We start from the raw sequence: 57,671 nt of genomic DNA on the forward strand, positions 1-57,671 counted from the left end.
GAAGTGCTGCCCAAACGGCAGCCGGGCATTTTTATTGGCAAAGGTGAGTATTGGGTGAAGAGCAGGATTTGGGCGGCAGGGTTGCTTGGGGATGCCGGGATTTTTTTTCGGGGATTACACAAAAAAGACCGTCATGCCGAGCGTAATCGAGGCATCTCGCGTGCCGAAGTAATTCAATCACAAGGAAAGATTTACTACCACACGCGAGATGCCTCGGCTACGCTCGGCATGACGGTCAGCTTAGCCTTGACCCCAATAGGCCAAGCCCTTACTTCTTCCGGTACCCGGCGTTCAGATAAGCCAGCACGGGCGTGGTGATGTCAAGGTTTTTCTCGCCGTAGGCGATGGTGCCGCTGGGCGCGGCGATGAGAATCAGCTTGTAGCCGTGGGCTTTGCCATAGGCTTCCACCTTCTTGTTCACGCTTTCGAGCACAGTTTGGGTGAGCTTGGCTTCTTCCTGCTGGGCCTGCTGCTGCAGCATCTGCTGCTGCTGGGCCACTTGCTGCTGCTGCTCCTGAAGCTTCTGCTCGGTGGCGGCGCGCTGCTCGGCGGTGAGGGTGGAGGCCTGCTTCTGGTAGGCTTCTACGTTGGCTTTGAAGCTGGCCAGCATGGTCTGGTTCTGCTTTTCCCAGCCGCGGGCTTTGCCCTCGAAGGCGCGGCGGGCGTCCTTCATGCCCTGGTAGCCGTCCAGCATTTTGCCCGATTCCACGTAGGCCAGCTTGCCCGAGAAGTCGCCGGTCATGTCCTGCACGGGGGCAGCGGCCACGGCGGGCTCGGTGGTGGTCGTTTCGGTGGTAGTAGCGGCTGCCGTCGTGTCGGCGGCAGGCTCGGGCGTGGCCATTACGGCCGTGCTGCTGTCGGTAGCAATGGCAGGCGCAACGGGCTTGTGGTTGAAATGCAGGAAGTATAAACCGGCCACGGCCAGCGCCAGCACGATGTTAATGGTAAGCTGAAGAGGGTTTTTCATTGAAAACGAGTGATGAGGAAAGGACAAAAGTAGGGAAGTGGGCGGGATGGGCAGCCGGTCATTGCGAGTGAAGCGCAGCGGAACGCGGCAATCCGTCCTGTACAATGTGATGAGCCCTGAGATGTGACAAGCCTTTTTCAATGTAAAAAGCCCCGGTACGGTGTAGTACCGGGGCTTTCTGGTACAAGAAAGTGTCTGGTGTTGACAGGACGGATTGCTTCGGCTGCGCCGCGCAATGACAGAAGGCTACTGCGGCACGGCAATGTGCAGCAGCGCGTCGCCCTGGTTCACCACGGGCATATAGTTCAGCCCAATCACGTAGCCACTCAGGGGCGACTCCAGCCGCACCGATTGCGCGCCATATGGGTCGGCGATGGAGCCATAAATCTGGCCCTTTTCGATAAACTGCCCGTTCTCGACGTGCGCCCGGAACAGGCCCGCAAACCGCGCCCGCAGCCACGTATGCCGCCGGCAGATGATGCCCGGCCGGGCCGGCGCGGGCGCTTCGGGCCCCATGCCCAGGTGGTGCAGCACCCGCAGCGTGCCCGCCACGGCCTCTTCAATGCCGGGCTCGTCAAGCCGCAGGCTCTCGCCGGTTTCGTACACGATGATGCGCTTGCCCAGCTCCTGCGCCGCCTCGCGCAATGACCCGCCCCGCAGCCCTGCGTGCAGCGTGAAGGGCGCGCCAAAGGCCGCCGCCATGGCATCCACCTCCGGGTCGATGCCCAGCAGAGCGCGCACCTGCGGGAAGTTGGCCCGCGCCGCGCCACCGGTGTGGAAATCAATGCCGTAGTCAATCAGGGGCATGATTTCGCGCATGAAGCGGTGGGCCACGCGCCCGGCCAGCGACCCGCGCGGGAAACCCGGAAACGAGCGGTTCACGTCCTTGCCATCGGGCACGTCGCGGCTGAAATTCAGAAACCCATAAATATTGAGAATCGGGATGGCGATGACCGTGCCCCGCAGCGGCGTGAGCAGCTCGCGCCGCACCAGCCGCCGGATGGTTTCGATGCCGTTCACTTCGTCGCCGTGCATGCCGCCCATGAGCAGCAGCGTGGGACCGGGCTCCACGGCCCGCAACACGTGCACCGGCACGTCAATCACCGTGCCCGAGGGCAGCTTGGAAATCACCAGCCGCGTGAGCACCCGCTCGCCGGGCTGAATGGTGAGGCCGTTGAGGCTGATGGCGTTGGGGGCGGTGGGTGGCATAGGCGAGGGTTGAACGACAAACTCCCCTCCTTACCAAGGAGGGGATGTTCGCGCTGAAGCGCGAACGGGGGTGGTTGTGGCGTTGAGTGATAATCGCAAAGCCAGAACGATGCCAGGGCACCTCAACAGCAGGCTATAGCGGGCCAGGCGCGAGCCGTTTAACGCCCATAACCACCCCCGTCCGAGCCTGCGGCTCGAACATCCCCTCCTTGGTAAGGAGGGGAGCTTGTCGTTCAACCGCCCCGCTCCTACTTGCCTGTGGGCACGTCCGATTGCGCGTCCACGGCCTGCGCAGAGCCTTTTTTGGCTTTGGGCTTCTCTTTTTTCTTCGCGGCGAGGTTGGCCGTGTATTCGATGATGCGGCCGGCAATATCCTGCTTGGTGGCTTTTTCGATGCCCTCCAGGCCGGGCGAGGAGTTGACTTCGAGCACCAGCGGGCCGCGCTTGCTTTGCAGCATATCCACGCCCGCGATGCCCAGACCGAGAGCTTTGGTAGCTAATAAAGCAGCGGCCTTTTCGGCGCGGGTGAGCTTGACGAGCGTACCCGAACCGCCCCGGTGCAGGTTGGAGCGGAACTCGCCCTCTTTGCCCTGGCGCTTCATGGCCCCCACCACTTCGCCGTCGACCACAAAGGCGCGGAGGTCGGCCCCCTTACTTTCGGCGATGAACTCCTGCACGATGATGCGGGCCTTGAGGTTGTGAAACGCTTCGATGACCGACTGCGCGGCTTTGGCCGACTCGGCCAGCACCACGCCCAGGCCCTGGGTGCCTTCGAGGAGTTTGATGATGACCGGGGCACCGCCCACCTGACTTATCATGGCGGGCACGTCTTCGGAGTGGTTGGTGAAGGCGGTTTTGGGCATGCCTACGCCGGCTCGGCTCAGGATTTGCATCGAGCGGAGCTTGTCGCGCGAGCGCACGATGGCCTGGCTGTCGATGGCGGTGCGCACCTTCATCATCTCAAACTGCCGCACCACGGCCGTGCCGTAGAACGTGACCGAGGCCCCAATGCGCGGAATGATGGCATCGAAGCCTTCCAGCGCCTCGCCCTTATAAATAATGCCGGGATGGCCCTTTTCGAGCACCAGGTTGCAGTGCAGGTGGTCGATGACCACGGCTTCGTGGCCCTGCGCGACGGCAGCCTCCACCAGCCGCTGGGTGGAGTAGGATTTGGGCTCACGCGAGAGAATGGCCAGTTTCATCGTGGAGGGTTGGATTGGTGGAGGGTGGCAAACGCCGCGCCCCAAAATTAGTCAGGGACGGGCGCGCCGGGCGGTGGCGCGGGCCAGGAATTTGTAGGAAAGGTTGCGCTTGGCCACATCTACCACGAACCGTCCTTGCCGCAACAGGCTGCGCCCCAGTAGTACGGGATACTTCATGTCGGAGCGGTCGGAAAGCGAAAAATCGGCCTCAAAAGATTCGCCATACAGCTGCACCACCGCCCGGATGACGTAGCGCTCCTGCACCTCGCCGTTGCTGGACCGGATATCGCGCAGGGCAAAGCTGCTGAAGGTGAGCGGCCGGCCGTCGGAGCCCTCGTGGCCGGGGTCGAGCAGGTTCACCACCAACACGGGCGGCTGCCCGGCGGGGGTTTCGATGTGGATATTGGAGCAGTGAATGGCGCTGGTGTACGCGCCGGTGTCCACCTTGGCCTCGACGCCGCCCAAGGCGAAGGCCGGAAAATCAACCAGCTCGCGGCGACCGAGAAGGCGTTTGGGGGGACGGGAAATGCGCATGGGCGAAGGGACGAAGCAGGCCTTGGAAAACCAAATGTATCATGCAGCGCCCGTTACATTTGCCGGGCTTATCTGCTTCCTTCTTTTTATGACTTTTTCTGAAACGCTGGCCCTCGGGCGGCTGCCGCGCTGGTTCTGGCCGGTGCTGCTGGGGCTGAACCTGGCTTTGCACGCGCCGTTTTTCCGGCTGCCGCCGGCCAGCATCCACGTGTGGCGGCAGTGCAACACCATGGCCGTGGCCCGCAATTTATACGAGGAAGGCATGAACCCGCTGGAGCCCCGCGTGGACCGCCGGGGCGCTACCAACGGCATCACGGGCATGCAGTTTCCGTCTTACGAATGGGTGGTGGCCAGCTCCTACCACGTTTTTGGCTTCCACGAAAGCCTGCCCCGCGTCATCAACTGGCTGTTTTACATGCTGGGCGTGTGGGCGTTTTATAAGCTGGTGCAGCGCATCAGCGGGGCCGAGTGGCTGGGCGGCGTGGCCGCCTGGGGCCTGGCCTGGAGCCCCGAATTATTCTACCACGGCATCAATGCCCTGCCCGATGTGCTGGCCCTCACGGCCTCGTTGCTGGGGCTGTGGGGCTTTTTGCGCTGGCGCGATACCCGGGGCCTGGGCTGGCTGGTGTTTAGCCTGCTGGCCACCACGCTGGGCGGCCTCACCAAGCTCCAGTTTCTCATCATCGGCTTTCCCATTGGGGTGCTGGTGGTGCAGGATGCCGTGCGGCGCACCCTGGCGTGGCGCGACTGGCTGCTGCTGGCCGCCTACGCCGTGGTGGCCGTGGCCGTGCCGCTGGCCTGGTACGCCTACGCCGATTACCTCATCAAAACCTCTGGCCTGGCCGATTTCGGCCTGCTCGTGCGCCCCGAAACGGACCCGGCCGTGGCCTTTTCCATCATCAAGCACAACCTGCTTTCGGACTGGCCCGAAGTGCTACTCGGCTACGGCGGCGTGGGCCTGCTGGTGGTGGGCCTGGTGCGGGCGGCGCGGCACCTGCCCACGCGGCACCCCTGGTTCTGGCCGGCGCTGGCGTGGGCGGTGGCCCTGCTGGCCTACTACCTGCTCGAGCTGCACCAGATGAAGGAGCACGGCTACTACCAGCTGCCCCTGCTGCCCGTGCTGGTGCTGCTGGGCACCTGGGGCGCGGCCTGGCTGGCCCGGCACCCCAAGGGCCGGCCGTGGCTGCTGCTGCTGCTGCTGGCCCAGCCCGTGTGGGCGGCCATTCGGATAGACCTGAACCGCTGGATGAAGGGCGACCCCGCCGTGGCCCCCGAGCTCTTCGACCCCACCACCCGGGCGGCCCTGGAAGCGGCCACGCCCGCCGGCGCGCTCACCGTGGTGGGCCCCGACGATTCCGGCTGCAAGGACTTCTATTTCCTGCACAAAAAAGGCTTCGGCTTCGACCGCCCCGAGCAGCTGGCCGAGCCCGCCCCCAACGGCGCGCCCGGCACCTACCTGGCCCAGTGCGTGGCCCAGGGTGCCCAGTACCTCTACACCAACGATTCGCTCTCGCTGGCCAGCTCCGCCATCCGGCCGCTGCTGCGGCGGCAGGTGGCCCGCGTAGGCCAGTTCCAGGTGTGGGCCTTGCAGCCCGCCCCGTAGCTTGCCGGCTTAGTACCCTAAAAAGAGATTTCAAAGCCCTCCGGCCACGAACGGAGGCCTTTGAAATGCCGTGGAGAGTGGTCCGGTACCAGCCGGAGCACCTAAAACGACAGTGAAAATCGGCTCGGCCGTGACCGGAGGGCTTACAAATGCAGTGGAAAGCAATCCGGCCAAGACCGGAGGGGCTTCCACAGCATTTGTAAGCCCTCCGGTCACGGCCGAGCCGATTTTCACGCTATTTTTTTATTGAAAAGTGCAATCCATGCACCTTATGGAGCCTAGCGGTACTTGTCCAGCGGGTCGGGGCGGCCTTGCTCCTGAGTCATGCGCTCGTACTCACGCTGGACGCGCTGCTCGTAGCTGAAGCCACCGTAGGCCGCCACGCCCCGCGCAATCAGCCCGATGCCCCAGAAGGCGGTGACCCACAGCGGCCAGGGAATCTCGGAATGGTGCGGCATGGTGAGGGCCCAGATAAGCCACAGCATCCCGTTCACCGACAGGTACGACAGCAAGTGCGATTGAAACTTGGCGCGGGCTTTGGCCTTTTGCCACAGGTACGGGTCGCGGTTCAGGGGTTCCATGAGCTTGGGGATGAGGTTGGTTGGGATTGATGATTTAAAGGTAGCCGCCGGGCGGATACGGCCGCAAGCCGCCGTTGCCGAACGGTTGGGAAAGGCTTCCCAAGCGTCGAAAGCGGGGGCTGAACTGTAATGTCGTCGCCCCGAATTCCGGGCCGCTCCCGCCACTTACCTTATTTATCGCATCCCTGCGCGTCTCATTACACCCTACGCCGGCTCGCCCACGCCTTCCACGCGCTCGGCCACCTGCTTCATCAGCCACAGCGGGGTGCTGGTGGCCCCGCAGATGCCCACGGACTCCGCGCCCACCAGCCACTCCTCATCGATTTCGGTTTCGTTTTCGATGAAATAGCTGCGCGGGTTCACGGCATTCACCACCGAGAACAGGGCCTTGCCATTGGAGCTTTTGCGGCCGCTCACGAAGAGCACCACGTCATACTCAACAGCGAATTTGGCCAGGGCCGGCTCGCGGTTGCTCACCTGCCGGCAGATGCTGTCGTTGGCATCGAAGCTGTCCAGCGCGCCACCGGCGGCCAGGATGCGGGCCTCCATCAGCGCCTTCATCTTATAGAAGCCGGCCGTGCTCTTGGTGGTTTGGCTGAAGAGGGTGACGGGCCGGGCGAAGTCAATCTGGTCGAGGTCAGCCTCGTTCATCACGATGATGGCGCGGTTGCCAGTCTGACCCGTGAGGCCGGCCACTTCGGCGTGGCCGGGCTGGCCGTATATCACAATCTGGCCGTCCTGGCGCTGGCTCAGGTCGAAAGCGTGCTTCACGCGGTTTTGCAGCTTGAGCACCACCGGGCAGCTGGCGTCAATCAGCTCCAGGTTGTTTTGCAGGGCCAGCTGATAAGTTTCGGGTGGCTCGCCGTGGGCCCGAATGAGGACTTTGCAGTCGTGCAGCTGGCTGAGCTGCTCCCGGTCGATGATGCGCAGGCCCTGCTGATGCAGCCGCTCCACTTCCATGCTGTTGTGCACGATATCGCCGAGGCAATAGAGCGTTTTTTCGTTCGCCAGCTCGTCTTCGGCCATCTGAATGGCGAATTCAACGCCGAAACAATAGCCGGAATTTTTATCAATCGTGACCTTCATGCTGTGCCTTTAACATCACTGCGGCGGCGAGGAGTTCGCCGGGCGCAAAGGTACGGCGGCCGGGCGGTGTAAGGTGTTGGTCGTGGAATTCTGTCATCCTGAGCGCAGCGAAGGACCTTATCACGCAGGATAAATCAGCGTGATAAGGTCCTTCGCTGCGCTCAGGATGACAGATGATTTCTGGGGCCTAATCCCAGCCCGCCGCAAACAGCGCCGACGACACCCTATCCAGCACAAAATCGACCTGCTCGGTGATGGTGATGTGCGTGGTGTCGAGCAACACGGCATCGGCGGCGCGGCGCAGGGGGCTTTCGGCCCGGGTCGAGTCGAGGTAATCGCGCTTGCGCAGGTTCTCGATGATGTCTTCGAGGGGCACATGTTCGCCCTTTTCGGCTAGCTCGTCCTGGCGGCGACGGGCGCGCAGCTCCACTTCGGCGGTCATGAAGATTTTCACTTCCGCATCGGGGAACACGGTGGTGCCGATGTCGCGGCCGTCCATCACCACGCCGCGCTTGCGGCCCATTTGCTGCTGCTGGGCCACCATGGCGTGCCGCACCATCGGAATGACCGATACCTCGCTCACAGAATTGGAAATCCGCATCTGGCGAATGTCGTCCTCGCGGTTCACGCTGTTCAGGAACAGCTCGTTGCGGCCCGTGCGGCGGTGGCGGCGGAAGGTGATGCTGATTTCGCGCAGGGCCTGCTCGATACGCCCTAAGTCGGCGAAGTCGATGCCCTGCTCCAGCAGGTATAGTGTGACGGCGCGGTACATGGCCCCCGTATCAACGTAGGCGTAGTGCAGCAGCGACGCTACGGCTTTGGCTGTGGTGCTTTTGCCACAGGAGGAGTAACCATCAATGGCGATAACGAGTTGTTTCATAACGACGCGGGCGGCCATTGGCCCCGCAAGATTACGAAATCCAAGCCTTACGAGCGGCGGGCGGGGTCTTCAACCGCTGCGGAACGGAGGCAAAGAAGGCCGCTACCGAGGCGCTTTCTCCCTCATTCAGTTGCGCATCGACTAAATAAAAGGGATTAAAAAAAAATCGGCCGGCCAGCCCCACGCCGGTCGTGCCGTCCTTGCCGGTGCCCCATTCGCCCCGGTATACCTCCACCAAGCACTGCCCCAAGAAGCAGCCCAGCGCCATTACCACGCCCGGCCGCTCGGCCGGTCCCAGCTCGCCCCGTTGCGCCCGAATAAAATTATCCAGATGGGCCACACCTTCGGCATCGAAGGCCTTTAATTTCAGCTGCTGCCGCACCTGTTCAGCAGCGGCATAAATGGAATCGAGGGGGGATGGCGTGGGTTCAGACATAAGGCAAAGTAAACCACAAACGGCCGCCGGGGTTATTTGCGGGCCTGCAACAGGGCCTCGCGGCGGTGCACGGTGTAGGCCGTCAGCAGCTGCGGGGCCTCGTAACGGGTGGCCAGCTGGCCGGCCCGCAGTTGAACACAAACGGCCGGGTCGTCGGCCAACAGCGTCAGCATAAGCTGGCGGTAGCGGCCGTTTTTGGCGGGCAGCTCCTGCGTCTGGCCCGCGTGGCGCAGCAGCACGGTCTGATTGGCCCGGGGCAAAACGAATAAATCCAGCAGTGCACCGAAAAAGGAATTGCTGAAAGCATCCGCCGGGCTTATCGTAGTGGCCGGTAATGCGCCTGCCGCTGATACCACCGGCCCGTTGGGCACCGCTGGCGCATTGAGCGCCCGCAGGGTTTCGGGCGTAGGGGCCTGGAAAACCAGCACCTCGTAGCCCGCGTCGCGGTACAGGCGCTGGGCATAGCCGGCGGGCACAAGCTGGTGGCCCTTGCGCCGCACGAAGGCCGGCACCGTCACGAACGTATCGCCCCGCACCACGTAGGCGGGCACTTCGTTGGGCAGGAACAGGGCGTAGTCGGGCAGGTTTTCGGGGCGCAGGCGTACGCGGTCGGGCATGTTGGGGCCATATACTTCGGCCGGGTGCCAGCTGCCGTCGGGCAGGCGGTAACTGCCGGGGTGGCCGCCGGTGGCGTAGCGCGGCGCGGGCGTGAGGGGGTAGTCGTGCGGCTGGCTGGTAGAGGGCGTGCTCGTGGCCGCCGGGTTGCGCCGGGGCACCTGCGCTTCAACAGTGGCGGCCGTTAGTAGCAATATGACCGTAGCGCGGAGTAGCCCGCTACGCAGCAGAAAGGTTTTCATACCAGAGAAGAGCCCGCCGAACCGCTAACGGTTGCAGGGGCACGGCACCGATTTGCCGCCGCTGTGGTGCTTGTACCAGGAGGTTTTTTTCTGTTGGGCGGTGCGGCGGGCACAGCCGCCCTCGGCCAGCAACAGCGGCAGCACGAGCAGCAAAAGGGCAAGGTTCTTTTTCACCGGAAGCGGTTTTTTGTCAAATATAAGGTTCTTTGCCGACGCAAAACCGGCAGTGGGTCGGTTTGCTTCTCGCCCTACTTCCCTCCCATGCCTGTTGATTTCTCGCTCACGGCCAACGTCGTCGACATCTTCGCCCGTTCCATTCAGCCCGCCGTTATTCAGATTGAAGGCGGCCGCATCGCCGCCATCGCCCCTATCAGTGATGCCGAGGCCGACCCCACCCTGCCCTACGTGCTGCCCGGTTTTGTCGATGCCCACGTCCACGTCGAAAGCTCCCTGCTGGTGCCCACCGAATTTGCCCGCCTGGCCGTGACGCACGGCACGGTGGCCACCGTGAGCGACCCGCACGAAATCGGCAACGTGCTGGGCGTGGCCGGGGTGGAATTTATGCTAGAAAACGCGGCGCATTCGCCCTTCAAGTTCTGCTTCGGCGCGCCGAGTTGCGTGCCGGCCACGCCGTTTGAAACAGCCGGGGCCGAAATCACGGTGGCGGACATCAAAAAGCTATTTGAAAACCCCAAAATCGGCTACCTGGCCGAGATGATGAACTGGCCCGGCGTGCTGCACCGCGATGCCGACGTGATGGCCAAAATTGCCCTGGCCCACGCCGCCGGCCGCCCCGTAGACGGCCATGCCCCCGGCCTGCGCGCCGACGACGCGGCCCACTACGCCAGCGCCGGCATCAGCACCGACCACGAGTGCTTCACCGCCGCCGAGGCTCTCGACAAGCTGGCCGTGGGCATGAAAATCCTCATCCGCGAGGGTTCGGCCGCCCGCAACTTCGATGCCCTCATCGAGCTGATGCCCGAGCACTACCACCACCTCATGTTCTGCTCCGACGACAAGCACCCCGATACGCTCGTGCTGGGCCACATCAACCAGCTGGTGCAGCGCGCCGTGGCCCTCGGCAACGACGTATTCAACGTGCTGCGCGTGGCCTGTATCAACCCCGTGAAGCACTACCACCTGCCCGTGGGCCTGCTGGGCGAAGGCGACCCCGCCGACTTCATTGTGGTAAAAGACCTGCGCGATTTCGAGGTGCTGCAAACCTACCTCAACGGTGAGCTGGTGGCCGAAAATGGCCAGTCGCTGCTGCCCGCCGCGCCCATTGCGGTGGTCAATAACTTCCACGCTCAGCCCGTGACGGCCGCCGATTTCCGGCTGCCCACTACTAAGAAATCGGCCACAATTCGCGTTATTGAGTGTTTCGACGGCCAGCTCATCACGGCCCGCGTGGACCTGCCGGCAACCATCGAAAACGGCTTGGTGGTGCCTGACGTGGCCGCCGACGTGCTCAAGCTGGCCGTTATCAACCGCTATCAGCCGCACGTAGCGCCGGCCATCGCCTTCATCCAGGGTTTCGGACTGAAGCACGGCGCGCTGGCCAGCAGCGTGGGCCACGACTCGCACAACATCACCGCCGTGGGCTGCGACGACGAAAGCCTGGCCCGCGCCGTAAACCTCGTTATCCAAGCCAAAGGTGGCTTGGCCGCCGTGGGGGCCGATGGCCAGGAAATCCTGGTGCCGCTGCCCGTGGCCGGCCTCATGTCGGACCAGGATGGCACGGCTGTGGCCAGCGCCTACGCCGCTGTCGATGCGCTTTCCAAGCAGTTGGGTTCCCCGCTGGGCGCGCCGTTTATGACGCTTTCCTTTATGGCGCTGCTTGTTATTCCCAGCCTCAAACTGAGCGACAAAGGCTTATTTGATGGGCAGCAATTCACGTTTGTGGATGCGGTGGAATAAACGAGGTGCAATTTTTAGCGCGGTTTATGCGTAGGGTGCGGGGCCTGACCCCGCCCGGCGTGCGAACGATACCTGCTACAGGTCGTTCAACGACGGGCGGGGGAAGGCCCCGCCCCTACCCCGTTCGTTATGAAACTGCTACCTCTTTCTTTATCCCCATGCTTAGTCGGTTGCGTTCTGCTGCTGGCGGCTCTATCAGCCCACCCCGCCACTGCCCAGAAGTACCGCACGGCCGCCGGCATCCGTAGCGACGGCAGCAACTACGGCGTCACCATTCAACAACTCATTCTGCCCAAAACCACGATTGAAGGGTTGGGCATGTTCGCGCCCCGCGAGCGCAGCGCCACGGTACTAGCCGAGCGTCACTTCGGCATCCTGGGCCCCAGCCTGAACTATTATTTCGGCGCGGGCGGCCACTACGGCAACAACCGCGACACCGGCAACTTCTGGGGATTTGATGGGATGGTGGGCGTCGAATACAAAATAGCCTTCATTCCTTTTGTCGTTTCCTTCGATTTTAAGCCTACTATCGAGTACGGCTCGGACGATTGGAACCGGTTTCCTACGGCGGTTTCGGTGCGGTATATCTTTCTTAAGAAAAAGAAAACCGGGATTTTCCGGGCGCTGGATGGGCTGTAAATCAAAAGCCCCGACCACTATAAAGGGCCGGGGCTTTTGACTTTTTGGCTTCATCACATCTCAAGGGTTTGTCGCGTTGAGAGGACGGATTGCCGCGTTTCGCTCGCAATGACAGGCGATTTACTGGAAACGCTTTTCCAGCAGCTTGCGCATCTTTTCCTCGGTGAGGGGCTTAGTGAGGTATTCTACGTTGGGGTACTGGGCCACGCGGGCGGTATCGGCCCCGTGCATTGATGTGGTGAGCACGGCCATTACGGTCTGGTCCTGCACGGGCTGGGGCAGGGCATTGTAGAGTTCCAGGAACTCGAAGCCGGACACGCCCGGCATTTTCAGGTCGACGAACACGAGGTCGGGCGCGGGCACGCTGCTCTCGGCGGTGTTATCGCCCCAGAGCTGCTCGAAGGCTTCGTCGGCCCGCGAGAACGTGCTGACGTGGTCGGCTACCGCCAGACGGCCCAGCAGGCGGTTGTTGAGAAAGCTCGTGGTTTCGTTATCGTCAACGAGTACAATGTGATTCAAGTTAGTAGACATATTGTCGTGCTAAAAAACAAGCTTTTACGAAGATAACAACCCGACTGCGCCCCCGCAATGGCCCAGCTTACTTACAGCCAGCCCTGAGCGCGCATCCAGTCGTCGTTGTAGATTTTGCCGAGGTAGCGGGTGCCGTGGTCGGGCAGGATGATGACCATCGTGTCGTCCTCTTTCAGGTGCTCGCGGGCGTACTCCAGGGCCCCAAAAACGGCCGAGCCGCAGCTCCAGCCCACAAACAGGCCTTCTTCCTTGGCCAGGCGGCGGGTCATCACGGCGGCGTCCTCGTCGGTTACTTTGATGAACAAATCGATAACATCGAAGTCCACGTTCTTGGGCAAAATATCTTCGCCGATACCTTCCGTTTTGTAGGGGTAGATTTCGTTTTCGTCGAAGATGCCCGTTTCCTTGTATTTCTTGAACACCGAGCCGTAGGTGTCGAGGCCGATGGCCACGATGGCGGGGTTCTGTTCCTTGAGGTACTTGCTCACGCCGCAAATGGTGCCGCCCGTGCCCACGCCGGCCGCCCAGTGCGTGATTTTACCCTCCGTTTGCTCCCAGATTTCGGGGCCGGTGGTGTCGTAGTGCGCGGCGGTGTTCGAGAGGTTGTCGTATTGGTTGGGGTAGAAGGAATTCGGGGTTTCCTGGCTCAGGCGGCGGGCTACCGAGTAGTAGCTGCGCGGGTCTTCGGGGGCTACGTCGACGGGGCACACCACCACTTCGGCCCCCACGGCGCGCAGGATGTCCTGCTTTTCCTTGCTCTGCTTGTCGCTCATCACGAAGATGGTTTTGTAGCCTTTGGCGATGGCGGCCAGGGCCAGGCCCATGCCGGTGTTGCCGCTGGTGCCTTCGATGATGGTGCCGCCGGGCTTGAGGATACCGGCTTTTTCGGCATCTTCAATCATGCGGATGGCCATTCGGTCTTTCACCGAGTTGCCGGGGTTGAAATACTCGACTTTGGCCAGCACGGTGCCTTTAATGCCGTCGGTTACTTTGTTGAGCTTGACGAGGGGCGTGTGGCCGACGGCCTCAATGACGTGGTTGAAATACATCGAAAAATGATGGGTGGGGTAATGGGATGTGAGGGTACAAAGGTAAGGATTTCGGCGGCGGGGTGGGGTTGAAGAAATATTTACGGAACGTCATGCAGAGCGCAGCGAAGCATCTTGCCCGCGCAACGCAATCCAATCGACAGATTTAGTAATGGCGGGCAAGATGCTTCGTTGCGCTCTGCATGACGTTCTGAATAATGCTCTGCACTACGTTCTGATAATGCTCAGCACGACGTTCTGCGCACGCTCCGCATGACGTTCAACCGATTGCATAACTTCTGCCTTGCCCTAGCCCCAAAATCCCCTACTTTTGCACCACCGTTGCCCGTCCGGGCTTCCCTCCCCCACTCCATCAATATCCCAAAAACACCTCCGAATGAGCGTTCTGGTCAATAAAGATTCCAAGGTTATCGTACAGGGCTTCACCGGCTCCGAGGGCTCGTTCCACGCCCAGCAAATGATGGAGTACGGCACCAACGTGGTGGGCGGCGTGACGCCCGGCAAAGGCGGCTCCGAGCACCTCGGCCGTCCCGTGTTCAACACCGTGGCCGATGCCGTGGAAAAAGCCGGTGCCGACACCAGCATCATTTTCGTGCCCCCGGCTTTCGCCGCCGACGCTATTATGGAAGCCGCTGACGCGGGCATCAAGGTGATTATCACCATTACCGAAGGCATCCCGACCAAGGACATGATTGCCGTGAAGCAGTACCTCTCGGAGCGCCCCAGCGTGACGATGATTGGGCCGAACTGCCCCGGCGTGATGACCGCCGGCGAGTGCAAAGTGGGCATCATGCCCGGCTTCATCTTCACCAAAGGCAAAATCGGCATCGTGTCCAAGTCGGGTACGCTGACCTATGAAGCCGTTGACCAGCTCACCAAAGCCGGCCTGGGCCAGACCACGGCCATCGGCATCGGCGGCGACCCCATCATCGGCACCACCACCAAGCAGGCGGTAGAATTGCTGATGAACGACCCCGAAACCGAAGGCATCGTGATGATTGGCGAAATCGGCGGCGGCATGGAAGCCGAAGCCGCTCGTTGGATTAAAGAAACCGGCAACAAGAAGCCCGTGGTAGGCTTCATCGCTGGCCAGACGGCTCCTCCCGGCCGCCGCATGGGCCACGCCGGTGCCATCGTAGGCGGTGCCGATGATACGGCCGCTGCTAAAATGGCCATCATGCGCGAGTGCGGCATCCACGTGGTGGATTCGCCCGCCGAGATTGGCGATACCATGCTGCGCGTGCTGGGCGGCAAATAATCCGTTCACAACCTGAATCAGCAAGTACATTTGAGTCCCGGCTTCGGCCGGGACTTTTTTGTTTATTCCTTTCCCCATCCCCTATGCCGTTTACCCTGCGCTATAGTTGGATAGCAGTTGTCTTGCTGCTTGCCGCTTGTAAAAAAGAAGAAATCGAGAAAATCGTGGTGCGGGACCGGCAGTATAGCTGGGCCCCGGTGGCTCCCTTCTCGGGCTTCAGCAACATCATTCTGGGAATAGGCAAGGGCCCCGATGGGCTATATATGCAGCAGCCGGGCGCCTTCACTACCCTAGAGCTACGAAATGGAAGAAGCTTTTTTCAGGAATATGCCTCTCCGGTTTCTACCGATATCAGAGCCCGTTTGCCCATTGGGTCGCAGTACTTCGTGTCGTACATGGGAACGGATGTGGCCATCATCCCCAATAAGCAGCCGGTTACGGGCCAGTACTACCAGCATATTCAGCTCAATCGGCTGGACCCGCAGGCCCAGCTAGTGCCCACGGGGTATCGTTCGTATTTCAAGATGGGGGCCATTAGTGCGAACGGTTATCTGCTGTTCAGCTACCTCACCCGCGATATGTTCATGGACAGCCAGATGCACCTGGTGCTGGCCCAAGTGCCTCCTTTCGACGCCACCGGCGCCCCGTCGCAGTCCATGCCAACGCCCCGCGTTATCACCATTCCCATCGTGGGCTCCCCCACCTACCCCTCTTTCCCAACCTTGATTACGGCCATCGACAACTACTTTTTGGTTGATTGCGGCGTCCAGGGCGTGTTTCGGATTGAGCAGAACGGCACCTACCGCCAGGTGCTGAATAAGGAGTACTCCGTGGAAACATTTTACAAGTGGCACGGCCGGGTGTATGCCCACATGGGCACCAACCAGCTGGGAATTTCCGACGATGATGGCCTGACCTGGAATATCGCCTCGGGGGCCTCGAGCATTCTTCGCTTCAACTCCATGCACCCGGTGGGCGACAGCCTGGTGGGCATTTACCACGCCACGGGCTCCAACCAGCTATTCACGCTCAAAGTGAGCAGCACGGGCTACCGGGCCCGGCTGCTGAAGAACGACGGCCTGGAAAATCTGGAGCTGAACGGCCTGGAAACCTGGCGCGACACCGTGTATCTGGCCACCAGCGGCGGGCTGTTTAAAAAGCCAGTCAAGACCTTCTTCGAAGACCAGAAAAAATAGCGCTGGCTACTCGTCCAGCGTGGTGTTCTTGTCCAGATTAATCACAATGCCGACCTGAAACACCGAATTGGCGGCTTTCAGGTACTTATTGTTGCGGAAGCCGAAAATCTGGCCGCTGATTAATTGCAATTGCACCGGTCCCGCAATCTGGGTGCGGGTGAAGGTGATGGGCTCGAAAAAGACGTTGCTTTCGCCGGGGGCGGCCAGGCCGTCGATTTTGAAGTTGTTGAGTTGCATGTAGCTCAGGCGCATGGCCGCGCCGTAGGTGAGCGGGAAGTCGTGGTTGAACAGGTGCAGGCTGTTCTGCTTCTTCTTGGCGTAGTTCACCTGGGCGAAGACTTTGGACAGGCTGCCATCGAGGGTGCGGGAGGTGATTTGAGCTTCGTTGCGCTCGATGCGCTCGGTGCTGCCGCCGCCGCCGCCCACGTATACTTCCAGCACGCGCTTGTCGGGCAGGCGGGTAAAGTAGCCGAGGCTGGCTTCGCCGAAGTCGATGTTTTCAGTTTTGTCGGATTTTTTGCGGTGCAGGGAGGAGAAGGTGCCGGCTACCGCGAGGTGGTTGGTGAGGCCGTAGGCCCCTTGCAGGGCGTAGTTGGTGTGCTGGTTGGTGCTCACGGTGCCGTAGAACTCGCCCTGGTGCGTGAGCATGGGCGCATGCGGCGGCGGCGGAAAATACAGCGAGGCGCAGCCCGTGAGGCCCGATGAAACCGATAAGAAAGTCAGACGCAGCAAATGCTTCATGGGGCGGGGCGAGGCGGGGCAAAGATTGGGGCAGGCAACGCCCGATGCGGCAATTTCGTGTTTCTGCCCGACATTCCCCCGGATTTGCCGGGCCGGGCTCAGTCGCTGGAGTAAGCCGGGCCGTATGTAAGGGCAATTAATCCCCTCACTGTGCCCGCTATGCCTGCCGATTCGTTTGATGCCATCATTATTGGAGCCGGCCAGGCCGGTACGCCGCTTTCCTATGCCCTAGCCGAAGCCGGCCGCCGCGTGGCCTTCATTGAGAGCGACTTTCTGGGCGGCTCTTGTATCAACTACGGCTGCGCGCCTACCAAGGCGCTGCTGGCTTCGGCCCAGCGGGCCCACCATGTGCGCACGGCCGGGGCGCTGGGCATCAAAGCGCCGGAGCCGGTGGTGGATTTCGGGGCGGTGATTGAGCGGATGCATACGCTACGCCAGAACTCGCGCGACAGCCTGCACCGCAAGATTACGGAGGACCGCGACGGCATTACGCTTATTCGGGGGTGGGCGCGGTTCACGGCCCCGCACACTTTGCAAGTGGCGCTGGTGGGCGGCGGCGAGCAGCAGCTCACGGCCCCGCTCATCTTCATCAATACCGGCACCTCGGCCGCCGTGCCCAACATTGAGGGGCTGGCCGACAGCGGCTACCTCACCAGCGACTCGCTACTGCTGCACCTGACGAAGCAGCCGGAACACCTGCTCATCTTGGGCGGCAGCTACATTGGGGTTGAGTTCAGCCAGATGTTCCGGCGCTTGGGCAGCCGCGTCACAGTCATCGACAGCAAGCCGCGCATGATGTCGCGCGAAGATGCCGACGTGAGCCACCCGCTGGAAGAATGCCTCACCGAATCCGGCGTGGGGCTGGTGCTGAGCGCCGAAACCCGCCGCGTGACCCGCGCCGCTGATGGCACCATCACCCTCACGGTGACGACCAAGGACGGCGAGCGCCGCCTGCACGGCAGCCACCTGCTGGTAGCAGTGGGCCGCGAGCCCAACACCCGCGACCTCGGCCTGGAGCACACCAACATCACCCTCAATAAGAAAGGCTACATCGAAGTAAACGAGCACCTGCAAACTGGCACGCGCGGCGTGTACGCGCTGGGCGACGTGAAGGGCGGCCCCCAGTTCACCCACGTCAGCTACGACGACTACCGCATTGTGCGCGATGCGCTGCTGCATAATAGCAAGCGCACTACGGCAGACCGGCCCCTCCCCTACGTAGTGTTCACAGAGCCGCAACTGGGCCGCATTGGCCTCTCGAAGAATCAGGCGAAGGAGCAGGGCCTGGCCTACCGGGTGAGCCGGCTGCCGGTTCGCACCATCGGGCGGGCGGTGCAGACGGGCGAAACCGATGGCTTCATCGAGGTGCTGGTGGGCGAAGACGACCGCCTGCTGGGCGCGGCCGTGTTCTGCGAGCAGGGCGGCGAAATCATGACCATGTTTCAGCTGGCGATGGCGGGCAAATTGCGCTACCAGGACTTGCAGGACATGATTCTGGCCCACCCCACCTGGGCCGAGGTGCTGAACAACGCGTTTCAGCGGCTGAAACCGGGGGAGTAATGCTCGTACAGCCGTCAGGCCGGGACCTACGCGGGCTGCTGGTTGGTGAAAGTCGTTGGCTTCTCCTCCAGAAACTCGCGTACTGAGGCCGAGTCGTTCAGCACCTTCAGCACCACCAGATGCAACAGGGTGGTGAGGCTGTAGCCTAGCAAGGGCTGGCCCCATTTCCAGGAGGTGAACAGAATGAGGGCACCGAACAGAAATTGGAGCCCGTTCAGGAACAGGGCGAAGGTGCGCGCGTGCTTCCACCGCCCAAACAGCAGCAGAATCATCAGCGCGTTCAGGTCTTGGCCGTGGCCGACGTTGCCCGTTTCGCTCACGAACCACAGTTTATAGTGGGCCGGCAGCCAAGAACTGAGCAGCATGCACGCCGAAACCAAAACCAGGAGCCAGAAACCTTTGCCAGTGATGCGCATGATGACGAAACAAGCGGTGGTGAGGAGCAATTCAATACGCAAAGAAAGGTCGGCGGTTGGGCCGAAGCAAGCCCGCGCCGGGACTGGTTACCAATGGGTTTGGCAGTGTTTCCGTGCCTCCGGCAATCCATTTGATGATTCCAGCCATTCACTCGCCCTATGCAGGAAGTGAAATAAATTTGGCCAGGTCAGCATAATTTATTTCACTTAATGACGCATGAGCAAACCCAAATGGTAACTTGCCCATCCTAAAAAGCTTGCTCAGCAAACACCCGTCATAAAGCCAAAGGGTAATAAAGACCGCTGCGCAAGGTGCTCCAACAGGTGCGCAAGGAGCAAGCCGGCGATACTGCCGAAACGAAAGGCCCGAAAGCGGCTTAGGTTTCGGGGAGTTATTTGGTAATAGAAAAGGGCACCCGCGCATGGCGTGGGTGCCCTTTTCTATTACGGCGAATTGCTGGCATTGCTGGCGCGAGTTTACTGATTAGGCAATACATCATATTTAAATATCACTGAGTCATCATCCCCGCTTTTATTAGCGTGGTACTCTCTCGTACTCCTTATTGATATGTAAATCTTAGTTCCCAGACCAATATGCTCTTTCAAAATTGTTAACTGTAACACTCGACTCTTCTGCCACTCATTATGGCGAATACTATATTCTAGTTCCTCGCCTTGAGGGTCTGTTGCAGACACGATGTATTCCAAAACATCTCCTTCACGAAGCAATTTGCCAGTTCTTACAATACCATACTCATCTACTTTCCAACTATTACCATAATTATCATGGACGCTTTCAATTCTTGGAAAGTAATCTGCACCTGTTTCTTGCATACTTCTAAATTTTGTGATTCTATTTCGAATTTCACCTGTAATTCCTACCACAAGATGCTTTTGATACGTCAATAACTCACGGCCATGTGCATTGGAATTTCTATAATTTTCAAGCATTCCAAGCAAGGCATCTACTTCCTTTTTTTCGCCTAAAGCAGCACTAAATATGTCCCAATTTTTATTGAGCATATTTCTTAAGTCATAGAAATCTGAATAATAAATAAGTCGTGGGTCGCAAGAAGAGTGCTTTTGTTTCTTATTCTCAATTTCAAGTTTCTCTTTCCATTTGGCGATTCTATCATCTGGCAACCCGCATTTACTAAACCAATCTGGTCCGAATTTTTTATCGAGTCCCGCAGAAATAAAATCTCTCAAAACGTTTTCTACGTCTTGAAGGGCTTGCTTTTCGTTCATAGTTTAAAATGCAAAACCCCCGCGCCAGCCAAAGCCGACGCGGGGGTTTCTATTGGTGCTTAGGCAGCAGCCAAGCTACTACATATTCTTAATAATCTCCTGGCCGAATTCGCTCGTTTTGAGGAGGGTGGCACCTTCCATCTGGCGTTCGAAGTCGTAGGTCACGCGCTTGCTGGCGATGGCGGCTTCGAGGCCTTTGTTGATGAGGGCGGCGGCCTCTTTCCAGCCCATGTACTCCAGCATCATCACGCCGGAGAGGATAACCGAACCGGGGTTCACCTTGTCCTGGTTGGCGTATTTGGGGGCCGTGCCGTGGGTGGCTTCAAAGATGGCGTGGCCGGTGGTGTAGTTGATGTTGGCACCCGGCGCGATGCCGATACCGCCCACGATGGCCGCCAGCGCATCGGAGATGTAGTCGCCGTTCAGGTTCAGGGTGGCTACCACCGAGTACTCCGAGGGGCGCAGCAGAATCTGTTGCAGGAAGGCATCGGCGATGCTGTCCTTGATGATGAGCTTGCCCTGGTCCACGGCCTGCTTTTGCAGCGCGTCGGCCACAGCCACGCCCTGCTTGGCCACGATTTTATCGTACTGGGCCCAGGTGAACACCTTCGCGCCAAATTCCTTTTCGGCCAGTTCGTAGCCCCAGGTTTTGAACGCGCCTTCGGTGAACTTCATGATGTTGCCCTTGTGCACGATGGTCACCGAAGGCTTCTTGTTGTCCAGCGCGTACTTGATGGCGGCGCGCACGAGGCGCTCGGTGCCTTCCTTGCTCACGGGCTTGATGCCGAACGAGGACGACTCGGGGAAGCGGATTTTCTTCACGCCCATCTCGTCCTGCAGGAATTCGAGCATTTTCTGGGCCTGGGGCGTACCGTTCATATACTCGATGCCGGCGTAGATGTCCTCCGTGTTCTCGCGGAAGATGACCATGTCGGTCAGTTCCGGGTGCTTCACCGGCGAGGGCACGCCGTCGTAGTAGCGCACGGGGCGCACGCAGGCATACAGGTCCAGCTCCTGGCGCAGGGCCACGTTCAGCGAGCGGATGCCGCCGCCCACGGGCGTGGTCAGCGGGCCTTTGATGCCCACGAGGTATTCGCGGAACGCGTCGAGGGTTTCGGTGGGCAGCCAGTTGGTGGTGGCTTTGTAGGCTTTCTCACCGGCCAGCACTTCCTTCCACACCAGCTGCTTTTTGCCGCCGTAGGCTTTCTCCACCGCCGCGTCGAACACCAGCTTGGAAGCACGCCAGATGTCCGGCCCGGTCCCGTCGCCCTCGATGAAGGGAATCGTGGGTTTGTCCGGAACGGTCAGCTTGCCGTTTTTAATGGTGATTTTTTGCTCTGCCATGTGGTCGTCTATTAAGCGTGTTCGAGTTTGATTTTACTATTCGGAACGGGGGAACCTCACCCCCTAGCCCCCTATCCAAAAAAGGGGGAACTAGTTCTGGTTTTATTTCTAGCCTGAGAACTGTTCCAGCATGGGCTAGAAACGAGTCCCCCCCTCTCTGGGGGAGAGGGGGGCTAGGGGGGTGAGGTTCCCCCGGAATGGTACGGTTAGCTAGTACCCAAAAATCTCCTTCAGCGTGAGCTGCTGCACGGTGCCATACTTGGCCAGCTCCTTGAAATTGAGCCGGTCTTTCGAGCCGATAACCAGAATAACCTGGTTCTGGCCCTTAATCTTGGCGGTCTGAAACTTCTTCAATACATCAAAAGTCATTTTCTGCGTGTAGTCATACACGTCGCGGCGCAGGTCGTAGTCGAGGCCGAGGCGCTTGGCGCGCTCGTAGCTCATCAGGATGTTGCCCTTGGTGATGCGCTCGGTGCTGATGCTGTTGCGGATGGCGTTTTTGGCGATTTCCAGATTGGCTTCGGCCACCGGCATGTCGGTGAGGAGGGCTTCCATGCCGGCCATGGCCTCGGGCAGCTTGTCGCTCTGCGTGCCGATGTAGCTCAGGTTGTAGTTGGAGCGGCCCAGCTTGTCGGCGTTGGTGTAGCCGGAGTAGGCCGAGTAGGCCAGCGCCTTGCTCTCGCGCAAATCCTGAAACACGATGCTGCCCATGCCGCCGCCGAAATACTCGTTGTAGAGCGCCACCGTGGGCACCATTTCCTTGCTATACAGGTCGCCCTTGGTTAGGAACAGGATTTCGGCCTGCACCATGTTGTAATCCACCCAGTAGACTTTCTTGTCTTTCAACGGCTGCTCAGCAAAGTCCTTGGCCGCCGGGGCGGGCGTGAGCTTGGCGGGCGTGCGGTGCTCGGTTTTGAGGACGGCCACCGTGGCATCCTGGGCACGCGGCCCATAGTACAGCACCCGATGCTGGTACGTCGGCAGCTTCTGAATCATTGCCGTGAGCTGCTCCGGTTTCAGCGCCTTCAGTTCTTTCTCGCTCAGGATGTTCGTGAAGGGGTTTTTGGGGCCGTATTTCACGTAGCTCACCATCGCCTGATTCAGAATCACGCGCTTTTCGAGCTTGGCATCCTGGCGCTGCTTAAGCACGCCGGCTACCATGTCCTTGAGGGCAGTGGCATCGGGCTTGGGCGCGGCCATGAGCTGTTCGAACAGCTTCAGTGCCGGCTCCAGGTTGCTATCGAGACCGTTCAGGGTTACGTAAATCCGGTCAGCCCCACTGCTCACATTGAATGAGCAGCCCAGCTTGTAGAATTCCTGTTGCAGCTGCGCGGCGGTGTATTTGCCGGTGCCGAGGTATTGTAGGTAATCCGAAGCGAGGCTCCAGCGCGGGTCGTTGTTCTTGCCCAGGTCGAAGACGTAGGACAGGTTGAACAGGCCGTTCTCCGCATTGTGCGTGTAGTACAGCGGCAGGCCGGGCTTGATTTCCGTCTCCTGAATATCCTTTTTGTAATCAACAAACACCGGCTGCAGTTCCGTGCTTGGCATCGCCGTGAGCTGCTTGTAGTAGGCCGAGGCCACGTCGCGGTTGGCCGGCACGGGCGTGATGGCGGGCTTCACCACTTTCACCTTATTGGGGTCGACGCCGGTACGCTTGAAAACGGTCACGACATTCGGGCCGTAGTTGTCGTTAGCGAATTTCACGATTTCAGCCTTCGTAATCGTGCCGAAATCATCCTGCTGCTTCAGGTAGTCTTTCCAGTCGATGCGCTCGATAAAGGCCTCGTACATGGCACTGGCGCGGGCCTCGTTGCTTTCGTAGCTCTTGGTGCGCGTTAGCTTCTCGTTGTTGATGATGGCCGGAATCAGCCAGTCGGGGAAGTTGCCCTTTTTGACTTTGTCCAGCTCGCCCAGCAGCAGCGCCTTCACGTCTTCCAGCTTCTGCCCCTGACGCGGCGTGCCGTAGATGACGTGCGTGGAATAGTCGTCGTTCATATCCGTGAACGAGGCAGCTTCCAACACCTTCTGCTGCTGGTTCAGGTCGAGGTCGATAAGGCCGGCCTGACCATTGGTTAGGATTTTATCCAGCATCCGCAGGCGCACGGCATCCTTCGACGCCTTGCCCGGCAGGCGGTAGCCAATCATCACGTTTTCCGACTGCGGGCCGAGGATTTCCTTGGTAATCGGGGCCGTAATCGGCTTTTCAACGGGAGCGTTGAAAACCGGCACCGGCTTGCTCGGCATCGCCCCAAAATACTTATCAATAACGCGAATAGTAGCGTCGTAATCCAGGTCGCCACTCAGGCACAGCGCCACGTTATTCGGCACGTAGTATTCGCCGAAATACTTCTTAATCTCCGTAATGGACGGGTTTTGCAGGTGCTCAATCGTGCCGATGGTCGTCTGCGTGCCGTAGGGGTGCGTGGGGTAGAGCGAGGCATTCAGCGCCTCAAACTCCTTGTTGAAATCGGAGTCCAGGCCCCGGTTTTTCTCCTCGTACACCGCCTCCAACTCGGTGTGGAACAGGCGCGGCACCATCTCGCGCAGCCGCTCGGCCTGGATGGCGGCCCACTTCTCCAGTTGGTTGCTGGGAATATCTTCTTGGTACACCGTCTCCTCGTTCGAGGTGTGGGCATTGGAGCCTTTGGCCCCGATGGCACCCATTACTTTATCGTACTCGTTCGGCACGGCGTACTTAGCCGCCACACCCGAAATTGAGTCAATCTGGTGGTAGGTGCGCTTGCGGGCAGCGGCATCGTTGCGCTGGCCCCGGTACACTTCGTAGAGCGCCTCAATCTTATCGAGCTCAACTTTTTCTTTGGTCCAGTCCTGCGTGCCCAGTTGCGAGGTGCCCTTGAACACCATGTGTTCCAGGTAATGCGCCAGACCGGTGGCAGTAGCAGGGTCATTTTTGGAACCGGCGCGCACGGCCAGATAGGTCTGAATGCGCGGCGCATCTTTATAATCGGACAGGTAGACCGTCAGGCCGTTATCCAACTTATAGATGCGCACGCCGAGCGGGTCGCCGGGCACCGATTCGTAGTGGTATTCCTTCGGCGCAACCGGCGTAGAAACCGGCGCGGCCGCAGTTACCGCCGCAGTAGTAGCAGCCGGTTTGCTCGATTGGCATTGCGTGGTGAGGCCCAGTACCGCCAGGGCGGGAAACAGCAGCAAAAAGTTGTTTTTCACGAATGGCGCAGGCGGGTAGCTGGGGGATTCAAAAAACAAAGGTAGCTGGCTGATAGAGGAATAAAAAACAAAATTTCGTCTTATCTTGGCCGATTGTTTCGGTGTCAGCTAGTGGCTTGGGTATTGGCGACGGGATTTCCCAATCGTTTGCAGGAATTTGACGATGTAGGGGCGGGGCTTGCCCCCGCCTTCCGTTCGCGCCGAAGCAACGATTCCGTTCAACGACGGGCGGGGACAAGCCCCGCCCCTACTCGTTCTAATAGTCGGCTTCTAGGCCCAGACGTTGCTTGGCCTCGCGCAGGGCGGGGAAACGCTCGGCCAGGTACTCGAACTTATCCGAGGTAGTATAGAGCCGCTTAGCCGTGGGGGCGGCCTCCGTCAGCACGGGCAGCACGTTGAGGCGGGGGTGGCCGGTGCGGCGGCGCAGGTCGGCCAGAAATTCTACCCGCATTTCGTTGAACTGGTCAATCTGGATGGGGTTGTCGACGGCCAACTCGATGCTGTGCTCGGCGTTGGCCGTGACGGGGCGGTTCAGCACCCAATACTCGCTCATGCGGTCCTGGGCACGACGTTCCTCGGCTATTTCCTTCCAAACCCGCTGTAACAGTGCAGGGTCGATGGGAGCCAGCGGGCCGCTGGGGGATTGCGGCTCGGCCAGGGCCGCTGCATCCTGAGCTGACTTGCTGGCGGCGGCCGCAGTGCGGCTGCTCAAGTCTTTCAGGCTCGGGATTTTGCTGGCTAGGCTGGGAATTTTGGAGAATGCGGCAGCTGGCGACGGGCGCGGCGCAGGCTCAATCCCCTCGAAGCTGGGTACGCCGATTTCGACGTGCGGCAGCGTGTCGCGCATCTGGTGGCGCTCGGTGATGGCGGCATCGGGGTCGGCTTCGATGCTGGGCGTGTCGTGCAGTTCTTCCACGCCGTTTTCGACGGGTAGCGGGTCGGGGCCATCGGCTGGGGCGGGTCCGGTGGCCACGGGTGCACCGGCTGGCATGGGCAGCGGCGCGGGTGCAGCGGCCGGGCGCGGCGTAGAATGATAGGGCGCGGCCGGCGACTCGGTAGCATAGGCGGCCGGAGCCGCGTAGGAAACAGTTGGAGCTGGTGCGGTGGCCGCAACGACTTGGTTGTGACCATTGCTACCCGGAGCCAGGGCCGCGGGCGCAACTTCTTCCCCGCCGTTTAGGTCACTAGTTTTTTTTTTAGCCTCGCCGTTGGTGGCAGGGCTTAGCTCACGAACGAACTGCACGGCCCCGTTCAGGTAAGCCAGCTTCATCAAGGCTAATTCGACGTGGAGACGCTGGTTTTTGGCCTGCTTGAACTCGCGGTCGCACTGGCTGATTAGGTTGAGGGCGGAGAGCAGGAAAGCCAGCGGCGCGGCCTGGGCCTGCTGCACATACTTCTGCTTGATACCGTCGGACACTTCCAGCAGCTGCACGGTAACTGCGTCTTTGCAGACCAGCAGGCCGCGCAGGTGCTCGGCGGTGCCTACCACGAAGTTGTGCAGGTCGAAGCCGTTCTGCATCACTTCATCAAGCAGGAGCAGCGCGGCCGAGAGGTTTTCGGTGAGCAGGCTGTCGACTAAGCGGAAGTAGTAGTCGTAGTCGAGGATGTGCAGGTTCTGCACCACCTCTTTGTAGGTGAGGTTGTTGCCGCCGAAGGTCACCATCTGGTCGAACATCGACAGGGCGTCGCGCAGGCCGCCGTCGGCCTTTTGGGCCAGCAGGTGCAGGGCATCGTCTTCGGCCGTGATGCCTTCCTGAGTGGCCACGTAGCGCAGGTGCCCGCGCATGTCCTCCACCTTGATGCGGCTGAAATCGAAAATCTGGCAGCGCGACAGGATGGTGGGTATAATCTTGTGGCGCTCGGTGGTGGCGAGGATGAAAATGGCGTAGCTCGGCGGCTCCTCCAGCGTTTTCAGAAACGCATTAAAGGCCGCATTCGAGAGCATGTGCACCTCGTCAATAATGTAGATTTTGTACTTACCGGCCTGCGGGGCGTAGCGCACCTGCTCCACCAGCGAGCGAATGTCTTCGACCGAGTTGTTCGAGGCGGCATCCAGCTCGTGGACGTTGAAGGAGGCATTTTCCTGGAAGGCCACGCAGGACGCGCAGGTGCCGCAGGCCTCGGTTTCGGGGCTGAGGTTGGTGCAGTTTATCGTCTTGGCCAGAATGCGGGCGCAGGTGGTTTTGCCCACCCCGCGCGGGCCGCAAAACAGGAATGCCTGGGCCAGGTGCTGGCTCTGAATGGCATTCTGCAGCGTGGTGGTGACGTGCTGCTGCCCCACCACGCTGCGAAACGTGGAAGGACGGTACTTGCGGGCCGAAACGACGAAATTATCCATAAGTTCTGTCTACAAAGTTACCCAGAAATGGGCGGCTTTGGAAGGGAAATCGGGCGGGTTTGGGGTTGGCTGTCTTTACCGGCGCGGTCATGCTGAGCGTAGTCGAAGCATCTCTACCGCGTAAGTAATTCACTGCTTGCAACGAAGCGGTAGAGATGCTTCGACTACGCTCAGCATGACGTTCTTTTTATCCCTACGCTCCCATCCTTCCCATCCATCAAACACCCAAACCGCCGGAAACCTTCCCTCCCGCCCCATCGTTTCACATCTACCGCGTACCTTCGCGGCCCGCCTGGCCCTAACCGGTCGTTTGGGACTCGTTCTTTACCATTTGGGGATGACCGGAATTGACAGCTTGCGCAAATTGCGGGTAAGCGTGCCAGGAGTTGATGGAAGCTCTCCTGTCAAAAAATCTATCAACAATCAACTGGCGACTATTCGTACGCCATGGCTGCCTAGTTCAGAATTAGGTAATTGCCATCGTTCCGCCCGGGTAAGTTTCTACACCTGGGAGTTCGGAGCGTCGTAAGTAGAAAATAGCCTTCGAGGAGCTGTGACTCGGGGGCGAAACCCAACTGCAGCTAGGGGGATTTCAAAGGCCTGACTGACGCCTGGAATACCATGAAAATCCAAGTCTGGATACGCACGTAGAAAGCACGTTGATTTCCTTGTCTGGACCAGGGTTCGAATCCCTGCATCTCCACTTTAAACCCCGTTTGCCTGGTGCAAACGGGGTTTTTTGGTTTTCGGCTTGCGCCAAAATCAACCGTTTGCACACTTTACCCTTACTTCTTTTTCCCATCTGTGATGCTGAACTATACCCGCCGGCTGCTGGCTATTTGCTGCCTGGCTTTGCTCTGGAACGATGTCCAGGCCCAGGCCATCAAGTCGCCCAACGGGCAATTGACGCTGCAATTCGCGCTGCAAAGCGACGGCGTGCCCACCTACCACCTCACCTACAAAGGCCGCGACGTTATCAAAACCAGCAAGCTGGGGCTGGACCTGAAAAACGCGCCGGGCCTCGCCAGCGGCTTTGCCGTAACCGACTCCAAGCAGCGCAGCTTCGATGAAACCTGGACGCCGGTGTGGGGCGAGGTAAAAACCATCCGCAACCACTACAACGAGCTGGCCGTGACGCTCGCGCAGGCTGCCACCGGCCGCAGCATCCGGGTGCGGTTCCGGGTGTTTGATGACGGGCTGGGCTTCCGCTACGAGTTTCCGCGCCAGCCCAAGCTGGACTATTTCACCATTAAGGAGGAGCGCACGCAGTTTGCCCTGGCCGGCGACCACAAGGCCTTCTGGCTGCCCGGCGACTATGACACGCAGGAGTACAGCACCGTGACCTCGAAGCTCTCGGAAGTGCGCGGGCTGATGAAATCGGCCGTGACGGGCAATGCTTCGCAGACCACCTTCTCCCCTACTGGCTTGCAAACACCGCTCATGCTCAAGAGCCAAGATGGGCTGTATATCAACATCCACGAGGCGGCTCTGATTGATTACTCCTGCATGTCGCTGGAGTTGGACGACAAGAATTTCGTACTGGAATCGCATCTCACGCCCGATGCAGTGGGTGATAAAGGGCTGATTCAAACGCCGGCGCTTTCGCCCTGGCGCACGGTGATTGTGAGCGACAAAGCGGGGGATATTCTAGAATCGAAGCTGGTGCTGAATCTGAACGAGCCGACCAAATTCAAGGATACGAGCTGGATAAAGCCGGTGAAGTACGTGGGCGTGTGGTGGGAGATGATTACGGGCAAAAGCACGTGGTCGTACACCAACATGGACAACATCAAGCTCGACTCCGTTGATTATAAAACGGTGAAGCCCAACGGCACGCACGGCGCTAATACGGCCCACGTGAAGGAGTACATCGACTTCGCCTCCAAGCACGGTTTCGACGCGGTGCTGGTGGAAGGCTGGAATACCGGCTGGGAGGACTGGTTCGGCAAGCACAAGGACTACGTGTTTGACTTCGTGACGCCTTATCCCGATTTCAACGTACCGGAACTGCAGCAGTACGCCGCCAGCAAGCACGTGAAGATGATAATGCACCACGAAACCTCGGGCTCGGTGCGCAACTACGAGCGGCACCTAGACTCGGCTTTTTACTTCATGAACAAGTACGGCTACGATGCCGTGAAAACCGGCTACGTGGGCGACATCGTGCCCCTGGGCCACCACCACTACGACCAGTGGGTGATTAACCACTACAACTACGTGCTGGAAACCGCCGCCAAGCACCACATCATGGTGAACGGCCACGAGGCCGTGCGCCCCACCGGCCTGGCCCGCACCTACCCCAACCTCATCGGCAACGAAGCCGCCCGCGGCACCGAGTACGAATCCTTCGGCGGTAATAATGCCGACCACACCACCATCCTGCCCTTCACCCGCCTCATCGGCGGGCCGATGGACTACACGCCCGGCATTTTCCAGACCAAAATCAGCGTCCTCAACCCACAGAACAAGTCCTTCGTGCACAGCACGCTGGTGCGACAAATGGCCCTGTACGTGACCATGTACTCGCCCCTGCAAATGGCGGCCGACCTGCCCGAGAACTACAACCAGCACCTCGACGCCTTCCAGTTTATCAAGGACGTAGCCGTGGACTGGGACGACACCCATGTGCTCGAAGCCGAACCCGGCGACTACATCACCATTGCACGCAAGGCCAAAGGCAAGAGCAGCTGGTTTATCGGCAGCACCTGTGATGAGAACGGCCGCACGTCGAACATCAACCTGAGCTTCCTCGACCCCGGCAAGAAGTACGTGGCCACCATCTACGCTGATGCCAAGGACGCGCACTACGAGAAGAACCCGCAGGCTTACACCATCCGCAAGATGAACGTGACGCGCAAGACCAAGCTGGCGCAATACTGCGCGCCGGGTGGCGGCTACGCCATCAGTGTGATGGAGGCGCGGTAGCGGCCTACGTTGCGGCGACACGCTTAACGATGCACTCCGGTGGGGCCTGGCGACCAGGCACCGCCGGAGTGTTTTTGTTTAGGCCCGGCCGGCGGCATCAATAGTAGGTGGAAGGCAGCTTGGGGTGCTTGGTGGCCAGCGCCCTGGGACTGACGCACAGTCGGCCCTTGCCGGTGGTTGTGATTTCGGCCAGCGGGTCGCGGAAGAAATATGCGCCTTCTTCAATCACTAATTGCCCGGCGATGGTGACCTTGGCGCGGCGCAGGATTTCAAGCCCGCCGCCTTTCTTCACTACCAAGCGCGAAGTGGGACCGATGTAGAGCGCGGGCATCTGGCCGGGTGTTTCGGTGATGACCAGGTTGTTATCATTCGCCACCACTACCCGGGCCGAGTCGCGGGCACGGGCCGGCTGCCGGCCGATATCCAGCCCGCTACCCACCAGATAATAGGAATTGGGGGCCTGAAACTGCAGGCTGCCGGGGGCGCGCAGCACGGTGGTGCCGGGCAGGCTGGTGCTGCCCAGCACGAAATCGGTGCGGTGGGGGCTGGTGCGGTGCGGCCCGTTCTGAAACACGGTATTGCCGCTGAAGACGCCGCCCAGAATTTTATCGTAGGAACCGCTAGGGGCCTGGGCGTAGTCGTAGAGAAACGAGCAGCCGCGGAAATGAAACAGGCTGGCGGTATCCGTAGCGGCCGGGATGGCGTGAATGAGGTAGCCGTGCGTGCCAATGAAGCGGCAGTTGGTGAAGCTCATACGGGTGGCGTGCGAGTCCGAATGCATAGTGAACGGGCCGTAGGCCGGCTGGCCGTGGTAGGGCCGGTCCTCGAAGGTGCAGCCCACAAAACGGGTAGCTTCCTGGGCCGTGGCGGCGTGGCAGCCGTGCACGAAAGCCCCGTAGATGCGGCAGTCCTTGAAGAGGAAACCGGCCTGCGTCACCCAGGCCGACCAGTTGGTGGTGCTCCAGAGCAGGCTGCCGGATATCACAATGTTGCGCGTGCCCGAGGGGTGGCTTTCATCAACCCAATCCGACACGATGGCTTGGCCGGCATTGTCCACGAAGCGGCATTTTTCCAGGCTCACGTTGGTCACGTAGCCGTCCTGCGGCTCCAGGTCGATGCCCGCGCCGGGGTTTGAGAACAGGGCTTTGCCGGTGGAGGCCGGTACGATGCGCCCGGTGTGGCTGAAGTTGCAGTTTACGGCCCGAAAGCCGTTGACACCGGTGAGCGAGAGGCCCTGGCGGCCGTTGTAGTTGCAGGTGGAGTTTTCGAGCAGAATTTCTTCGCGGTTGGGGTCGTCGAGGCTTTTGGCGAGGTGGTTGAGGACCTGAATGCCATCGCGCCCGAAGTGGTGCAGCGCCAGCCGCCGCATCGAAATCCGGCGCGAGTTTTCAATAAAAATACCATCGAACTGCAGCTGAATGCCGGTATCGCCCCAGTGCCCGCCCACTTCCAGCTGGGCGCTGCTGCCATTGAAGGCGAGGTTGTTTACCTGCACGTTGTCGCAGCCCTGGAGTACGAAGCAGGTGCCGCCGGAAAAAGCATATTTCCAGTCGGTAAAATAGGCGTTCGGCGACTCGAACGGGCGTTTGGTGGCGGGGTCGAACGAGCCGTAGCGCATGCCGCTGGCGTAGCGGATTTCGGTGGTGGCGCTGTCGTCGCCGGTCACGGTCAGGTTGCGGCAGCCGTTGAGCTGCAACACGTTCACACCCTGGTTGTTCGCATCCTGCCGGCCCACCAGGTATACGCCTTTGGGAATGCGCAGCACGGCGGCACCCGCGCCGGCGGGCGTTTTGGCGCGCTGGTTGAAGAACTCGGCGGCGCGCTCGAAGGCGGCTTGGTCGTTGGTTTTGCCGTCGCCCACCGCGCCGAAATCGGTTTTCAGGTCTTTGCGCAGCACGGCCGTCGTCCCTTGCCCCCAGGCTGGGCCGGCCAGCATCAGCAGCAAGCTCCATAGCAACCCTGTCGTCAAGCGCACCGTCCGGGCACGATTCATTCTTCGCAATTTTCTCATGAGGCTCTTATAACGATGAAGCGGTTCGGATGGTCTGGGCAAGCGGGCGGGCTTTTGGCGCGCCAGCCGGCGCGGGGCACAACCGCCCATACAGCTTCGGTGAGGTGGATAAATTACGTGCCATTCACAAAAGAACCCGGCTTCATTCGCCGGCCAGGGCCAAAATGCGTGGCTAATACGTGGCTAACCAGTGAATTTTCACTGGTGAATTTTGCTCGGTTTCGGGATGAGCCGGCCCGCTTATTTAGCGCGCCACACTGAGACTGAATACTATATTTACTGGTCTTTCCACAGGCTGGCCCGGGCCGGTTTCTTTTCCGGATTTATGCAAAAACTACTACTACTGGTGCTGGCATTGCTGGCTACTACGCTGGGCTTTGCCCAGACGCTCAACACTTACCAGCTCAATAAGATGATGGGCACGCCGGTGTATGGCCCGCGGGAAGTGGCCGTGGACCGCAACGGCGACATATACATGATAGACGGGGGCGGCGTCACGAAGCTCGACTCGACGGGGCGCTGCTACGCGGCCTATAGCGCCACGCCGGCCGGCCGCTCGGCCAGCAACGCCCAGACCCTGGGCCTGGACGGCGCGGGCAACCTCTACGTGTGCAACTACAGCACGGCGAGCGGTACCAACGACTTCGTGCGCAAGTATGGCCCCGATGGCAACCTGCTCCTGCAATTTGGCTCGGTGGGCACGGGCCCGGGCCAGTTTCAGGAGGTGCACGGCATGTGCGTTGATGCGGCCGGCCGCGTCTATATCGTCGATTACATATTCTCCACGCCCCGGCTGCAGTGCTTCGACAGCCAGGGCACCCGGCTCTTTGAATACACCATCCCGAACGCCACTTACCAAACCAACCTGGTGGATGTGGATGTGGACCCCGCCACGGGCAGCATCTATCTGCTGGAAGAAAACTTCTTCGTGACCAAGCTCACGGCGGCCGGGCAATTCATGTCGCGGGTATCGATGGGCGGGCTGGGCGGCGGCCAGTACCCCAGTCGCGCCGTGGCCCTGCTGGTGGCCCCCAACGGCGAACTGTTGATTACCGGCATACAGCTGAATATCATCCGCTTTAATCAGGCAGGCACCCAGCTCGGCATCATATCGCCCATGTATACGAGCTTTTCGAGCAGCACGCGCACGCCCTTGGCCCGCGATGCGGCCGGCAACATCTACGCCACCGTCTACACGCACCAGATATTTTCCGACCACCTCTTCAAGCTCTCGCCCACCGGCACGCTGCTCAAGCGCTGGGGCAACATCGGCTCGCTGAGCCACGTCCGGCAAGACGAGCTGGGCAACGTGTTCATCCTCGACAACCGGCGGGGCGAGGTGGTGAAGTACGACGCGGCCGGGCAGGAAGTGCTGGCTTTCGGCAGTGGGCGCTTCTCGGCGGGGCTGCAGTTTGCCGGGCTCTCGCTTGATGCGCTCGGCAACGTGTACGTGCTCGAAACGTCGGATATGGCTTCCGACATTCAGAAATTCTCCCCGCGCGGGCAGTTCATTGTCAAATTCCAGTCGTTTGGCATCACGCAGGGCTACCAGCGGTTTTCCGGCCTGGCCGTGGATGCCGGCGGCAGTATGTACGTGGCAGATTATTCTGGCTGCTGCGTGCGCAAGCTGAACCCGCAGGGCGTTTTTCTGAGCACGATGGGCAGCCGGGGCACGGCGCTGGGGCAGCTCTACATTCCGCGAGCCATTGCGGTGGACCTGCGCGGCAACGTGTTTGTGGCCGACTATGATGGCAAGCGGGTGCAGAAATTCAGCCCCGGCGGCGTGGTGCTGCGGCAGTATGGCCCGTCCGCGCCCGGCACCAATCCGACGGTAACGTCGGGTGATGTGGGGCTGGATGTGGACGGCTTCGGCAATGTGTACACCATCACCAACATGAACAGCAGCGTTATTTTCTCGGCCGATGGCAGTACCCAGAAGGCCATGCCCACTGCCGGCACCCGCCTCTCGGTGAACCGCCTGGGCACGCGCCTGATAACCCTGACCAACAACAACGACCTGGTGCGCTTCTACACCTCGACCACGCTGCGGCCCGAAAACCTCATCAACGGGCAAATTTTCAACGACCTCAACGGCAACTGCGTGAAAGAGCCCGCCGAGCAGGCCCTGCCCGGCGTGGTGGTAGCCGCTACCCCCGGCAACTACTACGGCATTTCGGACGAAAACGGCATGTACAGCATTGCCACCGACACGGGCCGCTACACCGTGCAGCAGCTGCCGGCCGTGGATGAGCCCGGCCGCCTGGTGCAGCAAACCTGCTCAACCACCAATGTCGTCACGTTCCGCAACTACGGGGGCGCGGCGGGCATTGTCAATTTTGGCAATGCGGTGAGCACCACAGCCTACCTGCGGGTGGCCATCGCGGCCAACCGGCGGCGGCGCTGCGCCCGCAACACCACCACGGTCACGTATGCCAACACCGGCTTCGCGGCCGCACCCAGTGCCCAAGTGGCCGTGACCATGCCGCCGGAGGTCATTCTGCTCACCGCCACCACGCCCTACACCCGCGATGCGCAGGGCCGCTACCTGTTTGCGGTGGGCACCTTGCAGCCCAACGACGGCGGCACCATCTTCATCACCGATTCGGTGGTGTGCGGCAACCCCGCCATTCGGGGCCTCACGGTGTGCACCCGCGCCACCATCACGCCCCCTAACACCTACCCCACGCCGCCCACCTGGAACCGAGCTGCTGTGACAGTGCAGGGCAAAGCCCAGGCCGGCAACCAGGTCCGCTTTGTGCTGCGCAATACCGCCACCGCCGCCATGACCGATAGCCTGGCCCTGCGCCTGTACCAGAACAGTGAGCTAGCCCTGCAGCACCGCTACCGCCTGGCCGCCGGTGACAGCCTCGTGCTGCGCGTGCCCGCCACCCGCCCCGTGGTGCGCCTCGAAGCCGACCAGCCCACCGGCCACCCCACCCAGCGCATGGCCAGCAGCACCGTGGAAGTATCCGCCCTGGGCACCGCCGGCCAGCCCAACTCCGACATGAGCGCCTCGCCCCCCACCCCGTCCGGCCCCGAAACCGCCGAAGACTGCCAGCCCATCCGGGATTCCTACGACCCTAACGACAAACAGGTGGTGCCCACCGGCACCACGGCCCAACACTACACCCCCACCGGCGTGCCCCTGCGCTACCAGGTGCGCTTCCAGAACACCGGCACCGACGATGCTTACCGTGTGGAAGTAGTGGATACCCTGGCCGCCAACCTCGACCTGCGCACCCTGCACGTCCTCACCGCCTCGCACCCTTACCGGGTGGCGGTGTCGGGCCACGGCCGCGCCGTGCTCACTTTCACGTTTGAGAACATCAACCTGCCGCCTGCCACCCGCGACGCCGTCGGCAGCAACGGCTTTGTACAGTTCAGCATTCAGCCCAAAGCAGGCTTGCCGGCCCGGGAGTTGATTGAAAATAACGCCGACATTTTCTTCGATTACAACCCGCCCGTTCGCACCAATACCACCGCCAATCGCATCTACGACGTGCCGCTGGTGGTGACGCCCGCCGTGGCGCTCGGCTATGCCAGCGTACTGGCTTCGCCGGTGCTCACGCAGGTTGTGCCCGCCCAAGGCCGGGCCGGCACGCTGGTCACGCTCAACGGGCAGCGGTTTGCCACCACATTGGCGGGCAATACCGTTCGCTTCAATGGCGTGGCCGCGCCGGTGCTCAGCGCCTCGGGCACCACGCTTACCGTGCGCGTGCCCACCGGCACCAGCACCGGCAGCGTTCAGGTGATAACCGGCGAAGGCTCGGGCCGCAGTGCGCAGGCATTCACCGTGTACCAGCCGCCCACCCTGGCCCCATTGGCCCCGGCCGAAGGCATCCCCAACGCCACCATCACGCTCACCGGCACCGAATTCGCGGCCGTAGCAGCTCAGGACACCGTGCGCTTCAACGGCGTGGCGGCCGTGGTGCAGCAGGCCTCGGCCACCGCGCTGCGCGTAGTGGTACCCGCCAATGCCACGACCGGCAAAATCCGTATTAACACACTGGGCGGGCAGGTTGAAAGCGTGCAGGATTTTGTGGTGTGGTACCCGCCCACGCTCGTCAGCTTCAGCCCCACCAGGGGCAAGGCCGGTGATGTGGTGACGATGACGGGCAGCAACTTCGCCCCGGCTGCCCGCAATGATGTAGCCTTTGGTACCGGCGCGGGCACCGTGGTGCAGGCCACCGGCACCAGCCTGCGGGTGCGGGTACCGGCCAGCGCCCAGTCGGGACCAATTCGGGTAAGCACCCCGGGCGGCGCATCTGTCTCGGTGACCGGCTTCACGTTTTTGCCCCCGCCTACCATCACGGCTTTTGTGCCCGCACAGGCCAGCGTGGGCGAAGAGGTGACTCTGACAGGCCTGAATTTCCTGGTGGAAGGCCAGCCCGACACCATTTATTTCAATGGTATCAAAGCTGCCGTGCTGGCCACTACGGCTACGTCAGCCACAGTGCGGGTGCCCAAGGGCGCACTTTCGGGTCCGCTGACAATGGGCGGTACCGGCGGGCGTAGCGCCAGCACCACCGCCTTCACAGTGCTGGATTTGAGTGCCGCCGATGCCATCGCCACCTACCCCAATCCAGCGCATGGCACCGTTACCCTCGACTGGCAGCGGGCTGATTTCGAGGTGGAGCAGGTGCGGGTGTATAATGCCTTGGGCCAGCTCGTAAGCACCCAGGACCTGAGTCACCGTGCCACGCCCAGCCTGATGCTACCATTTGCCCCGGGCCAGACGGGCTTGCACCTGCTTGTTATTCAGACCTCGCGCGGCCCGGTGCTTAAGCGCATCACGCTGTATTAGAGAAGTAATTGAATAATATTGAACGTCATGCTGAGCGGAGTCGAAGCATCTCTACCGCGCAACTAATCCAATCAAAAGGATTTACTGCTGCGGTAGAGATGCTTCGACTCCGCTCAGCATGACGTTCTCTTTTACGAATCCATCACTATTACAGCACTAAATCCGCAAACAGCCGCGCCAGCGTCGCGCCCGCGTCCACACAGCGGCCGGGGTGGACCGCCGACGACTGCACCACCGTGCTACGCGTGGCCGTGAGCCAGCGAAACCGCTCGGCAATGGGCAGCTGGCCGATGGTGCCGCCGGTGGCCTTGCCCTGGCAAATGCGCTCGAAGGCCTGCAGTCGGGCCGTGATTTCGGCCAAATCCAAATCCGGGGCTACGGCCAGCAACCGGGCTTCGGGCAGCGCAAACCGGGTTTCGAGGAAGCCCAGCGAGCGGCAGTACACGATAACGCCCACGTTCAGAAATTCTTCGCGCTCCACGCGGGGCACCACGCGCAGCACGGCGTACTCAAATAAGTGCATTGCGGGCATCTTGGGCTTCCTGAACAAAGGTTTCTGAGGCGGCCAGGCGGGCTTCGAGGAAGCCGACGTAGGCGGCGCGCTGGTCGGCGGCGGTGCCGTGGCCGTTGGTCAGCCACGCATCGGGCACCAGGGCCACGATGGCACGGAGGATGTCGGGGGTGAGTTTCGCCTTGTAGTCGGCATCGACTTCGGCCAGCTCGCTGGCCTGGGGCAGCAGGACGTGGGTTTTAATCTGGGGAAACGGGCGGGGGCGCGGCGCGGCCCACTCGGGGCCGGCGTGGTGCACGTAGAGGGCCGCGCCGTGGTCGATGAGCCACAGTTCCTTGTGCCACATCAGCATATTGGTGTTGCGGGCGGTACGGTCCACGTTCAGCGTCAGCATATCCAGCCACACAATTTGGGAGGCCAGATGCGGCTCCACGGTGGTCACCAGCGCATCGTAGGTGATGGCGCCGGAGAGGTAGTGCAGGGCCAGGTTCTGGCCAGTGCTGGCTTGCAGCAGGTCCTGGATTTCCTCGTCGGGCTCGGTGCGGCCGAAGGATTCGTCGAGCTCGCAAAACACCAGCTCGGGCACGCGCAGACCCAGCACGCGGGCTATTTCGCCCACAATCAGCTCGGCAATCAGGGCCTTCACGCCCTGGCCCGCGCCCCGAAATTTCACTACGTAGAGGAAGTTGTCGTCGGCCTCCATCAGGGCCGGCAGCGAGCCGCCCTCGCGGAGCGGCGTCACGTAGCGCGTGAGCTCTACGGTGCGGAGTTCGATAATACTGGGGGCCGGCATACAGCAGATAGGGAGAAAATAACCCGGCAAAGGACGGTCAATTCCGGGCTCTGGGCCAGCGGCAGCGGGGCCTGGAATGAGCGAATGCACCTATCCAGGTGCTGAATTTGGCAGCGAAGCAAGATTTCACAAAAAATCTCTTATCAATATTACACATTTATTTGGATGACCGACAAAAACATATACATTTGAACTATATCATTCGAAATAGGCCTAATTATCACTTCAATAATATTATCGTATAACAATTACAATAAAACTGATTTAACAGTATCCAATTTTTAAATCTGAAATTCTTTAAAAATTCATATTTAATTCTCAACCCAAATTTCTTACCCATGAAACAACTCGACTTTGCTAAAAACAACCGGGGTTCGGCGCTTGCTCCGCCCAGGGTAGCGCCCCGGCCAGCCGGCCGGCTCGTGCTTTGGACACTGCTATTGCTGGGTTTCCTACTCGGGGCCAACGCACCGGCACAGGCCAGCCACTTCCGCTACGGCACCCTCACCTGGCGCACCGTGCCCACCGACCCCAGCAAACTAACGGTGCAGTTTAAGGTGAGCCAGGCGTGGCGGCTCAGCTTTGGGGCTTTCGCCAATAACGTTCCGGTGCCCGGCGCGGTGTTTACCGACGTGATGAATTTTGGCGATGGCACGACCGGCAACATGAACCTAGTGGTGACATCGGTGGACGTGCCGGGCGACAGCTTCTATGCCGAAGCCGTGGTGACGCACACCTACGCGGCGGCCGGCAGCTACCGGGCCTTTTTCACGGACTGCTGCCGCATATACACGCTGTCGAACAACGCCAACAGCACCTGGTACGTGAGCAGCCTCGTGAATGCTGGCTCGGGCAACAACTCGCCCGTGTCGACGCTGGCGCCGGTGGTGAACCTGGCCGTGGGCCAGGCCGCCGCCACGTTCCAACTGCCCGCCAGCGACCCGGATGGCGACGCGCTGACCTACTCGCTGGCTACATCGGCTGACATCAACAACGAGCCTTTTGTCAATGCTCCGACGCTGGCCGTGAACCCGGCTACGGGCTTGGCTACCTTCAACACGGTGGGCCGCACGGTGGGCCAGCTGTTCAATGGCGTGATTAAAGTTAGTGACGGGCGCACCAGCATTCTGGTCGATTTTCTGATTAACATCACGGCGGCTTCCACGGCCCCGGTGTTCGACTACAGCATCACGCCGCCCAACGGCTTCGTGTACCGGGTGTCGCCGGGCCAGGCGGTCACGTTTGGCGTGCGCGCCACCGATGCCGACCCCGGCGATGTGGTGAACCTGAAGGCCTTCGGGCTGCCAGCGGCGGCCACCACCGCCCCCACCCTGCCCCTGAACGGCAACCCCGTGCAAACGGCCTTCACCTGGACGCCCACGGCGGCCAACTTGGGCACGGTCATCATCAACTTCGTGGCCCAGGACCTGGCCGGCGTGCAAACGTCCACGTCCGTCACCATTGAAGTGAGTCAGAAGCCGCGCTTCGACGTGCCCCCCACGCCAGCCAACACCAGCGTGGTGCAGGTGACGCCCGGCACGGCTCTCAGCTACACCATTCAGGCGTCGTCGCCGGTAGCGACCAACCGGGTGAGCATTGCGAGCGCAACCGGCCTGCCGGCTTCGGCCAGCTTTGCACCCGCCCTGCCTACCGCCGCCGCCAACCCCACCAGCACTCAGCTGAGCTGGACGCCCGTGCTGGCCGACTGGGGCCCGCACGCCGCCACCTTCGTGGCCCGCGACAACAACAACGAGCAGGCCACCCACGCGATAAGCTTCATCATCAACTCGGCCCCGTCGTTCACCTCGCAGCCCAGCGGCCTGACCCGCACGGTGGGCCAGCCGTTCACGTACAACATCACCGCTACCGACCCTGACCTGCCCTACGGCGACCGGCTGAGCATCACGGCCTCGGTGCTGCCCAGCTGGCTGCAGCTGATATACCCCGGCAACGGCACGGCCACGCTCAGCGGCACGCCCACGCTGGCCCAGGTGGGCACCCACCGCGTAACGCTGACAGCCGAGGACATTTACCACCACGGCAACAGCTACGGCACCATTTCACAGACGTTTGTTATCACCGTGATAGCCTGCAACGTGGCCGCCATGCCCACCGCCACCAACCCGAGCTGCGCGGGCAGCAGCACCGGCAACATCGCGCTGGCCGTAACGGGTGCTCTGGCTCCCGCCACCTACTCCTGGACTGGCCCCAACCGCTTCCAGGCCACTACCCAGAACCTCTCGCAGCTGCGCGCGGGCACCTACACCGTGGTAGTAACCGGCGCTAACGGCTGCACCGCCACTGCCCAGGCCACCCTGAAAGACCCCGCGCCAGCCACGCCGCCCACCATCACGGTTTCGCTCGTGAACCCCGTAGTGGTGCAGCAGCCCACCACCATTTTCCTCGGCTATGGCCCCCAGACGGCCACCCTGACCGCCACTGGCGGCGTGAGCTACCGCTGGAGCCCGGCCATGAACCTGAGCAACGCCAATATCGCCAACCCCGTGTTTGCGCCCACGGCGGCCGGCCAGTACACCTACACCGTGACGGCTACCAACGCCACCGGCTGCCAGACATCGGCCTCCGTGACGCTGAGCGTGATTGATGCCAGCTGCGGCAATAACCCCAAGAATCCCAAGGTACTGGTGTGCCACGAAGGCCACGAAATCTGCATCTCGCCCAATGCGGTGCCGGCGCACATCGGCCCCGGCTCGACGCACAAGGATTACCTGGGCAGCTGCTTGGGAATGTCGATGCCAAGCACAGCGGCTAAAGTAGTGTTGGAAGCCTACCCCAACCCCGTAGCCCAAAGCACAGTGGTAAACTTCCGCGTGCCCGTAACGGCAGCGGCCACGGTGCAGGTTTACAACCAGATGGGTGTACTCGTCGCTACTTTGTTTGAAGGCGAGGCTCAGGCTGGGCGCGACTACCCACTTGAAGTGGATGCCAGCCGCTGGCCCACCGGCATCTACCTGTGCCGCTTCGTGAGCAAGGGTCAATCCAGCACCCAACAGCTGATGGTGGCGAAATAGATTTTGCGGCTTTATTACAAAAAAGTCCCCTGTCAGCACGGCAGGGGACTTTTTTTGCTTTTGTCATTCCGACGCAGGAGGAATCTGAGGAGAGTATTCCAACAATTTTATCCAGATTCCTCCTGCGTCGGAACGACAAAGCTCTGCCTAGCGGTGGTGCTTCAGCGTGAGGTAATCCAGGTAATACAGCACCTTCACCGACAGCGAGTTATTGTGCGGCGTGTTGATGGTGTTGTTGAAATTATCGAAGAACTGCGGCGTGGCCTCATTGGCCTGCAAATAGGTGGAGCCGGCGTTTTTCCAGACCACGCTGATTTGTGAGCCGGGCGCGAACCACCACGAATACACCGCGTCGATGTTGAAGGCGTTGTAGGTGTTGTCGCGGTTGCGCTGGTAGGCGGCGGATTGCTCCTCGCCGTTCTTGCCGAGCGTGGTGAAATCGAGGTAGCGCACGTTGCTGGTGTAGTGGCGCAGGCGCAGCGTGAACGACATGCGGTTGGTGAAGGTGTAGGCCACCGAGGCCACGTTGGCCACCGTGGCCACGTTGCGGCGGCCCAGCAGAATCTGGCCCGCGAAGGGCTGGTCGAGAGCTTGGCCGGCGTCGAGGCCGCCGTTTACGTAGCCGATTTGGTTCTGGCGCAGGCTCCAGTCCACGCTGTAGCGGAAGGTGAGGTGGGTGTTCACGCGGTAGCGCGGGTAGAAGCCCAGGCTGTAGCCGGTGCGGCGGGCGCGGGTTAGCCGGTCATCCAGGCCGTAGCTCTGGAAACCGGCGTTCCAGCTGATGGCCACCGGCTTGCGCGAGTCAGAGTTGAAGAAGAATGTGAACCGGGTATTTTCAGGCACCCGCACGTAGTATTCGCCCAGCGTGGCCGTGCGCGGCTCGTAAAAATCGTGCGTCACCGGGTCCACGTTCAGGTCGAAGCCCAATTGGTTGAAGCTCTTGGTGAAAGTGGTGTTGGCCCCGAGGTAAAAGTTGAGCGCCTGATACAACGTCGGCTTGTAGAGCAGCGAATGCGTCACGTTGCCAAATACATACAGGTTATTCACCTTCCAGAAAGGCTGGTACTTGCCGTAGCTCAAATCCAATGATTCGGTGATGTTGTTGTTGCCGAATAGGATGCCCAAATCGTTCGGGTTGTAGGTATCAGATTCGATGCCGTGGCTCAGGTTCCAGGTGAAATTGCCCGAGATTTTGCCCACGCCCACGCGGTATTTGTAGCCGTCTTGGTCGTTGATTTGGTTGGTGTTGCCGAATTCCGTGCCCCGGCGGCGCGAGTAAATGGCGCGGCCGTCGATGGCGTAGCGGTTGGCCTTGTTGGCGAAGCGGAAAAGGCCGCCGGTCACGTTGGCATCGTAGGTGCTGCCGGCCCGCGTCACGTTGGTATTGATGAGGCTGAGGTAGGAGTTGTTTTTCAGGCTCTGGTCGAGCACGGCGATGTTGTAGTTCGAGAACGGCTGCGTTAGCACCTGGCGCTCCTGCCCGGTTTCGGTGTTGCGGATGGTGGCGTAGGTGTCGTTGCTCAGGGCGTTGAAAATGCCCACGCCCAGCCCCTTGCTGGTGCGGCCCGAGACTTTGGTGGCGTTCAGCAGCGGTGTTTCGGATGGGTTGCTCGTGATGATTTCATTGGTGCCCGCCGTCACGCCATAAAAGCCCACCGGCGTGGCCCCTACCCTTCTCGAATAGAACAAATTGCCCTTGTTGAACAGCTCGGTTCCTTCCGTGAAAAACGGCCGGTTCTCATTGAACTGCACCTCGAAGGGCGAGAGATTGAGCACCTGGTTGTCGCTCTGCACCTGGCCAAAATCGGGCACCAGCGTGGCATCCAGCGTAAAGCTTTCGTTGATGCCCCACTTCAAATCGGCTCCGCCATTGAAGCGGGTGGTGAGCTGTTTGGTACCGTCGGCGCTCAGCGGGTTGTGGTTCACATAGCCCGACACGTAGGGCGTGAGGGAGAGGCGCAGCGGCGGCTTCACGCCTTGCACGCCTGTCAGGTCGCCCCACTGGTTCACGAAACCGTCGACCTGCGGCTTCACTTCGTTCCAGAAATACGCCGCGTTGTCGCGCTTGCGCTGCCGCATAAAGTTCAGCCCCCAATGCTGCACATCGGCCGTACTGAAACGGATGGCGGAGTACGGAATCCGCATTTCGGCCACCCAATCGGTGCCGCGCAGCGCGGTGCGGCTTTCCCACACGGCGTTCCAATTGAAGTCCTCGCCGCCGGCCGGCGAGTAGCGGGCATCCATCTGCACACCGCCAGTAGTCACAAAAAAGGCGTAGCCGTTGAGCTGGTCGTGGTAGGTATCGAGGAAAATTCCGATAAAGTCGGTATTACCGAAGTTGTCGCGCGCCGTCAGTTCACGCGGAATGGAATCCTGCGATACATCGTGCATAATGGCTCCCACGTAAATAGCGGCATCGTCGTAGAGCACGCGCACTTCGGTGGGGTGCTTCTCGTGCGGGCCGGGCTTGGGCCGGTTCTGGATGAAATCGGTGGCCGGCAGGGCCTCGCGCCAGACGGCCTCGTCCAGCACGCCATCGAGCTTGATGGGCTGCGCGATGCGCAAGGCCGCCAGTTGGCGCTTGGGCGCGGCCGTGGCAGCATCTTTGGCATCAGCAGTGGCCGCCGGGGTTTGGGCCAGGGCCGGCACAAGCGCCAGCCCCAGCATTGCAACCAACAAGAAACAAGTGCGCAGAAAGAAGGTGTGTAGCATGGTGAAAGGTGGTTAATTGCGTTCAGGAGCTGTTCAGGAGGGATTTTGAGGCCTGCCAACAATGGGCTGGGGCGGGCTGCGGCCGGCGCACACTCACCAGATGGGCGGGCCATACCTCTCCCATCCGGGCCGGTTTGCAGACCAGCGCGGGCGGTGCCCCAGCTCCATTTGTCAGGAATTTGGCGCGGTTGCCGGGGCATTAAAACCCCAGTATTTTTCGCGGCAAATCATTTTAGTCAGGCAATGAAAATCCCATCTGGCAGCCTTTGTGGTGCCATTTCGCGTGGAAACTCCGCATGTTGGGATTGGTTACTTCCGTTTGCGGAAATAAACGTCGTTGCTGATGGATTCCAGCTTGACGAGCGGGCCGCTGCCGCTGAGCGTGCCGTGGAGCTGGTAGCCCACGATGGGATTTTTCCGCATCTCGTTATTGAAGGCAATATCCTGGTCGGTATAAACCTCGCCCGTGATGGTTTTGAGCGACAGTTCCGCGCCTTTCGATGCCGGCCAGGCCACGTCCACAAAGCCGCTCAACGACTTTGCCTCAATGGAATTGTTGAAGCCCACGATGTCCACGTTGCCGCTGTAGGTGTACACGCGCAAGGCCACGTCGGCGGGCAGCGTGATTTCGTAGGTGATGTCGTCGCACACCTGCTGGCCGTACCACATGTTGCGGTCGCCGTTGGTGCCGGGGCAGTCGCCGGGCTGGGCCTTCCGCAGCATTTCCTTGTCGAAATCGGCGGTTAGCTTCAGCTCGTCGCCGGTCTGGTTCAGGTCAATTTGCAGGGCATCGTTCAGCCGGTTCGAGTTGATGCTGACGGTGGCCTTCATGGTCATTTTGCCCGCCGCCCCGGCCCGGATGCGGATGCTGCTGGCCTGCTTCAAATTCAGAAACACGCGCTGGCCGGCAGTCAGATTAGCGGATTTCTCGATGATTTTCTGAGCCGAAACCGACTGGCGGGCGGCTGTGGCGCACACCAGCAAAAGGAGGAATAGGAACTGGCGCATGGTGTTGAAAGAATGGGAGTGAAAGGTGGAATTAGGTATTGGTAGTGGGTCAAAAAAGAACGTCATGCTGAGCGCAGCCGAAGCATCTCTACCGCTTCGTTGCTCCGATTGAATTACTAGCGCGGTAGAGATGCTTCGACTGCGCTCAGCATGACGGGTTGGTTAACGTTTTAGCCGACAGCTCTACTTCGCTTTCCGCACGTAGATATCGCCGCTCACCGTCTTGAACGACACGGTGTTGCCACCGCCGTTGATGTTGCCATCCACCACCTGGCCACCGATGTGGTTCAGGTTGTCCTGGCTTTTCAGGTTCATGTCGAAATCAGTGTAGATTTCGCCTGACACGGAGCGCAGCTTCAGGGTGGCTTTGGTGTTGGTGGGCATGCTCACATCCACATCGCCGCTCACGGTGGAGATGGAACTGGGGCCCTGGCGCATCGGCGCGAAACGCACCTGAATGTCGCCGCTCACGGCGTTGGCCACCACGGGGCCGGCCACATTCTTCAGGCTGATGTCGCCGCTGGTCATGCTCACTTCGATGTCGCCGTTCAGGTCGCGCATCACTAGGTCGCCGCTGCCGTTCCATCCGGCCTGTTTGTATTGCACCGAGGCATTGCGCGGCACCCGAATGAGGTAGCTGGCATCCTTGCGCGAGGCCCGGGTGATGCGGACCACATTGTCCTGCTGCGTTACCGAAAGGCCAAGTCTGGTGTTGTCAACGGCCGAGTTGTAGATGGGGCGCAGGCCCTCGGCGCGCTTGGGCGGCTCTTCGAAGCCGTCGCCTTTTATCACCAGCTCGTTGCCGTCAATGCCTTCCACGGTCACGTCGCTACCCTGCATGTCGATAACGACTTTGGGGTCTTTGCCGTTGAGCTTGGTTTTGAATTCCTGGGCGTGGCCGGAGTGAGTAAGTAGCAGGCCCGAGAAGGCGAGTAATAGGAGCTTATTCATGGTATTTGAGAGGATTAGACATTATTGAGGCAATCTGGCCGTAGGGCGCGGGGCTTGTCCCCGCCCGTCGTTGCACGTATTGCGGTTGAGTCGTTCTGGCGGCGGGCGGGGACAAGCCCCGCGCCCTACACCGAACTGGGTTATTTAAATCAGTTTGCCGATGCCGGCCTCGGCCTGCGCCCGCACCACGGGCAGGGCATCGGCCTTTTTGGCGAGGCGCTGGAGTTGGGGCACGGCCCGGTGCACCCGCAGCGATACCACCATGTCAATCAGTGCAATCTGCACATTGGGGTCGGTTTGGATGGGCAGCGAGTTGGCCAGGCCTTCGCGCACGCCGGGGGCATCGCGGAGGCGGTAGAGGGCTTCGCAGGCCGCGAGGCGCACGTTGGGGTTGGGGTCGAAGTTGAGGGTATTGAGCAGTACCTGCACCGTGGCATCGTCGGGGGCGGCGGCGGGTTTGGTGGCGTTGGTCACCAGTTGAATCCGGTCGCTGGCCGACACGGGGCGGCCGTTGTCGTTGGTCAGGGCGTTGGCCAGGGTAGTGGGGGCGTTTTTCTCGGTGGTCGTGGCCACGCTGTTGACATTGCTGCCCCAGTGCAGGTTACGGCCGAGGAACACGCCGGCGGCAATCAGGACGATGCTGGCGGCGATGCGCAGCCAGTTATTAGCCAGCGCGGTGGGCCACATCGAAACCACTTTGGCTTCGGGCTGAATAACCGTTGGAGCAGCAGACGCTTCAGGGTTCAGCTGCTGCTTTTGCTGCTCCAGCATGGCCATAAAGTTGGCGCGGAGGGCCGTGCGGGGCACTTCGGGCAGGGCGGCATCGAGGTCGTCAGAGAGGGCGCGGAGCTGAGTTACCTGCAATTGGCAGGCGGGACAGATGGCCAGGTGGGCGGCCACGCGGTCGGCTTCGGCGGCCGGCAGGCTGCGCTCGACGTAGGCCGGCAGCAGGGCTTCGAGCTCGTGGCAGGCAGAAAGTTCGGGCGTTTTCATGGACTTAATTGGCGAAATAGATTTTGCGCAACGCTTGCAGGGCGCGGTGCGCTTTCACGCGGGCGGCTTCGGCGGTGCAGCCCAGCAGCTTCCCGATTTCCTCGTAGCCAAACCCCTGGAAGCGGTTCAGGACCAGGATTTCGCGCTGCGGCACGGGCAGCATATCGAGGGCTTCGTGCAGGTCGTCGTGGTGGTTGTTAACCCGCATTTGGGAGAAGGCCGCGCCGCGCAGGCCGCCGGTGCGCTCCACTTCGTCCACGTCCACATCGGCGGCGCGGAGCTTTTGCTGGCGCTGCCAGTAATCGGCGTGCACGTTGCGGGCCATCTGGTACACCCAGGCTTTGAAGGGCTGGGTGGGCTGGTAGCTGCCGCGGTATTTGAGGATGCGCTCGAACACGGTTTGGGTGAGGTCTTCGCTGGTTTCGCGGTCGTTGGTGAGGCGGGTGAGGTAATTGAACAAGGGCCCATGATAGCGCTCGAACAGCGGCACCAGCTGGTCAAGGTCGTCGGCCCGGACGGCGGCCATCAGTGCTTCGTCGCTCGTGGTTTCCACGGAAGGTGTTTAGGGGTTGGAATGAAAGGAGTACCGGGAGTTGGCCCAGACGTTACAGAGGGGTCCAACTTTTTTTTTCGGGAAGGTCGGGAATAGCGGTGCAAATGCCTCTTAAAACCGAAAAGGCCCCAGCAGGGCGGCACTTGTTGGCGCAAGTGCCGCCCTGCTGGGGCCTGAAAATTTGCAATGCGGCTTTACCTCGCTTTCCGCAGGAAAATGTCGCCGTTGAAGGTTTTCAGCATCACCTCGGGGCCGCCGCCGTTCACTTTGCCGTAGGTCCAGTCGTCGGTGCTGAGGCGGGAAAGGCCGTTTTGGCTGGTGCGCGTGACTTTAGCGCTGCCTTTGTCCACGGCCACGTCAAAGTCGCTGTACACATCGCCACGCTCCGATTTCATTTTGAGCGCCGCCTTGATGGAGCCGGGAAATGTCACATCAACCTTGCCATTGAGCGTGGAAAAAGCCATGGGCGCGCCCGCCGTCACGCTTTTGAAGGTGACAATCAGGTTGCCATTTACCGTGTTGGCTACCGCCGAGCCGGCCACCTGGCTGAGCTGAATGGCCCCGTTCACGTTGGTTATTTCCAGCTCGCCGGTCACATTGTCGACGGTGATATCGCCATTGTTCACGGTGCTGAGCTTGAGCGAAAAATTCTGGGGAACCTTGATGGTCAGGTCGACAGGGTGCTGGTAGGAGTCAGTGGTGATTTCGACGTGGTTGTTCTTTTCCTCGGCCGTCAGGTTGAGGTTGTTGGCGGACGAGAGGCGCTTCATGCCGTTGGTTTCGGCCTTGCTGGTGGGGTGCCGGTCGCCCTGGCGGGCGCGGGCCACGGCGTCAATCATCACATCCTTACCGCTGTAGCCAGTTACGTGGATGAAGCCGTTCACTAGGCTCAAATCCAGCGAGCCGGGCTTACCGGGGGCACTCAGGGCCACATTGAGCTGTTCTTTGGCGTCCTTTTCGGAATCCTGAGCGCGGCCGGGCAGGGCACTGGCGAGCAGTAGCATGCTCAGAGCCAGAAAGCGTGAAATGCGCTGCGGTGATATTTGGAATGAAGTATTCATCGGGGTATTGATTGGCTAATTAGAGTTTGGTGACGGTCACGTCGCCGTTGAGGGTTTCGAAATGCAGGTCGGGGCCGCCTTTGCCGATGCGCACGGCCGTGTCCTTGGTCAGCTTGTAGACGGTGCCGCCGCCGTGGCCTTCCCGGTTTTTGGTGACCTGCACCGGCAACATCTCGGCATTGGGGAAATTGGTGTAAAACTCGCCGTGCATGCTCTTGAAGTGCATATCGGCCGCGAAACTGGCTGGGTATTTCACCCGAATCTGGCCGTTGATGGTGTGGTACGACGACGCGCCGGGTGGATTGGCCGCGTAGGTGGCGTCCACGTTGCCGTTCACGGTGCGGGCCTCGGTGCTGCCCTTCACGTTGGTGAGGGTGATGGGGCCATTCACGTTGAAAACGTGCAGCGGGCCGGTCACGTCCTGCACCTTCACATCGCCGTGGTTGATGGTCGCAACATGCAGATTGAGCTGGTAGGGCACTTTTACCACGAAGTCGAAATCGTAGCGGTAGTCGATGTCCTTGTGGTTCCAGTTGCGGCGGTCGTTGTTGTGGGGCCGCGAGTCGTAGGGGCCGGTCAGGTACACCACCACGCTGTCGCCGCGCTGCGTGAAGCCCAATTGCGCCTCGGCCTTGCCGATTTCCAGCGTTTTGGCATCATCTGCGGTAATGGTTTTGGTGGCTTCCACCAGCACCTTGTTGCCGGCGTAGCCCTGCACCATCACCGAGCCGCTGATGTTGTACAGGGCCAGCGTGCTGCGCGCGGCATCGGCCGTGAGCGTGAATTCCTTGCTAATCTGCTCTTTGAACTGCGGGCGCAGGCTGGTCTGGGCCTGGCAGGCGGTGGCGCTACACAGCAAGAGCAGCGCGGGCAGGCTGAGGAGAAAGTTGGGGCTGGTCATGGCGTTGGGGGGTTGCGGGGTCGGCGGGCTGGCCGTCGCTCAGGGTTTGAATGCTTTGTTCGATTTTGCTTTTCACCATGTCGTCCAGGTTGGCCTGTTTCAGCAGCCGGCGCAGCGGCTGCACCGAGCGACGCTCCTGCAGCTGCACCATGGCATCGGCCAGGGCGGCCTGCACCAGCGGCGATTCCTGCTGGGCCAGGGCGTGCACCAGACCCAGCCGCACGGTGGCATCGTTCTGGGCCAGTGGCGTGAGGGCTTCCAGCGTGGCCAGCCGCACGTTCACGTTATCATCGTGGTTGAGGGTGCTCAGCAGGGCATTCACCACCTTGGCATTGGGGTCGGGCAGCTCCTTGGTGTAGCCCACGGCCCGCAGCCGCTCAGTAGCCGAAGGATTATCGATGAGCGAGAGCAGCATGACCTGGCGCATTTCGCCCACCTGGGCGGACAGCGCGGCCAGTTGCTGCTGGTCGGCGGCGGGGGCAGGTTTAGAACCGTTATTCAGCCAGTAGCCGCCCAGCAGGCCCACGCCCAGCAGGCACAGGCTGTAAGCCAGCCGCAGGGCCGGGCGCGGGATGGGCAGGGCCTTCAGCCACGCCAACAGGCCCCGGAGCGAATAATCGGGCGTGGTTTCCAACTCTTCTTTGAAGGAGGCTAGCTTAGCATAGAATTCGGGCCGCGCCTGCGGACCGGGCTCCGGCACGGGCACGCGGCCCAGGGTGTGCCACACGCGTTCCACGGCTTGCAGCTCTTCGCGGCATTCGGCGCAGGTGGCCAGGTGAGCGGCCAGAGCTTCGTGCTCGGGGGCCGACAGCTGGCGGCTTAGGTAGTCGACCAGCTGCCCTTTGGTTTCTTCGCAGTTCATGGGCGATGGGTCAGTTTTCAATGCGGAGGAAAGTCGTTTTTAATTCGTTCATGGCGCGGTGCACACGCACCTTCACGGCACCTTCAGTAGTGCCCAGCACGCGGGCTATTTCGGCATATTTCAATTCCTGAAACCGGCTCAGAACCAATATTTCGCGGTCTTCGGGCCGGAGGCGGTCCAGGGCCTCGTGCAACTGGGCCACGTCCTGGGCCTGTTCCAGGCCGGCATCGGCGCTGAGGCCGCCGGGCAGGTGCTCGGCCATTTCGGCCACGTCGGTGTGATGGGCGGCGTGGCGGTTTTTCTTTATGAAATCGGCCAGCACGTTGCGGGCCAAGTGGTACATCCAGGTGCGGAATTCGCCATCGCTGGTAAAGGTGTGGCGGTATTTCAGCATGCGGTAGAACACAGTTTGCACGAGGTCATCGCAGCTGGCGGCACGGCCCAGCATGTGGTAGAGGAAGCCGAATAGCGGCCGGTGGTAGCGCTCGAAGAGCAGGCCCATTCGGTCCACGTCGCCGGCTTTCACCCGCAGCATCAGCGCATTATCCGTTAGCGAGTCCAACCTAAAAAAGGGGGTTTTAAGGGTATTTGGATGTGGACACCGAGCCCGCAGCGGAAGGTTACAACAGAAGGTCAACATTTTTCAGTGTTGACCACCAGTCGGCCCCAATCACGCCAGCAATTTCACATATAACCCTCCTATAATATCAGACCATCTCACCAGGACCAAAGGCACGATGCCCAATGGCAAAGGCACGACTATCAGGCAATAACTTTTTGCGGCTCAGCGCCGTAACAAGTTGTCAGCCGGCAGTTTTTAACCGAAGCGGTTGGCTTTTTTTGGCTCCTCTCCCCACCTCATCCATGAAATACTCCCTCCTACTCGCCGGCCTGTTGTTCGCCGCCACGGCCCAGGCCCAAACCGTGCCCTTCGACCCCTCGGCCCCCGTGCGCGGCGGCAGCCAGGGCCAGACCACCGTGCCCCCCGTGAACCCCGCCCTCAACCAAAGCACCATCCAGGGGCCGCCCGATATGCAGCGCACTCCTACTAACCGCGACGCCCAGCCCACCCGCCAGCTCGACGACCGTGGCTTCTCGCCGGCCGCCACGCCCGAAATGTCGCCCAACACCGTGCCCGATGTCCGGGAGCAGCCCATCATTAAGGACGACCGCCGCCGGCAGTCTACCGAAGTGGTGCCCAGCCGTTCGCGCCGCAGCTCCAGCAGCAACATTCGGAATTAGATTTCCCGCCTCACACTTAGCCCAAAAAAGCCCCGCCCGATATTTCGGACGGGGCTTTTTTAAAGCTGATTCTTAAGCTGAATCAGAGGCTATTTCTTGCTTTTTTCGGCGTGGGCCAGCAGGTCGCCGCCGTGGCGATGCAGCAGGTCGGCCAGCTCGGTGAGTGGCTTTTTCAAGTCAGCCGGGGCCTGGGGAATTATTTCGCTGGTTTGGTCACCCAGCATCGAGAGCGAGGTGCCGATGGCGTGCGCGCTCAACGCCCCGCTGCTGAGCAGCGATTGCAGGTTACCGATTTCGCGGGCAATGTCCTGCAAGCCGGGTTCGCCACTTTGCAGAAACTGGTGCTGCCAGGTTTCGGTATTATCCATGGCCGAGCCCAGGGGCAGGCTGGTGAGGCCGTTGCGCAAGGCGCTGACGGTGGCGAGGAGGTGGTCGGAATTCATGTTCGGGGAGGGAGAAAAGGTGTTGGTCGAAGTGAAACAGCGGGCCGGACCGGGAGTTTGCCGCCTACCCTACTGCTTTGGCTACGCGCCGGGCTTTGGGCACGGCCGGCAGCGTGAGGGGCGGGCTGGGAATATCGGGCGCGGCGGCGCTCAGGCCCAACTCGCGCAGAATGGCCACGGCGCGCAGAGCGCTGGCTTCCTTGTTTTTTATTTCCAGCATGACATCGAAATCATGGCCGTGGAGGTGGGTGAGGAACTCACGGAACCGCTCATCCACCAAGTCATCGGTATGCTTGCCCTTGCGCTCGCCCAAAGCCTGCGAACTGTAATCCATCATGGGCACGCCGTCGGCGGTGGGGTGCCAGGTAGCGGCGGCCAGGCGCAGGGCCTCGGCCATGGGCTCGCCGTGATTGAGGCACTCGTGGTGGAAATTATCGAACAGGATGGGCACGCCGGTGAGCTGGTGCAGCTCCAGGCAATCGCGCAGCGGATACAGCCGGTCGTCGTTTTCGACCACCACGCGGGCTTTCACGGCTTCGGGCAACGTAGCGTGTACCTGGGCAAACCGAATCATCGCCTGTTCCCGCTCCCCATACAACCCGCCCACGTGAATCTGGAGCTTGGCCGTGCCATCGAGTCCCATCAAATCCAGCATCGAGCCTTGGTAAACCAGCTCCTGAATGCTGCGCTGCACAATGTCCGGGCTGGGCGAATTCAGCACCACGAATTGGTCGGGGTGAAAGCTCACCCGCAGATTATTAGCCTTGATGTAGTCGCCGATGGCCCGGAAATCAGCCGCAAAATGCGTCTGCCAGGAATAAGTATTGATGGGATGCGAGCCAAACGGCACGATGCTGGAGCCGATGCGGAAAAAGAGCAAGCCTTGGGCTACGTTCCATTCCAGCATGCGGCGCAGGCAGGCCAGGTTGGCCGTCACGGCCGCAATCAGCCGCTCTTCCGAATACGAGGCCAGCCGGAACGTATTGCCCGAGCTACAATCCATCGCCTCATTCACGCAGGGATACCCAATTCTCATACCCCGGCTTACGCGGAAATCCAGCCAGGAGTTAGAACTTACAAGCGTCTGTCATCCTGAGCGCAGCGAAGGACCTTATCAAGGCTACATCTTTTGAACGTTTCTGCAAGCTGTTCTTTGGTGATAAGGTCCTTCGCTCCGCTCAGGATGACAGGTATTTTAATGCTTAACTGCCCTCTACGGCTGGTAGCCGCGATTATCCAAAAACGCCTTGTTGTACTCGGCCCGGGCTTTGCGGGCTTTTTCGGCGCGCTGCTCGGCTTCAATCTGCTCCATTTTGCGGCGCTGCTTGCCCTCGCGCGAGAACTGGTCGTAGAGCAGGCTCACAGGGCTGGCGATGGTGGGAATGGGCGCTTTGGGGGCCGTGGAGTCCACGGCAAACAGCGGTTTGGGCTTGGGCGGGCGCTTGGCCCCGCTCACCACCGGCGGCGCGGGCCGCTTGATGTTGCGCAGCGCCCGGTTGATGATGGCACGGTCGGGCCGGTCGCCCACCACCTGCACATCGCCCAGGCGCACACTGTCGCGGGCCAGCTGAATGCGCACCACCAGCTGCGACAGGCCCGTGCCGCCGAGCGCCATGCGCTGCGCCTTGTAGCCCAGCGCCCGAAACAAAACGGTATCCGTGGGCAGCGCGTCGATGCTGAAATCGCCGGTGGTCGTGGTCACCACGCCGCGCTTCGTGCGCACTACCTGCACCGTAGCGCCCGGGATGGGCAGCCGCGTCCGGGCCTCCGAAACACTCCCGCTCACGCGCACCGTGGGGGCCAGCTGGGCCTGCGCCCGGCCGGCCAGCAGCCACAGCGTCAGCAGCAAGCCCAGCGCCCGGCCCAGCTTGGGCCAAACGGCCGGCACACAATACTTTACTTCGAAACCCATTAATCCTTAAACGCAACGCAACCACAAAGTAGCAACCCAACGAGCCAAAAAAAGCCCGCACCGTTGCAGGTGCGGGCTTTTCAGCGATGATTTGGCCGATTGCATCGACCAAACCCCTAGTTTTTGGTTTTGGTGCCGTCGGCGTCTTTGGTTTTCACCTTGCCGTTTTCCTTCACCTTGATTTTGCTGCCGTCCTCGGCTTTGGCCTTCATTTTCGACACGTCGGTGCCCATACCGCTACCCGTGCTGTTGTCGGTAGTGGTGGTAGTGGTGCTTTCCGTGGTGGTCATCGACGAAGCCGGGGCGGCCGAACTCGACGTGGTGTCGCTCATCGAAGTGGCCGACGAATTATTGTCCGAGTAGTTGCTGTCGTCGTAGGTCGAGCGGCTCGACTCGTAGGCCTGGTACTGGGTGGGGTCCACAAAAATCACCTTGAATTCCTGGTCCTCGTTTGCGCGGGCATCGCGCATGGCGGCGGCCATGCCGGTGGTATCGGTGGTGTACTTGGTGCGCAGCTCGTTCATGCGCTTATAGCGGTTCACATACACGGTGCGGATTTTGGTTTTCGTGGCCTCGTCCGTGATTTTCATGTTGGCCACCATTTTATCAGCAATTTGCTGGGCACGGGCCTCAATCTGGGCATCCGTCAGCGGAGCCGAGGTCGTGGTGGTAGTCGTGGTAGTGGTGCCGTCGGCGGGCACGGTGGTCACCTCGGTGGTTTTTTCCTGCGAGCAGGAAGCGAGGGAAAGGGCAGCAGCGCCGGCGAGAATCAACAGGGAATTTTTCATAAATTCAGAAAGAGGGAGTTGAAATGCAAACCAAAAATGGTTTGGGGGCGCTTTACGGCAATGGTGGCGTGGATGTTACCTCGGCTTTAATTCGCTGTAAAAAAGAACGTCATGCTGAGCGTAGTCGAAGCATCTCTACCACGAGGGTAAATCCTGTCGATTGGATTACCGCTGCGGTAGAGATGCTTCGACTACGCTCAGCATGACGTTCTTTTTTATCGTTCTCTGTTAAGCGCGGCGCAATTCAAACACCGTGATTTCCGGCAGGAAACCCACCCGCCCGGGATAGCCCAAAAAGCCCAGGCCCACGTTCACGTACAGCTTCTGGCGGCCCTGCTCGTAGAGGCCGGCCCACTGCTTGTACACGTATTTCACGGGGCTCCATTTCATGAATGGCAGGTTCACGCCAAACTGCATGCCGTGGGTGTGGCCGCTCAGGGTCAGGTCGATATCGGGATAATTGAGGACCTGCGCCTCCCAGTGCGAGGGGTCGTGCGAGAGCAGAATTTTGAACGGCGCGTCGCCGCTGGCGGCGTGGGCCTGGGCCAGGTTGCCGTGCTTGGGGAAGTTGGCGTGGCTGCTCCAGTTCTGCACGCCGAGCACCGAAATTTTGTCGGGGCCGCGCATGATGGTGTGGCTGGTGTCGTTGAGCAGCGTCCAGCCCATTTTGGCGTGGTTCTGCATCAGGCGCTCCAGGTTGGCGCGCTTCTCGGCGGGGCTTTCCCAGGCCACGTAGTCGCCGTAGTCGTGGTTGCCGAGGCTGGAGAAAATGGGCAGCTCGGACTTGATGCCCGATAGGGCCGGAATGTGAGGCTCCACCTCCGTGGCGCGGTTGTTCACCAGGTCGCCGGTCATCAGGATGAGGTCGGCGCCCTGGCGGTTTATCATGGCCACGGCCCGTTCCAGCGGCTCGGTCGAGTTGAAGCTACCGGTGTGCAAGTCGGAGATTTGCAGCACTTTGAAGCCGTCGAACGCCGGCGGCAGATTGGGGTAACGCAGCGTCACACGGCGCACGGTGTAGTCGGTGCCGCCCTTCACCATGCCCCACAGCAGCGCAAAAAACGGAATGGCCCCGATGCCCAGCGCCAGCTTGGCCAGGAATTCGCTGCGCGGAATAGCCACCGCCTCCGTGCCCGCCGGGCGGCTGGCCGAGCTCATAGCCCAACGCGCTAGCCGCGTCACGTCTTCCAGCAGTAGCGGGATGAACATTAGCAGCTTGGCCCCCAGCAGCAGCACGGGCAGGCTCATGAGGTAGCTTTTGAGCTGAATATTACCCGATTGTCGGGTGGAACCAGCCCAGCCGGCAAGCATCCAGCTGCCCACCGTGAGCAGCCAGTAACTGATGGCCGCCGCCCGCCGTGCCCCGGGCGAAAGATGCTGCACCACCGTACGCACCGCCTGATAACCATACCATTCGGCCAGTACCACCACGGCCAGCACCAACCACAAAACCAACGGATTTCGCATAAAAATCTTCTCTTCGAATTACGCCGTCGCGCCACGATGCAGCCACAGCCTCGGGGCTTAAACGCGCCCGGCCGGCTTTTGCTTTACATTTAATGCACTTTTTACATTCTACCGCCGCCCTATCGCATGGAACCCGCCGACGACCTCCCGCAATTCGATGCCGCTACCCTGCCGGGTACGACCCCGGCCTACGTCGCCCCCGCCGCCACCGGCATCAAGAGCTGGGCCGAGGACGACCGGCCCCGCGAAAAGCTGATGGCCAAAGGCCGCGCCGCCCTCTCCGATGCCGAGCTGCTGGCCATTCTCATCGGCTCGGGCACCACCAAACTCACGGCCGTGGACGTGGGCAAACTCATGCTGCAAGGCGTTGGCAACGACCTCAATGCCCTGGCCCGCGAGAGTGTGAAGCAGCTCTGCCGCCACCCCGGCATCGGCCCGGCCAAGGCCATCACGGTGGTGGCCGCGCTGGAGCTGGGCCGCCGCCGCAAGGAAGCCGATGCTGCCCCGCGCACAACCATCACCTGCTCGCGCGACATCTATAATTTAATCCGGCCGAATCTGATGGATTTGCCGCACGAGGAATTCTGGGTAATTCTGCTGAACCGGGCCAACGTGGTGATGCGCAAAACCGCCATCAGCCGGGGCGGAGTGGCCGGCACCGTAGCCGACCCCAAAATGATTTTCAAAGAAGCCCTAGAGCAATTGGCCAGCAGCATTATCCTGGTGCACAACCACCCCAGCGGCAACCGCAACCCCAGCGCCGCCGACATTCAGCTCACCAAGAAGCTGAAAGAAGCCGGCAATTTCCTGGATTTGCCCATTCTCGACCACCTCATTTATTCCGACCAGGGTTACTACAGCTTTGCTGACGAGGGCATGCTGTAAAACAAATAATATGATTAAGAAAATAGCACTGGCCGCCGCCATTATCGGCATTATTCTCTATTCGCTGAATGACGCCAAACCAAATAACAGCGTCTATTTAGCGCAGTTAAATAAATTCCGCAGCGAAAAAAACCGCAGCTTTCGGCAATCAGAAGAATCACCAATTGCTACCGCGCAAAAGGCGCAATTTGATAGCCTGAAATACTATCCTGGCGATTTGGCCTTCGTGCCGCACGCCGATATTTCACGCACCGAGAACCCCGATACCACGCTTATTCAAATGAGCGATAATAAAGCTGAGAAATACCTGAATTGGGGATTGGTAAAATTTCGCATTAATAATGCGCCGCAACAATTGCGCGTTTATCTGAAAGCCAACGGCCGCGATTCCACGCTATTTATTCCCTTCACCGACCTCACCAACGGCCACGAAACCTACGGCGGCGGCCGCTACCTCGATGCGCCCATTCCGAGGCTGAACGAAACGGAAATCGAGCTCGATTTCAACCGTGCCTACAATCCGTATTGCGCTTATAATAACGAGTACAGCTGCCCGGTGCCGCCGGCCGAGAACCGGCTGCAAGTCGCTATTCCGGCCGGCGAAAAGTCGTTTCACGACTAAATACCGGGTTGGCCGGCGGCATTTCCGAGGGGCTTGCCGGGGTTTGTACCTTTGTGGCAGTGCCCGCCCGCCGGGCCATCGGCTCCGAATAACTGAATCCTTCTCATGCGTATTTCCCTCGACTGGCTTAAAACCCTCATTCCTACCGATAAACCTGCCGCCGAGATTGGCGCATTGCTCACCGGCTCGGGGCTGGAAGTGGAGAGCGCCGAGGAGCTGGAAAGCATTCCCGGCGGGCTGCGCGGCGTGGTGCTGGGCACCGTGCTCACCCGCGAGCCGCACCCCGATGCCGACAAGCTCAGCCTGACCACCGTGGACGTGGGCGACGGTACCCCGCGCCAAATCGTGTGCGGCGCGCCCAACGTGGCCGCCGGTCAGCGCGTGGTGGTAGCCTTGGAAGGTGCCACGCTCTAC

At 60.7% G+C, this 57,671-nt stretch carries 47 protein-coding genes, 1 other RNA gene and 1 pseudogene (1 of these 49 running past the window's edge); 14 read left to right on the forward strand and 35 right to left on the reverse strand.

The annotated features are described in order from the left end of the window. Nucleotides 1-268: 268 nt before the first annotated feature. From ACYU70_RS09840 to ACYU70_RS09855, 4 genes are all read right to left on the reverse strand, one after another. Nucleotides 269-967, reverse strand: a complete 699-nt coding sequence (locus tag ACYU70_RS09840; RefSeq protein WP_342296951.1) for an OmpH/Skp family outer membrane protein — start codon at nt 965-967, stop codon at nt 269-271. A gap of 246 nt (nt 968-1,213) precedes the next feature. After that, nucleotides 1,214-2,176, reverse strand: coding sequence for a succinylglutamate desuccinylase/aspartoacylase family protein (locus tag ACYU70_RS09845; RefSeq protein ID WP_342296950.1), 963 nt, complete (start codon nt 2,174-2,176; stop codon nt 1,214-1,216). A 248-nt stretch (nt 2,177-2,424) separates the two neighbouring features. Beyond that, nucleotides 2,425-3,378, reverse strand: coding sequence for a 30S ribosomal protein S6--L-glutamate ligase (rimK, locus tag ACYU70_RS09850; RefSeq protein ID WP_342296949.1), 954 nt, complete (start codon nt 3,376-3,378; stop codon nt 2,425-2,427). Nucleotides 3,379-3,429: 51 nt separating this feature from the next. Continuing rightward, complete coding sequence (locus ACYU70_RS09855; RefSeq protein WP_342296947.1) at nt 3,430-3,912, reverse strand: ATP-dependent zinc protease family protein; 483 nt, start codon at nt 3,910-3,912, stop codon at nt 3,430-3,432. Between the two features lie 88 nt (nt 3,913-4,000). On the opposite strand from ACYU70_RS09855, the gene ACYU70_RS09860 reads away from it, so the two are divergent. Next, a complete protein-coding gene (locus tag ACYU70_RS09860; RefSeq protein ID WP_342296946.1) occupies nt 4,001-5,515 on the forward strand; it encodes an ArnT family glycosyltransferase in 1,515 nt (504 codons plus the stop codon). A 278-nt stretch (nt 5,516-5,793) separates the two neighbouring features. Here the strand turns inward: ACYU70_RS09860 and ACYU70_RS09865 are convergent, their stop codons facing one another. From ACYU70_RS09865 to ACYU70_RS09890, 6 genes are all read right to left on the reverse strand, one after another. Next, complete coding sequence (locus ACYU70_RS09865) at nt 5,794-6,096, reverse strand: 2TM domain-containing protein (RefSeq protein WP_342296945.1); 303 nt, start codon at nt 6,094-6,096, stop codon at nt 5,794-5,796. 204 nt (nt 6,097-6,300) lie between these two features. Continuing rightward, nucleotides 6,301-7,182, reverse strand: coding sequence for a 4-hydroxy-3-methylbut-2-enyl diphosphate reductase (locus ACYU70_RS09870; RefSeq protein WP_342296944.1), 882 nt, complete (start codon nt 7,180-7,182; stop codon nt 6,301-6,303). A gap of 187 nt (nt 7,183-7,369) precedes the next feature. Beyond that, nucleotides 7,370-8,062: a (d)CMP kinase gene (gene cmk, locus ACYU70_RS09875; protein ID WP_342296942.1), complete on the reverse strand. Its 693-nt coding sequence runs from the start codon at nt 8,060-8,062 to the stop codon at nt 7,370-7,372. A gap of 31 nt (nt 8,063-8,093) precedes the next feature. Continuing rightward, nucleotides 8,094-8,498, reverse strand: coding sequence for a hypothetical protein (locus ACYU70_RS09880; RefSeq protein ID WP_342296941.1), 405 nt, complete (start codon nt 8,496-8,498; stop codon nt 8,094-8,096). Between the two features lie 32 nt (nt 8,499-8,530). After that, on the reverse strand, nt 8,531-9,355 hold the full coding sequence (locus tag ACYU70_RS09885) for a hypothetical protein (RefSeq protein ID WP_342296939.1): 825 nt from the start codon (nt 9,353-9,355) through the stop codon (nt 8,531-8,533). 24 nt (nt 9,356-9,379) lie between these two features. Continuing rightward, nucleotides 9,380-9,529 carry a hypothetical protein gene (locus ACYU70_RS09890; protein WP_342296938.1) on the reverse strand — a complete coding sequence of 50 codons (150 nt, stop codon included), beginning with the start codon at nt 9,527-9,529 and terminating at the stop codon, nt 9,380-9,382. An 87-nt stretch (nt 9,530-9,616) separates the two neighbouring features. Here ACYU70_RS09890 and ade point away from each other — a divergent pair, with 87 nt between their 5' ends. Beyond that, entirely contained in the window at nt 9,617-11,272 is a 1,656-nt protein-coding gene (ade, locus tag ACYU70_RS09895; RefSeq protein WP_342296937.1) for an adenine deaminase, read from the forward strand. Nucleotides 11,273-11,401: 129 nt separating this feature from the next. Then, on the forward strand, nt 11,402-11,911 hold the full coding sequence (locus ACYU70_RS09900; protein ID WP_342296935.1) for a hypothetical protein: 510 nt from the start codon (nt 11,402-11,404) through the stop codon (nt 11,909-11,911). Between the two features lie 120 nt (nt 11,912-12,031). On the opposite strand, the gene ACYU70_RS09905 is transcribed toward ACYU70_RS09900, so the two are convergent. Together ACYU70_RS09905 and ACYU70_RS09910 are read right to left on the reverse strand one after the other, a co-directional pair. Beyond that, the gene (locus ACYU70_RS09905) at nt 12,032-12,442 is read right to left on the reverse strand and encodes a response regulator (RefSeq protein ID WP_342296934.1); all 411 of its coding nucleotides are present in this window, start codon (nt 12,440-12,442) and stop codon (nt 12,032-12,034) included. Between the two features lie 74 nt (nt 12,443-12,516). Then, nucleotides 12,517-13,491, reverse strand: a pseudogene (locus ACYU70_RS09910) (PLP-dependent cysteine synthase family protein); the annotation flags it as partial. A gap of 376 nt (nt 13,492-13,867) precedes the next feature. On the opposite strand from ACYU70_RS09910, the gene sucD reads away from it, so the two are divergent. Then, nucleotides 13,868-14,749: a succinate--CoA ligase subunit alpha gene (gene sucD, locus ACYU70_RS09915; RefSeq protein ID WP_342296933.1), complete on the forward strand. Its 882-nt coding sequence runs from the start codon at nt 13,868-13,870 to the stop codon at nt 14,747-14,749. A gap of 83 nt (nt 14,750-14,832) precedes the next feature. After that, nucleotides 14,833-15,945, forward strand: coding sequence for a hypothetical protein (locus tag ACYU70_RS09920; protein ID WP_342296931.1), 1,113 nt, complete (start codon nt 14,833-14,835; stop codon nt 15,943-15,945). A 6-nt stretch (nt 15,946-15,951) separates the two neighbouring features. On the opposite strand, the gene ACYU70_RS09925 is transcribed toward ACYU70_RS09920, so the two are convergent. Then, a complete protein-coding gene (locus tag ACYU70_RS09925; protein ID WP_342296929.1) occupies nt 15,952-16,686 on the reverse strand; it encodes a hypothetical protein in 735 nt (244 codons plus the stop codon). A 159-nt stretch (nt 16,687-16,845) separates the two neighbouring features. Here ACYU70_RS09925 and ACYU70_RS09930 point away from each other — a divergent pair, with 159 nt between their 5' ends. Continuing rightward, on the forward strand, nt 16,846-18,246 hold the full coding sequence (locus ACYU70_RS09930) for a mercuric reductase (protein ID WP_342296927.1): 1,401 nt from the start codon (nt 16,846-16,848) through the stop codon (nt 18,244-18,246). A gap of 26 nt (nt 18,247-18,272) precedes the next feature. Here ACYU70_RS09930 and ACYU70_RS09935 read toward each other — a convergent pair whose 3' ends face one another. From ACYU70_RS09935 to ACYU70_RS09955, 5 genes are all read right to left on the reverse strand, one after another. Continuing rightward, nucleotides 18,273-18,704 (reverse strand): hypothetical protein, encoded by a 432-nt coding sequence (locus tag ACYU70_RS09935; RefSeq protein ID WP_460615976.1) that lies wholly within the window; start codon nt 18,702-18,704, stop codon nt 18,273-18,275. Nucleotides 18,705-19,139: 435 nt separating this feature from the next. Beyond that, nucleotides 19,140-19,910, reverse strand: a complete 771-nt coding sequence (locus ACYU70_RS09940; RefSeq protein WP_342296923.1) for a Swt1 family HEPN domain-containing protein — start codon at nt 19,908-19,910, stop codon at nt 19,140-19,142. 78 nt (nt 19,911-19,988) lie between these two features. Next, nucleotides 19,989-21,254 (reverse strand): NADP-dependent isocitrate dehydrogenase, encoded by a 1,266-nt coding sequence (gene icd, locus ACYU70_RS09945; protein WP_342296922.1) that lies wholly within the window; start codon nt 21,252-21,254, stop codon nt 19,989-19,991. Nucleotides 21,255-21,464: 210 nt separating this feature from the next. Further along, on the reverse strand, nt 21,465-24,443 hold the full coding sequence (locus ACYU70_RS09950; protein ID WP_460615977.1) for a M16 family metallopeptidase: 2,979 nt from the start codon (nt 24,441-24,443) through the stop codon (nt 21,465-21,467). Between the two features lie 256 nt (nt 24,444-24,699). Next, nucleotides 24,700-26,781, reverse strand: coding sequence for a DNA polymerase III subunit gamma/tau (locus tag ACYU70_RS09955; protein ID WP_342296920.1), 2,082 nt, complete (start codon nt 26,779-26,781; stop codon nt 24,700-24,702). Nucleotides 26,782-27,114: 333 nt separating this feature from the next. Here ACYU70_RS09955 and ssrA point away from each other — a divergent pair. Then, nucleotides 27,115-27,487, forward strand: a transfer-messenger RNA (tmRNA) gene (gene ssrA, locus ACYU70_RS09960). Nucleotides 27,488-27,588: 101 nt separating this feature from the next. Beyond that, nucleotides 27,589-29,706: a glycoside hydrolase family 97 protein gene (locus ACYU70_RS09965; protein ID WP_342296919.1), complete on the forward strand. Its 2,118-nt coding sequence runs from the start codon at nt 27,589-27,591 to the stop codon at nt 29,704-29,706. Between the two features lie 97 nt (nt 29,707-29,803). Here ACYU70_RS09965 and ACYU70_RS09970 read toward each other — a convergent pair whose 3' ends face one another. Further along, nucleotides 29,804-31,699, reverse strand: coding sequence for a right-handed parallel beta-helix repeat-containing protein (locus ACYU70_RS09970; protein WP_342296917.1), 1,896 nt, complete (start codon nt 31,697-31,699; stop codon nt 29,804-29,806). Between the two features lie 343 nt (nt 31,700-32,042). On the opposite strand from ACYU70_RS09970, the gene ACYU70_RS09975 reads away from it, so the two are divergent. Continuing rightward, a complete protein-coding gene (locus ACYU70_RS09975; protein ID WP_342296915.1) occupies nt 32,043-36,521 on the forward strand; it encodes a DUF7619 domain-containing protein in 4,479 nt (1,492 codons plus the stop codon). A gap of 148 nt (nt 36,522-36,669) precedes the next feature. On the opposite strand, the gene ACYU70_RS09980 is transcribed toward ACYU70_RS09975, so the two are convergent. Then, the gene (locus tag ACYU70_RS09980) at nt 36,670-37,053 is read right to left on the reverse strand and encodes a DUF3037 domain-containing protein (RefSeq protein WP_342296913.1); all 384 of its coding nucleotides are present in this window, start codon (nt 37,051-37,053) and stop codon (nt 36,670-36,672) included. After that, a complete protein-coding gene (locus ACYU70_RS09985; RefSeq protein ID WP_342296912.1) occupies nt 37,031-37,825 on the reverse strand; it encodes a HipA family kinase in 795 nt (264 codons plus the stop codon). The genes ACYU70_RS09980 and ACYU70_RS09985 overlap by 23 nt, the downstream gene beginning before the upstream one ends. Nucleotides 37,826-38,163: 338 nt before the next feature. Here ACYU70_RS09985 and ACYU70_RS09990 point away from each other — a divergent pair, with 338 nt between their 5' ends. Next, nucleotides 38,164-40,857 carry a putative Ig domain-containing protein gene (locus ACYU70_RS09990; protein WP_342296911.1) on the forward strand — a complete coding sequence of 898 codons (2,694 nt, stop codon included), beginning with the start codon at nt 38,164-38,166 and terminating at the stop codon, nt 40,855-40,857. Nucleotides 40,858-41,004: 147 nt separating this feature from the next. On the opposite strand, the gene ACYU70_RS09995 is transcribed toward ACYU70_RS09990, so the two are convergent. The 9 genes from ACYU70_RS09995 to ACYU70_RS10035 form a co-directional block, all read right to left on the reverse strand. Next, the gene (locus tag ACYU70_RS09995; RefSeq protein WP_342296910.1) at nt 41,005-43,569 is read right to left on the reverse strand and encodes a DUF5916 domain-containing protein; all 2,565 of its coding nucleotides are present in this window, start codon (nt 43,567-43,569) and stop codon (nt 41,005-41,007) included. 309 nt (nt 43,570-43,878) lie between these two features. Beyond that, nucleotides 43,879-44,577: a DUF4097 family beta strand repeat-containing protein gene (locus ACYU70_RS10000; RefSeq protein ID WP_342296908.1), complete on the reverse strand. Its 699-nt coding sequence runs from the start codon at nt 44,575-44,577 to the stop codon at nt 43,879-43,881. Between the two features lie 183 nt (nt 44,578-44,760). After that, nucleotides 44,761-45,528 (reverse strand): DUF4097 family beta strand repeat-containing protein, encoded by a 768-nt coding sequence (locus ACYU70_RS10005; protein WP_342296906.1) that lies wholly within the window; start codon nt 45,526-45,528, stop codon nt 44,761-44,763. Nucleotides 45,529-45,672: 144 nt separating this feature from the next. Beyond that, a complete protein-coding gene (locus tag ACYU70_RS10010; RefSeq protein ID WP_342296904.1) occupies nt 45,673-46,521 on the reverse strand; it encodes a HEAT repeat domain-containing protein in 849 nt (282 codons plus the stop codon). Between the two features lie 4 nt (nt 46,522-46,525). Next, nucleotides 46,526-47,074, reverse strand: a complete 549-nt coding sequence (locus ACYU70_RS10015) for an RNA polymerase sigma factor (RefSeq protein WP_342296902.1) — start codon at nt 47,072-47,074, stop codon at nt 46,526-46,528. Nucleotides 47,075-47,268: 194 nt separating this feature from the next. Continuing rightward, nucleotides 47,269-48,078 carry a DUF4097 family beta strand repeat-containing protein gene (locus ACYU70_RS10020; RefSeq protein WP_342296900.1) on the reverse strand — a complete coding sequence of 270 codons (810 nt, stop codon included), beginning with the start codon at nt 48,076-48,078 and terminating at the stop codon, nt 47,269-47,271. A 76-nt stretch (nt 48,079-48,154) separates the two neighbouring features. After that, on the reverse strand, nt 48,155-49,036 hold the full coding sequence (locus ACYU70_RS10025; protein WP_342296899.1) for a DUF4097 family beta strand repeat-containing protein: 882 nt from the start codon (nt 49,034-49,036) through the stop codon (nt 48,155-48,157). Continuing rightward, nucleotides 48,984-49,898, reverse strand: a complete 915-nt coding sequence (locus ACYU70_RS10030) for a HEAT repeat domain-containing protein (RefSeq protein WP_342296898.1) — start codon at nt 49,896-49,898, stop codon at nt 48,984-48,986. Before ACYU70_RS10030 ends, ACYU70_RS10025 begins: the two co-directional genes overlap by 53 nt. A 10-nt stretch (nt 49,899-49,908) precedes the next feature. Continuing rightward, nucleotides 49,909-50,460, reverse strand: a complete 552-nt coding sequence (locus ACYU70_RS10035) for an RNA polymerase sigma factor (RefSeq protein WP_342296897.1) — start codon at nt 50,458-50,460, stop codon at nt 49,909-49,911. Between the two features lie 302 nt (nt 50,461-50,762). Between ACYU70_RS10035 and ACYU70_RS10040 the strand changes: the two genes are divergently transcribed. Further along, complete coding sequence (locus ACYU70_RS10040; RefSeq protein ID WP_342296895.1) at nt 50,763-51,140, forward strand: hypothetical protein; 378 nt, start codon at nt 50,763-50,765, stop codon at nt 51,138-51,140. 89 nt (nt 51,141-51,229) lie between these two features. Here the strand turns inward: ACYU70_RS10040 and ACYU70_RS10045 are convergent, their stop codons facing one another. The 5 genes from ACYU70_RS10045 to ACYU70_RS10065 form a co-directional block, all read right to left on the reverse strand. Next, the gene (locus ACYU70_RS10045) at nt 51,230-51,583 is read right to left on the reverse strand and encodes a hypothetical protein (protein WP_342296892.1); all 354 of its coding nucleotides are present in this window, start codon (nt 51,581-51,583) and stop codon (nt 51,230-51,232) included. 64 nt (nt 51,584-51,647) lie between these two features. Further along, nucleotides 51,648-52,619, reverse strand: a complete 972-nt coding sequence (gene uvsE / locus ACYU70_RS10050; protein WP_342296890.1) for a UV DNA damage repair endonuclease UvsE — start codon at nt 52,617-52,619, stop codon at nt 51,648-51,650. A gap of 177 nt (nt 52,620-52,796) precedes the next feature. Continuing rightward, complete coding sequence (locus ACYU70_RS10055) at nt 52,797-53,495, reverse strand: carboxypeptidase-like regulatory domain-containing protein (RefSeq protein ID WP_342296889.1); 699 nt, start codon at nt 53,493-53,495, stop codon at nt 52,797-52,799. 116 nt (nt 53,496-53,611) lie between these two features. Then, on the reverse strand, nt 53,612-54,283 hold the full coding sequence (locus tag ACYU70_RS10060; protein ID WP_342296888.1) for a hypothetical protein: 672 nt from the start codon (nt 54,281-54,283) through the stop codon (nt 53,612-53,614). Between the two features lie 228 nt (nt 54,284-54,511). Further along, nucleotides 54,512-55,750: a metallophosphoesterase gene (locus ACYU70_RS10065; RefSeq protein WP_342296886.1), complete on the reverse strand. Its 1,239-nt coding sequence runs from the start codon at nt 55,748-55,750 to the stop codon at nt 54,512-54,514. A gap of 126 nt (nt 55,751-55,876) precedes the next feature. On the opposite strand from ACYU70_RS10065, the gene radC reads away from it, so the two are divergent. From radC to pheT, 3 genes are all read left to right on the forward strand, one after another. Then, nucleotides 55,877-56,635 carry a RadC family protein gene (radC, locus tag ACYU70_RS10070; RefSeq protein WP_342296885.1) on the forward strand — a complete coding sequence of 253 codons (759 nt, stop codon included), beginning with the start codon at nt 55,877-55,879 and terminating at the stop codon, nt 56,633-56,635. Between the two features lie 10 nt (nt 56,636-56,645). After that, entirely contained in the window at nt 56,646-57,257 is a 612-nt protein-coding gene (locus tag ACYU70_RS10075; RefSeq protein WP_342296883.1) for a DUF1684 domain-containing protein, read from the forward strand. Nucleotides 57,258-57,362: 105 nt separating this feature from the next. Then, nucleotides 57,363-57,671, forward strand: partial view of a phenylalanine--tRNA ligase subunit beta gene (pheT, locus tag ACYU70_RS10080; protein WP_342296882.1) — the 5' end (the start) only. 2,127 nt of this gene lie beyond the right edge of the window; the window shows 309 of its 2,436 coding nt (coding positions 1-309); it begins with the start codon at nt 57,363-57,365; its stop codon lies off the right edge, out of view.

Source organism: Hymenobacter segetis, from assembly GCF_054776495.1.

Bases quoted from the DNA above. Each gene is read 5' to 3' on its own strand.
- ACYU70_RS09865 (WP_342296945.1), bottom strand. From the start codon at position 6,096: ATGGAACCCCTGAACCGCGACCCGTACCTGTGGCAAAAGGCCAAAGCC.
- ACYU70_RS09870 (WP_342296944.1), bottom strand. From the start codon at position 7,182: ATGAAGGTCACGATTGATAAAAATTCCGGCTATTGTTTCGGCGTTGAA.
- ACYU70_RS10065 (WP_342296886.1), bottom strand. From the start codon at position 55,750: ATGCGAAATCCGTTGGTTTTGTGGTTGGTGCTGGCCGTGGTGGTACTG.
- ACYU70_RS09965 (WP_342296919.1), top strand. From the start codon at position 27,589: ATGCTGAACTATACCCGCCGGCTGCTGGCTATTTGCTGCCTGGCTTTG.
- ACYU70_RS10045 (WP_342296892.1), bottom strand. From the start codon at position 51,583: ATGAATTCCGACCACCTCCTCGCCACCGTCAGCGCCTTGCGCAACGGC.
- ACYU70_RS10055 (WP_342296889.1), bottom strand. From the start codon at position 53,495: ATGGGTTTCGAAGTAAAGTATTGTGTGCCGGCCGTTTGGCCCAAGCTG.
- ACYU70_RS09930 (WP_342296927.1), top strand. From the start codon at position 16,846: ATGCCTGCCGATTCGTTTGATGCCATCATTATTGGAGCCGGCCAGGCC.
- sucD (WP_342296933.1), top strand. From the start codon at position 13,868: ATGAGCGTTCTGGTCAATAAAGATTCCAAGGTTATCGTACAGGGCTTC.
- ACYU70_RS10075 (WP_342296883.1), top strand. From the start codon at position 56,646: ATGATTAAGAAAATAGCACTGGCCGCCGCCATTATCGGCATTATTCTC.
- ACYU70_RS10000 (WP_342296908.1), bottom strand. From the start codon at position 44,577: ATGCGCCAGTTCCTATTCCTCCTTTTGCTGGTGTGCGCCACAGCCGCC.
- rimK (WP_342296949.1), bottom strand. From the start codon at position 3,378: ATGAAACTGGCCATTCTCTCGCGTGAGCCCAAATCCTACTCCACCCAG.
- cmk (WP_342296942.1), bottom strand. From the start codon at position 8,062: ATGAAACAACTCGTTATCGCCATTGATGGTTACTCCTCCTGTGGCAAA.
- ACYU70_RS09885 (WP_342296939.1), bottom strand. From the start codon at position 9,355: ATGAAAACCTTTCTGCTGCGTAGCGGGCTACTCCGCGCTACGGTCATA.
- ade (WP_342296937.1), top strand. From the start codon at position 9,617: ATGCCTGTTGATTTCTCGCTCACGGCCAACGTCGTCGACATCTTCGCC.
- ACYU70_RS10005 (WP_342296906.1), bottom strand. From the start codon at position 45,528: ATGAATAAGCTCCTATTACTCGCCTTCTCGGGCCTGCTACTTACTCAC.
- ACYU70_RS09860 (WP_342296946.1), top strand. From the start codon at position 4,001: ATGACTTTTTCTGAAACGCTGGCCCTCGGGCGGCTGCCGCGCTGGTTC.
- ACYU70_RS09855 (WP_342296947.1), bottom strand. From the start codon at position 3,912: ATGCGCATTTCCCGTCCCCCCAAACGCCTTCTCGGTCGCCGCGAGCTG.
- ACYU70_RS09990 (WP_342296911.1), top strand. From the start codon at position 38,164: ATGAAACAACTCGACTTTGCTAAAAACAACCGGGGTTCGGCGCTTGCT.
- ACYU70_RS09920 (WP_342296931.1), top strand. From the start codon at position 14,833: ATGCCGTTTACCCTGCGCTATAGTTGGATAGCAGTTGTCTTGCTGCTT.
- ACYU70_RS10040 (WP_342296895.1), top strand. From the start codon at position 50,763: ATGAAATACTCCCTCCTACTCGCCGGCCTGTTGTTCGCCGCCACGGCC.
- ACYU70_RS09975 (WP_342296915.1), top strand. From the start codon at position 32,043: ATGCAAAAACTACTACTACTGGTGCTGGCATTGCTGGCTACTACGCTG.
- ACYU70_RS09905 (WP_342296934.1), bottom strand. From the start codon at position 12,442: ATGTCTACTAACTTGAATCACATTGTACTCGTTGACGATAACGAAACC.
- ACYU70_RS09880 (WP_342296941.1), bottom strand. From the start codon at position 8,498: ATGTCTGAACCCACGCCATCCCCCCTCGATTCCATTTATGCCGCTGCT.
- uvsE (WP_342296890.1), bottom strand. From the start codon at position 52,619: ATGAGAATTGGGTATCCCTGCGTGAATGAGGCGATGGATTGTAGCTCG.
- ACYU70_RS09995 (WP_342296910.1), bottom strand. From the start codon at position 43,569: ATGCTACACACCTTCTTTCTGCGCACTTGTTTCTTGTTGGTTGCAATG.
- ACYU70_RS09985 (WP_342296912.1), bottom strand. From the start codon at position 37,825: ATGCCGGCCCCCAGTATTATCGAACTCCGCACCGTAGAGCTCACGCGC.
- icd (WP_342296922.1), bottom strand. From the start codon at position 21,254: ATGGCAGAGCAAAAAATCACCATTAAAAACGGCAAGCTGACCGTTCCG.
- ACYU70_RS10060 (WP_342296888.1), bottom strand. From the start codon at position 54,283: ATGAAAAATTCCCTGTTGATTCTCGCCGGCGCTGCTGCCCTTTCCCTC.
- ACYU70_RS10020 (WP_342296900.1), bottom strand. From the start codon at position 48,078: ATGCTACTGCTCGCCAGTGCCCTGCCCGGCCGCGCTCAGGATTCCGAA.
- ACYU70_RS10010 (WP_342296904.1), bottom strand. From the start codon at position 46,521: ATGAAAACGCCCGAACTTTCTGCCTGCCACGAGCTCGAAGCCCTGCTG.
- ACYU70_RS09925 (WP_342296929.1), bottom strand. From the start codon at position 16,686: ATGAAGCATTTGCTGCGTCTGACTTTCTTATCGGTTTCATCGGGCCTC.
- ACYU70_RS09845 (WP_342296950.1), bottom strand. From the start codon at position 2,176: ATGCCACCCACCGCCCCCAACGCCATCAGCCTCAACGGCCTCACCATT.
- ACYU70_RS10030 (WP_342296898.1), bottom strand. From the start codon at position 49,898: ATGAACTGCGAAGAAACCAAAGGGCAGCTGGTCGACTACCTAAGCCGC.
- radC (WP_342296885.1), top strand. From the start codon at position 55,877: ATGGAACCCGCCGACGACCTCCCGCAATTCGATGCCGCTACCCTGCCG.
- ACYU70_RS09970 (WP_342296917.1), bottom strand. From the start codon at position 31,699: ATGAATCGTGCCCGGACGGTGCGCTTGACGACAGGGTTGCTATGGAGC.
- ACYU70_RS09955 (WP_342296920.1), bottom strand. From the start codon at position 26,781: ATGGATAATTTCGTCGTTTCGGCCCGCAAGTACCGTCCTTCCACGTTT.
- ACYU70_RS09900 (WP_342296935.1), top strand. From the start codon at position 11,402: ATGAAACTGCTACCTCTTTCTTTATCCCCATGCTTAGTCGGTTGCGTT.
- ACYU70_RS10025 (WP_342296899.1), bottom strand. From the start codon at position 49,036: ATGACCAGCCCCAACTTTCTCCTCAGCCTGCCCGCGCTGCTCTTGCTG.
- ACYU70_RS09940 (WP_342296923.1), bottom strand. From the start codon at position 19,910: ATGAACGAAAAGCAAGCCCTTCAAGACGTAGAAAACGTTTTGAGAGAT.
- ACYU70_RS09980 (WP_342296913.1), bottom strand. From the start codon at position 37,053: ATGCCCGCAATGCACTTATTTGAGTACGCCGTGCTGCGCGTGGTGCCC.
- ACYU70_RS09840 (WP_342296951.1), bottom strand. From the start codon at position 967: ATGAAAAACCCTCTTCAGCTTACCATTAACATCGTGCTGGCGCTGGCC.